The sequence below is a fragment of the Gemmatimonadota bacterium genome (genome assembly GCA_016712265.1).
Classification (GTDB): Bacteria; Gemmatimonadota; Gemmatimonadetes; order Gemmatimonadales; family Gemmatimonadaceae; genus RBC101.
This window is the reverse complement of record JADJRJ010000029.1, coordinates 56263-113933: the sequence shown is the minus strand read 5'-3', so window position 1 is coordinate 113933 and position 57671 is coordinate 56263. Positions and strand designations below refer to the sequence as shown.

The following is a 57671-nucleotide window of genomic DNA, read 5'->3' as shown; positions in this document are numbered from 1 at the left end:
ACGCGGACGATTCGAGGGTGGCGGGATCGATGGCTCCGCTCGAGAGGGAGTCCAGGAATGCATCAACAACCTCCGGGTCGAACTGCGTGCCGGCGCAGCGTCGCAGTTCGGTGACGGTTGCCTGGAGCGGGACCCCCGGCCGGTACGGCCGCGCGCTGGTCATGGCGTCGAACGTGTCCGCCACGGCGGCGATGCGCGCTTCACGCGGGATGTCTACACCGGCCAGTTTGTCCGGGAGGCCGCGGCCGTCGAACCGCTCGTGGTGCGAGCGCACGATGTTCAGGGCCTTGGGCATGTCCGACAGCAGCGGCGACAGGATCCGCCACCCAACCATCGGATGCGTCATGATGTGTTGGTATTCCTCGTCCGTCAGGGGCCCGTTCTTGTTGAGCACACTCTCCCGCACGCCGATCTTGCCGATATCGTGCACGCGCCCGCCGATCTCCACCTGGCGCACATCCTCCGCCTCAAGTCCGAGGGCGCGCGCAATCACGCTCGAATATTGCGAGACCCGCACGGAGTGACCGTGCGTGTAGGTGTCCTTAACTTCGAGCGCGTCGGCGAGCGACTGGATGCTGGCGAGGAAGAGCTGTTCCAGTCGATGGGATTGCATCGCCACGCGTTCCTCGAGGCGCTCCTGATAGTCGCGATTCTCGAGCACCAGACGTCGTTTGTCGAGCGCCTGGCGGACGCGCGCGCGGACCTCCTCGATGTGGAACGGCTTCGTGAGGTAGTCCATCGCCCCTGCACCGAGGCAACTCACGGCGGTCGCGACGTCGGCCACCGCCGTGATCATGACCACCGCAACGTCGGGATAGCGCCCCCGCACCTCACGCAGGAGCCCGATCCCGTCCATTTCCGGCATGTGCAGGTCCGACAGCAGGAGGGTGACCGGACGGCGCGCCAGGCTGGCGAGCGCTTCTACCCCCGAGGAGGCCTCGTCGCAGGCGAACCCATCGGCCTGCATGACCCGCATGAGGACGCGGCGAAGGTTTGGCTCATCGTCCACCACGAGACAGCGCAAGGCCGGTGGCTGGTGGTCATGCTCAGGTCCGTGGATCATTCGTCTCGCTCGCCGGTGATGGCGACCGCCTCCCGCCGCTCGGGTTATCTTGCACTTACGCCCCTCCCTCCCCGGACCAGCCCCGCATGTCCCGGATCTTCGACGACGATCTCGCCTACGGCTTTGGCACCCGCGCCATCCACGCCGGCCAGCGCCCCGACCCGGTGTCGGGCGCGATCATGACGCCCATCTACCAGACGTCTACCTACGCACAAGAAGCGCTCAACCAGCATAAAGGCTACGAATACGCACGGGGGAAGAACCCCACGCGTGAGGCGCTCGAGCGAAACCTCGCCTCGCTGGAGAACGGCGTCCATGGCTTCGCCTTCGGCAGTGGGATGGGGTGCATGGACTCGATCATGAAGCTGTTCAAATCAGGGGATCGGATCGTCTGTGCCGACAACCTGTATGGAGGCACACCGCGCCTCTTTGATCGAATTCTCGTCAACTACGGCCTGCGGTTTAGCTATGTCGACACCCGAGACCCCGGGCAGGTCGCGGACGCGATGGGGCCGGACGTGAAGGCGATTGTCGTCGAAACGCCCACGAACCCGCTGATGCACCTCACGGACATCGCAGCCGTCGCGGCCATCGCACACAGCCACGGCGCCCTGCTGATCGTCGACAATACCTTCGCCACCCCGGTCTTCCAGCGCCCACTCGAGCAAGGGGCCGATATCGTCTTTCACTCCACGACGAAATACCTGAACGGGCACAGCGACATGATCGGAGGCGCCGCCATCGTCCGCGATGACGACCTCGGCGCTCGACTCCAGTTCATCCTGAACAGCGCCGGGGCCGTGCCCGGCCCGTTCGATGCGTGGCTCGTGCTGCGTGGCACGAAGACGCTGCACCTTCGCATGGCCGCCCATGATGCCAACGGACGGGCCATCGCTGCCTTCCTCGCGGACCGGCTCGGCGACTCCCGAGTGTTCTACCCGGGGTTGCCCTCACATCCCCAGCACGAACTCGCCAAGCGGCAGATGTCCGGCTTTGGCGCGATGATCTCGTTCGAAATGGGCTCGAAGGAGAGCGCCCGGACGGTGATGAACCGTCTCAAGGTCTTCACCATCGCGGAGTCGCTGGGTGGCGTGGAGAGTCTGGTCAACCACCCGGCCTCGATGACGCACGCCTCTGTCCCGGTCGAACGGCGTGCAATGATCGGGATCACCGACGGCCTGATCCGGCTCTCTGTCGGAGTGGAGGACCAGGCCGACCTCCTGAAAGACCTGGACCAGGCACTCGCATGACACTGCGGCCAGCCTCCCCTCGTACGTCGGGAGGCTGGCCCGCCCTTCTGCCCACAGGTCGGGGGCACCGCTTGCCGCCAGGCACACGGAAACCCTACCCACCCTATCCCATCCATGCCTGCTCGCCTGATCCTCACCGACATCAGTTCGACGGCCTGGGAGCACCCGGCCGATCGGGCTGCCCTCAACACCCTGCGGTCGATTCCGGGCTTTGACCAGGTAGTCCGCAAGGTCGCGGCCTTCTTTGGCGAGCGTGGCGTCCGACAGATGTTCCTGGCCAATGCGGTGCGCGTCGGACCGAACCAGCGGCCCCGGCTCTGGGCCCAGTACCAGGAGGTCCTCGAGACGCTGGACTGGAAGACCGTTCCCGAACTGTATGTCACGCAGACCCCCCTCGTGAACGCAGCGGCGGTCGGGTTCGACAAGCCGTTCATCGTGATGAACTCGGGCCTGATGGAACTCCTGGACGAGGAGGAACAGCGCGACATCCTCGGTCACGAACTCGGCCACATCATGAGTGGCCACACCACCTACACGACGATCGCGATCATCATCCTGACGGTCGGGATCCAGAACCTCCCCTTCCTCGCCGGGATGGCCCTGCTGCCCTTCCAGCTGGCCCTGATGGAGTGGTATCGCAAGGCCGAGCTCTCCGCCGACCGTGCCGGGCTGCTCGTCACGCAGAACGTCCGGACCAACATGGGGACCTTCCTCAAGATGGCCGGGGGCGCCGAGTGGGGGGACAAGATCTCGATCGACGCTTTCATCGAGCAGGCGGAGCAGTACGAGGGCTCCTCCGACTTCGCGGACAAGGTCTGGCAGATCATCAACACGGCGTTCCGCACCCACCCGTTCGGGACGGTCCGGGCTGCCGAGATCCAGCGATGGGTGAAGAGCGGCGAGTACGACCGGATCCTCGGGGGCGACTATCGGCGCCGGTCCGACGCATCGACACCGCCACTCTCCGACGATTACGTTGACGCCGCCGGCTACTACAGCCAGCAGGCGCGCGGAGCGGTCGACTCGTTCAACGAGGTGGTCAACCGGGCTCGCGACGCCTTCAACAGCGCTTTCAAGGGACCATCAGGCACGTGAGAATCCTGCTCCTCGGTGGGGGTGGCCGTGAGCATGCCATCGGTTGGAAGCTGGCCCAGGACAACCCGTCCGTTGACCTGATCGCCGCTCCCGGCAACCCCGGCCTCGAGGAGCTGGGACGCTGCGTCCGGATCAATCCCTCCGATCCGGACGCGGTTTGCGAGGTCGCTGAACGGGAGCGGCCGGACTTGGTGGTCGTCGGTCCGGAAGCTCCCCTCGCAGCCGGGGTGTCGGATGCGCTTCGGGCGCGCGGATTCGCCGTGTTTGGACCATCCCTGGCTGCCGCTCAACTCGAGTCGTCCAAGCGGTTCGCCAAGGAAGTCATGCTGGAGCACGGCGTCCCAACCGCCGGAGCATCGTGGCACGCGTCGAGCTCAGAAGCGATTGCCGCCATTAGACTTACCGGTGCTCCTGTCGTCGTGAAGGCCTCGGGGCTGGCGGCAGGGAAAGGGGTTGTCGTTGCCGCGTCTGTGAGCGAAGCCGAATCCGCTGTGCATGCCATGATGGATCACGGCGTTCATGGAGCAGCCGGGGCTGAGGTTCTCATTGAGGAGTGCCTCTCGGGGGAGGAGCTCTCGGTCTTCGCGCTGACGGACGGGGTGAATTTCGTGCTCCTGCCGGTCGCCCAGGATCACAAGCGCCTTTTGGATGGTGATAGCGGCCCGAACACTGGCGGGATGGGAGCATACGCGCCGGTCTCCCTGGCCACGCCGGAGCTCTTGGGAACCGTCTCCGAGACGATCATTGCTCCCACGTTGTCCGCGATGCGAAAACGAGGAACACCGTTCCAGGGGCTCCTCTACTGCGGCCTGATGTTGACACCCTCGGGTCCGAAGGTCATTGAGTTCAACTGCAGGTTTGGCGATCCGGAAACTCAGGCCGTGCTCCCATTGCTCGATGGCTCGCTCATCGACCTGATGGCGCTCTCGGCAGCCGGGCGGCTACATGCTTCGGCTGACATTTCCGCTACCCAAGGTGCTGCCGTTACGACCGTCGTAGCAGCGCCGGGCTACCCCGAAGCACCCACGCTAGGCTCTGTCATCACCCTGCCTGAAGCACCACGTGGAACGATGGTGTTCCATGCCGGCACCCGTCGCCGCGAGGATGGTGCATTGGTGACGGCCGGAGGACGGGTCGTCGGAGTGACGGCGGTATCTGGCAGCTTCGAAACCGCCTGCCGAGCGAGCCGGGAGCATGCGGGGAGCATCCGCTTCGAGGGATTGCAGTTCCGGCACGACATCGGCTGGCGCGAGCTGGCGCGCCGTGCCAGAACTACCTGAGACAGAGACGATCTCCAGGGACCTGTCCGGTCTCATCACCGGGCTGAGGATCCTCGGAGCACGGGTTACCCGACCCGACGTGCTCCGTCGGGTGGACCCGTTGAATTTCGCCGGTCGCCTAGCGGAGCGAACCGTTTCCGGCGTCCATCGTCGCGCCAAGACGATCTGCGTGCGGCTCGACGACCACCAGGTGATGCTCACGACACCGCGCTTTACCGGTGCACTCCTGTTCGATATCCCGGCAGATCCCTATGCCTGTCTCGCGCTGGTCCTCTCGGATGAGCACGAGCTGGTCTACCGCGATGTCCGCAGGCTTGGCACCGTCACACTGCTGGACGCTGAGGGATATCGGCAGTTCGACGAGGGTCTCGGGGTCGAGCCGCTCGAGGAGAGCTTTACAGGAGAGGCATTGTCGGGAATTGTTCGGGGAGTCTCAACACCGATAAAGAAGGTCCTGATGGAGCAGCGCCGGATTGCCGGGATCGGCAACATCTACGCAAACGAGGCGCTGTGGCTCGCCGGGATCGATCCGTCGAGGCCATCACAATCTCTGGTGCCCACGGAGTCCGCGGCGCTCGTCGACGAGCTCCGTGGCGTGCTTTCCGCCTCAATCGCGGCGCGGGGGACCACGTTTCGCGACTACCGCGATGCCTCGGGTGGGCAGGGCGGGTTCGCCGCCAGATTGCAGTGTTACGGCAGGGGTGGGCTCCCGTGCCCTCGGTGTCGGACGCGCCTGACCGAGACGCACGCGATCGACGGGCGCTCCACGGTTTTTTGCCACCGATGCCAGCGGTAGCGCTGCCCGCTTCCGAAGCGGAGCGACTCGCGCAGCTCCGCTCCCACGTCCGCGGCACGGCCGAGGATCGTCCCGGGGTCTACCGGATGATCACGGAGACGGGTGAGGTCGCCTACGTCGGCAAGAGCAAGCGCGTGCGGACGCGGCTGATGTCCTATTTTCGCGCCGCGTATCCCAAGGAGAAGGCGGCGCGCATCGTCCGCGAGGCGGAGGCGATCGAGTGGGAGTACCAACCCAGCGAGTTCGCGGCGTTGCGCGAGGAGCTGCGACTCATCAAGGCGTTTCGCCCGCGACTGAATGTGGCGCAAAAGCGCGACGCCCGGCATCTGGCGTTTGTCCGCATCACCCCAGGCCGCGCCCCGCGACTTGCCGTCGTCCGTGGTCCCGGGGCCGGAGAGCGAGGTGGTACCTACTACGGCCCGTTCAACGGTGCGGGCCACCTGCGCGAGGCGCTCCGCGAACTGTCGACGGCGTTAGGCCTGCGCGACTGCACGCTGGACGGGAAGATGCGCTTCGCCGACCAAGTCGAGCTGCTGGACGTGCCACTGCGAACACCAGGGTGCCTGCGCTTCGAGATTGGCACGTGCCTCGGCCCCTGTGTGGGCGCCCCGACGGCGCGCGCGTACAACCAGCAGCTCCGGGAAGCGCGGGCGTTCCTCGAGGGGGCGACCGAAGGTCCGATCGTCCGGTTGGATGTGGCGATGCAGGCCGCAAGCGCCGAGTGGCAGTTTGAGCGGGCGGCCATCCTGCGCGACAAGAAGGCCCGGCTGGAGTCCCTGCAGGAGCGTTTCTCCCGGCTGCGCTTCGCCGTGGAGTCGCTGTCCTTCGTGTATCTGGTGCCGGGGCATGCGGGTGAGGACCGGGTCTACCTGGTGCGACGCGGCGTGGTCCGCGCGGAACATGCCGCCCCCGACACGCCCGAGGCGTGGGCTGCCCTCGCGCGGTCGATCCACACGGTCTTTCGTGGAGGGGCGCTCCCCGGGGCAATCCCATCACATGAGGTGGACGAGCTGCTGTTGTTAACCTCGTGGTTCACGACGCGCCCGGAGGAGCTCGACGCCACCGTGCCCCCGGCCAGCTTTCTCGCGGGACACGAGCGTTAGGCGGCGCGGCGGCGCGCCGCGGTCAGGACAGCGCGACGATCTCCACCGTCGGTTCGCCCGCCGCGATCGTGAGGCGCGCGACGCTGGGGGCGATGTCGAACCGCCGCGGCCCCGCGGCTCCGGGGTTCACGACCAGTCGGTCGTCTGCCTGATGAATGAGCGGTCGATGGGTATGTCCGTACACCAACACCCGTGCGTCATACGCGGCGAGCAGGCGTTGCGCCGTGGGCGCACCGAGTTCATGCCCGTGGCTCACGTGGATGGTGACGCCCCCGATGGTCCGCTCGAGCCGCTGCAGCAGACGTGGATCGCCAGGGGGATCGCAGTTTCCGGCGACGGCGACGACGGGCGCGATCAGCGACAGCTCATCGAGTACCTCGTCTCCGCACACATCACCGGCGTGCAGGATGAGAGAGACACCGGCGAGGGCGTCATGTACACTGGCGCGCACCTGCCCGTGGGTGTCGGCAATGAGTCCGATGACGATGGGTGCCGTCATCCCTCGTTCAGTGCGTCGGGCTCCCCACCCCAACGCCGGACCAGTGTGTGCTCGACGTCGAACAGGTCCAGGATCCGGGCGGCGACAAAATCGACGAGGTGGGCGATTTCCGTGGGACGGTGGTAATAACCTGGAGATGCCGGCAAGACGATCCCCCCTGCCCTGGTGAGCCGCAGCATGTTCTCCAGGTGGATCTCCGAGTACGGCGTCTCGCGCGGGACCACGACCAGCCGGCGACGTTCCTTGAGGGTGACATCGGCCGTGCGCTCGATGAGTGACCGGGAGGTTCCGTGGGCGATGGCCGCGACCGTTCCCATCGAACAGGGGCAGATGATCATGCCGGCGGTACGTGTCGAGCCGGACGCGGGGGCGGCACCGCGATCACCATCGGTATAGGTGGTCACGCATTCATCCCAGCCCTCGGCGCCGATGCTGGCGCGCAGGGCGTCCACGGAGTCGATCCCCATCTCGGTCGCCAACAGGCGAAGGCCATGGCTGCTGACCACGAGCCAGGTGCGGCGACGCGCCTCGACCAGGCTGCGCAACACGCGCACAGCATAGGGGGCCCCCGAAGCACCGGTGATCGCGAGGACGATGGGACTCGAGGTCACGCGCGGCCCCCTTCGACGGCAGACGACAGACGGCAGACAGTAGTGACCATGCGCACCCTGCACGGCGAGCCAAGCGGGGGCCCAAACGCCACGCAGCAGATGATCGACCGACCGTGCTGTGTCATCGCAGTCGCTCGATCAGGACGCAGGCGAAGAACGCGATCGAGATTACACCGTTCATCGTGAAGAAGGCGGCGTCGAGCCTGGACAGGTCTCCCGGCTTGACCAGGTGGTGTTCCCACGCCAAGAGGGTCGCGGTGATCGCCACACCGGCGGCGTACCAGGCACCAGCTCCCGTCGCAACCCCAACGATCGTCAGCGCGGCCACCGTAATGGCGTGGAGCGCGCGCGCCACGAGGATGGCCCGGCGCTCCCCAAGCATGGCCGGGATGGAATGCAGCCCATTGGCACGATCGAACTCGGTGTCCTGGAGGGCGTAAAACACGTCGAATCCCCCAACCCAGGTCGCAACCGCCGTCGCGAGGACCACCGGCAGCCACCAGGGGTCGGGCCATGCGCCAGTGATGGCGAGGTACCCGCCCACGGGCGCGATCGACAGCCCGATGCCGAGCACCAGGTGGGACCATCGTGTGAAGCGCTTGGTGTAGCTATAGAAGCAGACCCAGCCGAGCGCCAGCGGCGACAGCAGGCCGCACAGGCGATTGAGCTGCCAGGAGCTCCAGATGAACACGGCGCCGGCGACCGCCACCGCCACCATCGCCTCCCGCAGGCCGAGCGCGCCGCTGGGCAGTTCACGCATGCGGGTTCTTGGGTTCCGCGCATCCACGTCGCGGTCCACGATCCGGTTGAATCCCATCGCGGCAAACCGCGCGCAGGTGAAGGCGAGGGCGATCCAGCCGACCATCGCCGCGGTGACCGGCGCGTGATAACTGGCCAGGGTCGCGCCGACAAAGGCGAACGGCAGGGCAAACACGGTGTGCGGCAGCTTGACAAAGTTCGCGTACCGGACAAACCGCGAGACGCCCACGAAGGTCTGCCCTTCCATGGGTGTCGTGCGGCGGGGTGCCGGCGCGGTCACCGCGAAATCCCCAGCCGTGCCCAGATCGCGTCCACCCGCTCCCGGGTGCCCGCGTCCATCTCAATCACCTTGGGCCAGTTGCGGGTGAACCCTTCCTCGGGCCACTTGCGCGTGGCGTCGATGCCCATCTTGGATCCGTAGGTAAACGCTCGACTGCCGTGGTCGAGCACGTCGACCGGTCCCATGGTGAAACGGACGTCGCGCTCGGGGTCGATGTTGTTCAGCGCCACCCACCAGGCTTCCTGCGGGTTGCGCACGTTCACTTCCTTGTCGAGCACCACAATCACCTTCGCGAGCGACATGAGCCCCGCGCCCCACAGCGCGTTCATCGCCTTGTAGGCATGGCCGGGGTACTGCTTGTCGATCGAGACAAACACGAGGTTGTGAAAGATCCCCTCGGCCGGCATGTGGTAGTCGACGATCTCCGGCGTCGTCAGGCGCAGCAGGGGCAGGAAGATCCGCTCCGTCGCGCCGCCGAGGTAGAAATCCTCCATGGGCGGGCGCCCCACGATTGTCGTGGCGTAGACAGGATTGCTCTTCATCGTGACGGCCTTCACGTGCACGCGCGGGTACAGGTCCGCCTCGCTGTAGAAGCCGGTGTGGTCACCAAATGGGCCTTCCACAACAAGCGCCTCGGCGGGGTCGATTTCCCCCTCGATCACGATCTCCGCATCCCACGGGACCTCGAGATCGCAGGTGATCGCCTTGGTCAGCGCGACCGGCTCCTTGCGCAGGAAACCGGCGAAGATGAATTCGTCGACCATCGGCGGCAGCGGGGCCGACGCGGAGTAGACGGACGCGGGGTCTGCGCCGATGGCGATGCAGACCGGCATCTTCTCCCCACGCTCCGCCATCTCCCGCCAATGCGCTGCCCCAACCTTGTGGCGCTGCCAATGCATAGCGACGGAATCCTTCCCGAGCGCCTGCACACGATACATCCCCACGTTGCGAATCCCGCGCTTCGGGTCCTTGGAGATCACCATCGGCAGCGTGATGAACGGACCACCGTCCTCCGGCCAGCAGGTGAGGACCGGGATCTTGCGCAGGTCAATCTGGGAACCAGTCCAGACGACCTCCTGGCACGGGGGCGAACCGCCTTTCTTCCTCGGCGGGAACTTCGCCACCTCCAGCAACCGAGGCAGCATGCTCAGCTTGCCCATGAGCCCTTCGGGGACCTTGAGGTCCATCAACTGCGTGATGCGATGGCCAATGCTATCGAGGTCATCGACGCCTAACGCCATCGACATGCGACGGGTCGACCCGAACAGGTTGATCGCCACGGGATACGCGGAACGGGTGCCGTCGTCGAGGATCGGGTGTTCGAACAACAACGCCTTGCCGCCCCCGGGCATCTTGCTGACGCGATCGGTGATCTCGCAGATCTCGAGCCGGGCCCGCACCGGCTCGGTGATGCGCACGAGTTCGCCGGCGGCATCGAGGGCCGCAATAAAGGACGGAAGGTCAGGAAAGGCCACGAGGGCGACGGCTCAGGAGGTCAAAGGGCGGACGATTGCTCGCCCACATGAATGGCGGCAATCCCGAAGGTGAGGGGCTGCCAGGAGACCCGGGAAAACCCCGCCTCTCGCATGCGGCGGCCGAGGTCATCCCCAACGGGGAAATGCTTCACCGATTCCGGCAGGTAGGTGTACGCGGTCCGGTGACCGCTCACCAACCGACCGACCAGGGGCAGGACGTGGTGGAAATACAGGTGATAGAAGCCGCGGACCAGTCGTGATGAGGGCGTCGAGAATTCCAGGATGACGAACCGGGCCCCGGGGCGCAGCACGCGGGCGACCTCCTGCAGGCAGGCATCAAGGCTGGCGACATTGCGGATGCCGAATGCGACAATCGCACCATCCACCGAGCCGTCGTCCAGAGGGAGGGCGAGAGCATCGGCAACCACCGGGTTGATCGGCACCCCCGCCGCTTTGCGCCTCCCGGCCCTCAGCATGGGCTCCGCGAAGTCGGCCGCGACCACGCGGCCGCGAAATCCCGGAGTGGCGTGCAGCTGAGCCGACACATCCAGGGTGCCGGCGCAGACGTCGAGGTACGTCCCCGTCGGCTCCCGCGACCAGCCCAGCGCCTCCAGCGCTCGGGCGCGCCAGCGCCGATCGATGTTGAAGCTCAGCAGGTGATTCAGGAGATCGTAGGAGGGAGCGATCTCCGAAAAGATGCGGCGGACATAGTCGCGCTTGACCGCTCCACCAGCGGCGGCTGCACGCACCTCGACCGCATCGTGGTCGGTCAGTGTCATCGGTGGCGAAAACTGGATCGGTCGGCTTCCCGGAGCAAGCGTACGCTAGACCCTCGGGAACCGGTTCCTTACCTTCCCAACCTCGCAGGCATGGGAGACGGTTCCCAGCGCCGGCGCCACGCCTCGGCATGGCACCCTCCCCCGCCCTCGATCTCAGGAACCTCCCGGACGCTGACCTCGTCTCGCTCGCACAGGAGGGGAGAGAGGCGGCGTATCGCGAGTTGGTCCGCCGATACGAACGGCCGGTCTTCTCGCTGATCTACCGCATGGTCCGTGATCGCGAGACCGCGGAAGACCTGGCGCAGGACTCGTTCATCAAGGTCCTGAACCACATCGATCGATACCGGCCGGAGTTCAAGCTGTCCTCGTGGCTGTTCAAGATCGCGAACAATGTCGCCATCGACCACCTGCGCCGCCGCCAGATCGATACGGTGAGCATGGACGGGTCCCCCCATGCGTCGACCGCGGCCGAGATCGAGGCGACCCAGATCGAGATCGCGGCGCAACAGGAAACCGCACTGGAGGAGATGGAGGCCAAGGAGATCGGCGGGGCCATCGAACGGGCCATCGCCGCCCTCCGACCCGAATACCGGGCCTGCATCATGCTCCGACACGTGGAAGGGCGATCGTACGAGGAGATCGCGGCCACACTCGACCTCCCCCTGGGGACGGTCAAGACCTACATCCACAGGGCACGTCACCAGCTCCGCGAAGCACTGGAAGACACCCGTGCCTGAAACCTCTGCCAAACCCCGGTCGTAGACCCGCTTGGAGGCCATGTGAACCGACACCTTCTCCCCGAAGAAATCGACCTGCTCCTCGACAACGAGGAGGGGTTTGGCATGGCGCCCCTTCGGCTGCACCTCGAGGCCTGCGCCGAGTGCCGGGACGCCCTGGACGGGTTGTCCCGGGTCGTCGCCAAGCTGGAGGCATTGCCGCACTTCCGGCCGGCCCCGCTCTTCGCGGATCGCCTGATGGCGCGGGTCGAGGTCTACCAGCCATGGCATGTGGCCGCCCGGGACTTCCTGGGTCGCTTGATCCCTGAGAGTTCGGCTGGCCGCGTGGTCATGGGCGGGCTGGGTGCGACGGCCGCGGCAGGAGTGACGGCCGGGCTGGTGTGGGTTGGCCAGCGCGCCGACGCGGTCCTTTTCGTTGGGAGCTACAGCCTGCAGCGCGCGCGGACGGGCCTCGCGGCGTCGGTCATCGAGGCCACAACCTCCCTGCTGGGCGCAGGGGTGGGCGACAGCCTGCAACGTGGGGGGCCCGTCGTCCTGGCGGCTGCCGCCGGGGCCGCAGTCCTGGGCGTCTTCGGGGTGGCTGCCGCAGTCAAGGGAATCGCGACGGCGAATCGGCGGAGGGACTGACCGTGCGTCGCTCCCTCTGGATGACGGCCACCCTCGTGGCCGCACTCTGCCCGTTTGCCATCAGCGCCGCGCAGGGCAGCGCCACGCAGCGCGACTCGATCGTGATCGGTGGCCGCACGGTGCCCGCTGGCACAACCGAGCGTGGTCCGATCGTGGTGGCCGGCGGTGACCTCACCGTCGCCGGTCAGGTCGATGGATCCGCGATCGCGATCGCTGGCGACGTGATCGTACTCCCGGGAGGGGAGGTCACGGGGGACGCGATCGCCGCTTTTGGAGAGGTCCGGAATGAGGGCGCCGTCGGTGGGCAGTCCCGGGCGCTCACCGGGACTTTCGGCGCCTCCCTCAGGGCACTGTTCTCCACCCCGGACTCGCCCCCCGCGGCCAAGCGTACGCCCCTCGAGCTCGCGCTCGGGTGGTTCACGGTGATGATGCTCATCGGGCTTGGCGTGCTCGTGTTCGCCAGTCCCTACCTCGATGGCGTCGCGGACGTGCTCGCGCAGTCGTTCTGGCGTTCCTTCCTGACCGGGCTGATCGGGCACCTCGGGGTCTTGCCGGCGATCCTGCTCGTGGTGGTTGGGCTCGCGGTGACAGTCATCGGGATCCTGTTGATCCCCTTTGCTGTCGTCGCCCTGGTACTCGTCGTGGCGGGGCTGCTGGCCCTCGGGTTTGTTGCCGCGGCTCGCGTGACGGGCGAGGGGATCGGGCACCGTGGGGGACGCCGGCTCAGCGACAAGGGTGGCGCGCTGCGCGGGGTGATCATCGGAACGGCGCTCTACATGGGCCTCTGGGTCCTCGCCGCCGCCACGGGATCGGTGGCCGTGGTCGGTGTGGTGCTCAGGGTCCTCGCGCTGCTGGCCACCTTTGTGGCGGCGACGGCGGGCTTTGGCGCCGCGATCCTTTCGCGCGGGGGCACGCGGAGGGACGCCGCAGTGGCGACCCAGCTCCCGGCCGCCGAAGAAGTCGGCTGGCAAACCCCGACTCCCGTGTCCGGCGTGGCCGCGGCGCGGCGACGCCCGGCCGCCAGCTCAACAGCCGCGCACTAGCCGCGATACCAGACGACGACAGCGCCGCGTTGCAGCCCCAGCGCTCCCGCGGCACTGCCGTCGCGCACCGCCACCTCCAGCAGCCCGCTGGACCCGACGAGGGCGACCGGACTGCCGGACGCCACGTCCGCATAAGTCGCCCGCACCGGCACCGGGCGGCCCGCCGCGGCCACCACGCCACTCCGCACCCCGATCAGGTTAGTGATGGCGTTGCCGAAGCGGTCGATGGCGATGACTTCCCCGAGGATGGCGCCGTCGTCCCGCTTGATCGCCTCGCGGGTCCGGCGGACGACGGGCGCATCGTGCGGCTCGCCTAACGACGCCAGGGTCGCCCCGTTCGCGAGGGCCGCCGCCGCCGGGGCGAACACATCGCGCCCCTGGAAGGTCCGCGACGCCGAGGGACTGATCGGCAGGGTCACCACCGCCGCGTCCCCGAGGAGCAAGGCCGGGGATAACACGCCGTTGTCCGGCCCGACGAGGAAGCGCCCGTCGCTCTGCACCGCGAGCGCCGCCCGGCTCGTGCCCACCCCGGGGTCCACGATGATCAGGTGGACCGTGCGTGCAGGAAAACGGCGCCAGTACCGCGCGACCGTGAGCCGCGCGAGCTCCGTGTCATGCGCCGGGATTTCATGCGACAAGTCCACGATGGTCGCCCCGGGCGCCAGCGAGTACAACACCCCCTTGATCTCCGCCACATAGCCATCGGCGGTGCCGAAGTCGGTGAGGAGGGTGATCAGGGGGGCCATGCGTCAGCGGGATCGGGCGGGACCGAGGAGATCCTGCACGCGCGCAGCGATGTCGGCAATGGCCCGCGCGGCCGGCGACTCGGGATCCGCCACCACGATGGGTCGACCCGTGTCGCCGCCCTCGACGATCCGCGGGTACAGCGGCACCTGGCCCAGCAGGTCGAGCTGCAACTCCTCGGCGAGGGCCTTCCCGCCCCCGCTCCCGAAGAGGGCCGTGGGCTTTCCGCAGTGCGGGCACTCGAACCAGCTCATGTTCTCGATGATGCCAAGCACGGGGACGTTCACGCGATTGAACATCATCGCGCCGCGCAACGCATCACCGGTCGCCACCTGCTGCGGGGTGGTGACAATCAGGGCGCCGCGGACGTTGGTGGCCTGGACGAGCGAGAGCTGCGCGTCCCCGGTCCCGGGGGGCATGTCGACCAGAAAGGCATCGAGTTCGCCCCAATTGACGTCGCGCAGGAACTGCGTGACGATCTTCATCACGATGGGCCCGCGCCAGATCGCCGGTTGCTCCCGCTCGATGAGGAACCCCAGGGACATGACCTTCACCCCATGGGCCTCAAGGGGCTGGATCTTCTCGTTGACCACCGGGGGCGCGGCGTTGACGCCGAGCATCAGGGGGAGGTTGGGGCCGTAGACGTCGGCGTCCATGATCCCCACGCGCCACCCCCGCTGGGCGAGCGCGACGGCGAGGTTGACCGAGAGGGTCGACTTGCCTACACCGCCCTTGCCGGATGACACGGCAATCACGTGGCCCAGGTGGGGGTAGGCCACCGGCGGCGGGACACTCCCGCGCGGCGTGGCGGCCGGGCGGTCATCCATGACGGGGAGGGCCCTCGCGGCCGGCCGCGCAGCGGGCGCCGGCGGCGGCGCTGCTCGCTGGAACTCGGCCGGATCCCGCACGTCGATGCGCACGTCCGTCACCCCCTCCACGGCCTCGACGGCGCGGCGCACGTCCCGCACCAGGGTGGGATCGTCGCTGGCGCCAATCACGACGGTGAGCCGCACCTTGCCATCGAGGGTCACGCCCACGTCGCGCACGACCTGGTCCTCGAGCAGGGAGGTCGGGGCCCGCGGGTGGGAGACCGACGCGAGGGCAGTTGCAATGCGTTGTTGGAGTGTGGACACGGAACAGCCGTTGGAGGAAGCAGGGGTGCCGGTCGGCCGGCAAGCAGGGTCAGGACGACGCGACAGCGCCGATGTACTCGCGGGCCGCGCCGACGACGCGGTCGCGCACCTGGTCCAACGATCCCGGGATGAGGGCACCCGACGCCTTGGCGTGCCCGCCACCACCGAAGTCGCGGGCGAAGCGGTTCACATCCACGTCACCCGTACTGCGAAAGGACACCTTGACCTTGCCGTAACCGAGGTCGCGGAAAAACAGCGCGAGCCTGGTGCCGACGATGGACCGGGGGTGCTCCACGATCCCATCGAGGTCCTCCGGGCTGACGTCGTAGCGCTCGAGCGCGTCCGCGGTCACGGAGATCCACGAAATGCCGTGCTCCGCGTCATGTCCAATGGAATGCAGGGCATCACGCAGGAGGAAGATGCGCCCCGGCGACACCGACCCGTAGATGCGCCGGTACATCGTCTCCGGATCCACACCATTGCTCAGCAGCGCAGCAGCGATGGCATGACAGCGCGGCGACGTGTTGGCGTACCGGAAGCCCCCAGTATCGGTGAGAATGGCCGTGTAGAGCGCCTCGGCGATCTGCGGCGTGACCTCGAGGCCGTGCGTGGTGGCGTAATCGTAGATGAGCTCTCCCGTCGCGCAGGCCTTCGGGTCGTCCATGAGCAGCTCCCCGGCCGGCTCGTCCGTCGGCACGTGATGATCAATGACGATCCGAGGGATGGTCATCTTGCGCGCCGTGTCGGCAAGCTGCCCGAGGCGCGACATGTCGGAGACATCGAGGACGACGAGGGCATCGAGGTCGCGCAATCCGCGGGGGCCCAGGCGGGATGCATCGTCGATCTCGGCGTCGAGGAGGTACTCGAAGATGCCTGGCCACGGCGTGGGGTTGATCACCCTCGGGAGGAAGCCCTGCTGCCGGAGCAGGCGACAGAGGGCCGCGACCGAGCCGCAGGCATCGCCATCGGCGTTGATGTGCGTGGTGACCCCGACACGGCGTGCACCGGCAAGCGCGCCCAGGACGCGTGTGGCGGCGGTGGCGCGGTCCGTGGGTACGCTAAGGAGGTTCTGGACGGGCACGGGGGATGGAAAAGCGAAGCGGCGCCCCGGACAGGACGCCGCTCGGAAGATAACCGCTACGGGAGGGCTATCGGGCCTCTCGCTCCTCGCGGGCCACCTTGGAGTGATGGCGACCATAGAAGAAGTAGATTCCCAGGCCGAGGATCAGCCAGATGAGCAACCGGAGCCAGGTGTCGCCCGGAAGCCCTGACATCATGTACCCGCAGATGAGGATGGCCAGGACCGGGACCACCGGGACAAAGGGGGTGCGGAACGGCCGGTGCAGGTTGGGTGAGCGATATCGAAGGACGAGGACCCCGGCGCTCACGATGACGAACGCGAGCAGGGTGCCGATGGAGACCAATTCGCCAAGGATGTCGATGGGGAAGGCCCCGGCAATAAGCCCGGCGATCACCCCCGTGATGATGGTGGCGAGATACGGGGTCTGGAATTTCGGGTGGACGCGCCCGAAGATGGGGGGCAAGAGCCCGTCCCTGGACATCGCGAGGAAGATCCGCGGCTGCCCGAGCAACATGACCAGGACCACCGACGCAAGTCCGGCGATGGTTCCGATGCCCACCAGCGCCTTGAGCCAGGCGAGTGCCGGTCCAGCCTTCGCGATGGCGACGTAGACCGGATTGGCCACGTTGAGTTCGGAGTAATGCGCCACACCCGTCATCACGAGCGCCATCAAGATGTAGAGCACCGTGCAGACCGCGAGCGAAGCCAGGATGCCGATGGGCAGGTCGCGCTGGGGGTTCTTGGCCTCCTGCGCCGCGGTTGAGACGGCGTCAAAGCCGATGTAGGCAAAGAAGATCACCCCGGAGGCCCGGACGATCCCCGACCACCCGTACTCGCCGAACGTCCCGGTGTTTTCCGGGATGAAGGGGACCCAGTTCGAGGGGGTCACGTACATGAAGCCGAACCCGATCACCAGAAAGACGATGGCGACCTTGATGAAGACGATCAGGTTGTTGAGACGGGCGGACTCCTGAATCCCGATGACCAACATCGTCGTCAACACCCCGATCAGCAGGACAGCCGGCAGGTTGATGATGGCACCCGTGGCGGTGATGGCCCCGGTGGCCTTGTCCGCCACGAGGGGTGCGGAGGTAAGCGCGGCCGGCAGCTCGATCCCCGCGAAGTCCTTGAGGAACGCCACCACGTTCGCCGACCAGCCGACCGCCACCGTGGACGCGGCGAACAGGTACTCGAGGATCAGGTCCCACCCGATGATCCAGGCGACGAGTTCCCCGAGCGTGGCGTAGCCATACGTATACGCGCTCCCGGCGATCGGGATCATCGAGGCAAACTCGGCGTAGCAGAGCCCGGCGAAGAGACACCCGAACCCGGCGAGCACGAAGGACAACACGATCGCGGGTCCGGCATATTGCGCGGCCGCCGTCCCCGTGAGCACGAAGATGCCGGCGCCGATGATCGCCCCGATCCCAAGCAGGGTGAGGTTCATCGCGCCGAGCGTGCGCTTGAGGTTCACGGTGTCGCCCGTGCCCTCCGACTCACGCATCAGGTGTTCAAGATTCTTCTTGGACCACAGTCCCATGGGGCACTCCGACGCAGACGAGGACGATGGGCCGACGGGGGCCCGGCAGGCGTAGAACGGGGCGGGCAAGGTCACCCGCTCCCCGCTGACATGTCAAGACGGAAGGGGCGAGTGCGACGCCTCGTGTGCGACCCGCGAACGTGGAACGCCCCTACACGCTGTAGTTCGGGGCCTCGCGTGTAATCGTCACGTCATGCGGATGCGACTCGCGTAGCCCCGCACTGGTGATACGGACGAATTCTGCCTCGGTCCGGAGTGACGTGATGGAGCCGCAACCGACGTACCCCATCCCACTGCGCAGCCCGCCAACCATCTGGAAGAGCACGTCGCCCACCGGACCCTTGTACGGCACGCGCCCCTCGATGCCCTCGGGGACCAGCTTGCGCGGAGACAACTCGCCGTCCTGAAAGTAGCGGTCGGCGGACCCGTCCTGCATCGCGGAGATCGAGCCCATGCCGCGGATCATCTTGAACCGGCGTCCTTCGAGGAGGAACGACTCGCCCGGCGACTCCTCAGTCCCGGCGAGCATCGATCCCATCATGACGCACGACGCGCCGGCGGCAAGCGCCTTCACGATGTCTCCCGAGTACTTGATCCCGCCGTCGGCAATGATGGGAACACCATCCGCCCCTTCCACCGCGTCCATGATCGCGGTGAGTTGCGGGACACCGACACCGGTGACCACTCGCGTGGTACAAATCGAGCCGGGACCGACCCCGACCTTCACGGCATCCACCCCCCGGCTCACCAGGGCCGCGGCCCCGGCGCGTGTGGCCACATTCCCGACGACCAGCTGAATGTCCGGCAGGGCCTCGCGCACCCGCGACGTCGCCTGTAACACGCCCTCGGAGTGTCCGTGCGCCGTGTCGATCACCAACACATCGACCCCGGCATCCACGAGGGCCCGCGCACGATCGAGCACGTCCCCGCCGGCGCCTAACGCGGCCGCGCAGCGCAGCCGCCCATGTTCGTCCTTGTTTGCACCGGGATACTGCTTGCGCTTGTGGATGTCCTTCACCGTAATCAGGCCGCGCAGGCGATATTCCCCATCCACCACCGGTAGCTTCTCGATGCGATGATCCGCCAGGATCCGCTCGGCGTCATCGAGGGTGGTGCCCTCGGGTGCCGTGACCAGGTCCTTCGACGTCATGACCTCGCGAATCGGCTGCTGCAGGTTGCGCTCGAACTGCAGGTCGCGATTGGTGATGATCCCGACGAGCCGCCCGGACGCGTCAACGATCGGGACCCCCGAAATGCGGAACCGCTGCATGAGCGCGACGGCCTCACGCAAGAGGGCGTCCGGCGACAGCGTAATGGGATTGAGGATCATCCCACTCTCCGAGCGTTTCACCCGGTCGACCTCCGCAGCCTGTCGATCGATCGACATGTTCCGGTGAATCACCCCGATCCCACCGGCGCGCGCCATCGCAATGGCCATCTCCGACTCGGTGACGGTATCCATGGCCGCGGAGACGAGTGGCACATTCAGGGGGATCCCGCGCGTGAACCACGAGGAGGTCTCCACCTCCTTCGGATGCGTCAGCGAGTGGCGCGGCGTGAGCAGCACATCATCGAAGGTGAGCGCTGCGTCCACACGAATGCGGGTCGACGGCGCGGGAGGCGCGCCATTGGTCCCGCCATGCAAAAGCCCGCGGTCCACCTGGGGTGGGCTCGCGGGCCGGTCGGAAGAACGAGATGAGGTTGCCATAGCGAAAGCTAGGCTGGCCACGACCTCACCTCAAGCGGGCGCCCCTCCGCTGGGCGGTGTCTCTGGCGAGGCCGGAGGATCGGCACTGTCCGCGTTGGCCGGCTTGGTCGCGCTGGTAGCAACGGACACAATGTCGCTCGCAACGGACTTTCCGGCGGCGGCCACCCCGTTGAGCACCCCCACGGCCTTGTTGAGCAGCCCCATGGTCTCCGAGATCGCCGTGGCGGAGACCTTTCCGGCGCGAAGGGTGTCCTCCACTCCTTCCGTGAACCTGGAGAACAACGATCCGACCGAGGAAGACTCCTTGGTCCCGTGGCGCGACGCGACAAACTCCACGTAGTCGAGCAACTGATACGCCTTTTCATCGGTGAGCGTATCGAGCTGCCGCAGGAGGCGATCGCGGAGGTGCGGAGAGAGTGCCATGAGTTGCCCGAGGCCGGGAGGGGAGAGTGGTGCGTCGTGACCCCTACGGATCGACGGCACCGGGGGTTACGGCCGTGACGATCAGCCGCGCCAGCGCACGCGCGTCCCGCGCACGTCGATGTGCGCATACGGCGACCCCTGCGAATACTGCCCGAGCCCGCCGGCCAGCTCCGGGTGGGCCCGCTCGACGGCATCGACCGCGCGGGCGATGAGGGTCACATCGAGCCAGGTCACGCGGCCGTCCCCGTTGGCATCCACGGCGATATCCGCCGCATCGCCGTACTGGTGGCGACTGTCGCTCGCCGCACGCGGCACGCGCTGGTTGTGCAACGGTGTACGAAACCCGGAATGGAGGTCGACGGCGACTCGCGAGGCGTCGGAGCTGCCGCGAAGACGCGCGATCTCCTCGAACACCAACTCCAACTTGTCCAACAGTCGCGGGTCGATCGCGACATACCGAGGCCAAGTGGTCTGTTGGTCATGGGTGAGAAAATCGCCCAGCGCGAAGTGCTCGGAAACCGGGAGGTCGACCTCGTGTTCGCGGACTTCGAGCAATCCGTCGGGCACTCCCTGCCCCCCCCGACGTTCCCCGCGAAAGAAGCCGATTCGATATCCATTAATCGACGCCCCACGCTTCTCGGCGAGGGGCTTCATGACGCCAAGGGTCACACTATCGATGACCTGACGCTGGCCATCGCGCTCGATCGCGAGACGGTAGAATCCCGGCCGTGACGGAGCGATGAGCGTGCCAGACAGTGGTCGCGGTACCTCAACCCCCGCCATCGAGCCGACCGGCACCCATTCGTATCGCAGCCCGACGGGTGCGTGGATGAACTCGAGGGGCACCTCGACCGGAAGGGCGGGCAACGAAGTGAGCATGCGGACGGCCCGACTTCGGCCGGTCGCACTCCATGCCGCGCGCGCGGCCGGAAAGGGACGGGCCAGCGTGCGGCGCGACGGGCCGAGTGCCGCATCAGCCTGCGAGAGGATCGTGACGGAGGCAACGGCCAGTGCGCCGAAGAACAGCGCAGGTGCCAGGCGCGAGCGCTCGCGCGCCATCAGCTGAATCCCCAGCGCACCGCGGCCCCACGCGCGTCCACATGAACGAAACCGCCGTGGTTTGACGTGCTGCGATAGAGGCCGAGTCCACCAGAAAGCTCCGGGTGCGCCCGCTCCACCCGATTCACGCTCTCGATGAGAATGCGAATGTCCCGGCTGTCGCTCCGACCGTCGCCGTTGAGGTCGTCCTGGCGTCCATCACCGTTGTCATCCACAAAAACATCCGCGGCATCACCGTACTGGTGTCGGCTGTCCTTCGCCCGCCCACCTCTCCCCACCCCGCGCGCGTTGTACTGCGGTGTGCGAAACCCCGACAGCACCTTGAGGCCACCCACGCGAATCCCTTGCGCGTTCAAGTCCGCGATCACAAGCTCGAGCTTGTCCAGCAGCGGCTCGCGCACAACGACGTACTTGGGCCAGACATTGGCTTGATCGTGTGTCAGGAAGTCTCGCAGGCGGAAATGCTCGGACAGCTGCGTGTCCTGATTGTCCGGGGTGACTTCGATGAACCCATCCGGGAGGTCCGGATTCCCACGGCCCTCCCGCGGCCACGTGCCCACCAGGTACCGACCGACCCGGCCGCGATTCTTGGCACCGAAAGGGAGGAGGTTGATGAAGCTCAGCGGTCCGCCGGACAGCTCCGCCCGATAGATCCCGTGGCGGCTCGCGGCGCTGTCACCGAAGAGCTCCTGCAGGATACGGATGGGCCCTCCCCGCGTGCCACCGACCTGACGCGCGAGGAGTTTGCCGGACCGCCCCCGCAAGGAATCTGTGGCCGCGTCGGGACGATCACCCACCTGCGCGCCGAGTCCCGCTCCAAACAGGAGCGAGGCAGCCGCGAGGAGCGTGAGGTGAGAGCGGTTCATCCCGGGAGTCTGGGGACAGGAGGGGCGGCGTGCGGTGACACGGGACACTGGCCCAAGTCGCCGGGGTGACATGGGACGACGCGTCGGGTATGAACGCGTCACGATGGAAGGAGGGAATCACTCCTGCGTCATCCCCCCGGGGACGGAAAGGTACCCGATTGGCCCCCCTCCGCCACCCCGCCGGCACTGCGACCCCCCGAGGGGGAGCGATGTTCCCCGACCACCCTCCGGTGGGCCGGTTACATTCCCGTCCCTCCCTTCCCTCCGTCCCGACATGGCGAGTTCGCAGCGACCGGTCGTTCTTGTGGTTGTTGATGGCTTTGGCCACCGCACGGCTGATGAGGCCAATGCGGTCGCCCTCGCCCGGATGCCCGTGTGGAAGCAGCTCTGGGCCAGGGCCCCGCGAACCCTGTTGGAGGCGTCGGGAAAGGCCGTCGGCCTGCCGGCCGGCCAGATGGGAAACAGTGAAGTCGGTCACTTGAACCTTGGCGCCGGTCGCGTGGTGAAACAGGACCTCGTGCGCATCGACGAGGCCATTGAGGACGGGTCGTTCTTCACGCGACCCGCGTTCACCGACGCGTGTGCCCGGGTAAAGTCGACCGGCGGGACGTTGCACCTGATGGGGCTGCTTGGGGACGGCGGCGTCCATGCGCTGGACCGTCACCTGTTTGCGCTCATGGACCTCGCACACCGCGCCGGGGTGCCGCGCATCGCCCTGCACTGCCTGATGGACGGACGCGACACGCTGCCGACGTCGGGGCTTGGCTACCTGGAAGAAACCTTGCGCCGGGCGGGCGGGCGCGTGGTCATCGCATCGTTAGGCGGCCGGTACTTCGGCATGGACCGCGACAACCGGTGGGAACGCGTGATCCGCTGGTACGATGCGGCGGTCCGCGGCCGCGGCCCGTCGGTGACCGATCCGATCGCAGCCGTACGTGCATCGTACGACGCCGGCGTGACGGACGAGTTCATCTCGCCCGTGGTCGTGACGCAGGACGGCCAGCCGGTGGCTCCCATGCGCGAGGGTGACGCGGTCATCACGTTCAACTATCGATCGGACCGGATGCGGCAGATCGTGCGCGCCCTGACCGATCCGGCCTTCGATGGGTTCGACGTCAGTGACCGGCCCCACGTGTCCCTCGCCACGATGACGTCGTACGACGAGCGGTTTTCGTTCCCGGTCGCGTTCGCACCGTTCAGCATGGCGCGCATCGTGGCCGAGGTCGTCGCCGAGCACGGTCTCGCGATGTTCCGTACGGCGGAAACCGAGAAGTACCCGCATGTGACCTACTTCTTCAACGGCGGGATCGAGACGCCGTTTGCGGGCGAGGAACGGAACCTGGTCCCGAGCCCGAAGGTACCGACCTATGACCTGCAGCCGGAGATGTCGGCCGCGGGCGTGACGGACGTCCTGTGCGAGGCGATCGCCCGCGGCGATCACCACTTCACCTTATGCAACTATGCCAACGCCGACATGGTGGGCCACACGGGATCGCTCCCGGCCGTCATCCGGGCGTTGGAGTGCGTGGACGCGTGCCTGGGTCGGGTTGTGCGTGCCGCCGAGGCCGCAGGTGCGCGCCTGATGATCACGGCAGACCACGGCAATTGCGAGTTGATGATCGATCCGGCGACGGGGGGCCCGCACACCGCCCACACGACGAATCCGGTACCGTTTGTGGTGCTCGACCCGGCGGGCGACCGCCCCCTGCGTTCTGGCGGTGCCCTGTGTGATGTGGGCCCGACCGTCCTTTCGATGCTGGGCATCGACCAACCCGTAGAGATGACCGGTCGCGACCTGCGACTGATCTCGTGAGTGTTCCCATGATCGTTGTGCGTCGTCCCGCGTTGCTTGCTATCGGTAGTCTCCTCGCGGCGTCCTCGGTTGCCGCCCAGGTGGGGCATGAGCCGCGACGCTCGCCCTACCGGGACCTGGAATGGCGGCAGGAAATCACTGTCTTCGGGGGCCAGTTCCGCGCGGCCGTCGACCCGGCCCGCGTGGCCCCACGCAACGGCCCGATGATCGGCGCCCACTACGAACTCCGCCTGGGGGGACCGGCCTACTTCACGGCGCGGATGGCCGGCGTCCTGTCCGACCGCACGGTGATCGACCCCAAGCTCGAGAAGGTGAACCGCGTCCAGGACGCGGATCACGCGGTTCCGCTCCTCCTGGCCGACGTCGGCTTCTCGCTGAACCTCACCGGCTTCAAGAGTTATCGGGGCATCGTCCCCTTTTTCGGCGCGGGCGCCGGACTTGGGGCGGGATTCGAGAAGCAGGACGTGGGTGGGTACCAGTTCGGGTACCCCTTCCTGTTCACGGTGCGCCCGGGGGTGAAGATCGCCACGGCAGGCCAGTGGCACATGCGACTGGAAGCGACGAACTACTTCTACCGCATCCGCTATCCCGAGACCTACTTCATCAAGACGGGCGCCGACGACCCTGTCCTGGAGCCGGGCACGTCGCGGAATTACTGGAAGCGCAACCTCGGCCTGAACCTCGGCATGACGTACAGCTACGGGCGTTAGGCATGCCGCACGCCTCGCTCACGCGCCGCGTGCGGTTTGCCGCGGCACATCGCTACCGACGCCCTGACTGGGATGAGGCGCGCAACGTCGCCGTGTTCGGGGCCTGCGCGCACCCACATTACCACGGTCACTCCTACACGTGCGATGTCACGGTCACGGGCGAGATCGACGCGGTGACGGGGATGGTGGTTGACCTGGGGCAGCTGGACGCCGTCCTTGCGGCCGAGGTCAGGGGGCGATTCGATCACCGCAACATCAACGTCGACGTCCCGGAGTTCGCCGACGGCCAGCTGGTCCCCACGGGAGAAAACCTCGCGCGATTCATCTTCGAGCGTGTGCAGGTGGCACTCGGCGGAGCCGTCCGGGTCACCAGGGTGCACCTGGCGGAGGATGAGTCGCTCAGCGCCACCTACGACGGATGAGTGCAGCCAACAGCCACGAGGCCGTAGAGGAGACGCCCGTCTGGCTCGAGGTCAACGGGACGCCGCTGGTCACGTGGATGTGCACGCCCGACCAACTCGACGACCTGGTGGTGGGGTGGCTGTACAGTGAGGGCTATATCGACAGCCCGCGCGACATTGTCGCCATGCGGCCCTGCACGAAGGAGTTGGGATTCTGGGTTGACCTGTCGCCGGAACGTGTGGAGGCCGTCAACGCGCAACCGCGGCGCCGCGTGCTGGCGAGTGGGTGCGGCTCCGTCACGGCCTTCCTGGGATCGCTCGCGGAGGTACGGCGGCAGTCGACAGGCCCGCGACCGGCGATCGACCTCCCGACGATGCGCGCCCTGTTCAAGGAGTTGTTCGCCCGCGGCGAACGCTACAAGGACACGGGTGGGATCCACGCCGCCGCGCTGTCCGACGGGGCGCAGCTGTTCCACCACGCCGAGGACATTGGGCGCCACAACGCCGTCGACAAGGTGCTTGGCGCCGCGGTACAGGATGGACGTGATCCGGCGGGGCTGGTACTCCTGGTGACCGGACGCATTTCCGGCGAACTCGCGTACAAAGCCGCCCGCGCGTCGATTGCCTGCGTGGCGACGCCGTCGGTGCCATCCACCATCGCCGTCCAGGTGGCTGAGGCAGCCGGCATGATGCTCGTGGGGCGCGCCGTGAGTGGTGCCCCGCAGCACTGGTTCGCCCGTTAGGCAATGTCCGCGTGCACGGGAGTCATCCTGGCCGGCGGACACGCCACGCGGTACGCGGGCCAGCCCAAGGGACTCGAGCATGTGGGGGCACGGCGCATCATCGATCGGGTCGCGGAGGTGCTCCGAACGACCTGTGATGACCTGCTACTGGTGGCCAATACCCCCGACGCAGCGGCGTGGCTTCCCGATGTGCGCGTCGCTGGAGACCTGCTCATCGACCAGGGGAGCCTCGGCGGCATCCACGCCGGACTCGTCCACGCCAGGCAACCGGTGATTGTCATCGCGTGGGACATGCCGTTTGTGCCAGCGTCACTGGTGAAGCAACTGCGCGCGGCAAGTGCTGGCCACGACGCGGTCCTGCCCGAGAGCGGCTCACGGCGAGGTGTGGAGCCGCTGTGTGCCTGGTATGGACCCGCCTGCATCCCGGCGATCGAGCAGCGGCTTGCGGAGGGTGACCGACGCGTGATCGGGTTCCTCGACCTGGTCCGCGTTGCGCGCCTGGCACCGGATGAGGTGGCGCGGCATGGGGACCCCGAGCGCATCTTCTCGAACGTGAACACCCCCGAGGAACTTCGACTGGCGGAGCACCATGCCACCACTGCTGACCATCGTCGGACGCAAGCATAGCGGCAAGACCACGACGGTGGTGCGCCTCGCGGCCGAGCTGCACCGGCGCGGACACCGCGTGATGACGATCAAGCACGGGTCGCACACCTTCAACATCGATCCGTCCACCACGGACACCTATCGGCATTACCACGAGGGCCACGCCGAGCGGGTCGCCATGGTGTCACCGGACAAGTTCGCGCTGGTGACGCGCTGGAGCGAAGAAGTCGGTCCACGCGAGATCGCGGCCCGCTACATGGCGGACGCCGATCTTGTGCTGTGCGAGGGATTCAAGGGGTCGGACCTCCCGCGCATCGAAGTCTTTCGTGTCGCGGCGCACCCAACTCCACTCTTTGACGTGACGCATCCCTCCGCTCCGCTGTTTCGGGCCATCGTGACCGATGACGCCACGTACGACGCACCCTGCCGGGTGATTCGCTTCGCCGACGCGGCGTGGTTGCACCAACTCGGCGATGTCGCCGAGGCGTTGATGGGTGGTGGATGAGGCAACGGTGGCGCGGCCTTGTCTCGCGCGGTCGCCGCACGGAACTTTGGGAATGCGACTTGAACTGAACTGGCACCGGGTGGCGCGATGCGCTCCTGCTGCCGCCATACTCCTGCTGGGCGGGTGCCGCGCGCCGGCGGGTGGTGCCCCAGCCCCCGCCGGCGACGTGCGGGTGCTCCGCGCTTCGCTCGACTCGATGTTGCGCGAGCCGAAATACGCCAATGCGTCGCTCGGCGTCCTCGTCGTCGACCCGACCCAGGGCGATACCCTCCTGTCGCACAACGCCGGGAAGTTGTTCATGCCGGCCTCCAACCAGAAACTGCTGACGGGAGCCGTCGCACTCACACAACTCGGGCCCGACTTTCGGTTCTCCACCACGGTGTACGCCGACGGACCGATCGTTGACGGCGAGCTTCGTGGCCAACTGCGGGTGGTTGGCACGGGGGATCCCAGCATCAGCGACGCGATGGCACGGGATGCGATGGCCCCACTCCGCGCGATGGCGGACTCGCTGGCCGCGCGTGGCATCCGGCGGATCACCCAGGGCCTTCGGCCAGGCGGCGACGCCTTCCCCGATGCCGCGTGGGGATTTGGCTGGTCGTGGGACGACACCGATTTTCCCTACTCGGCCGGGGTGGACGAGCTGTACCTAAACGAGGGGTACCTCGCGGTGCGCGTCTGGGGCAGTGCGCCGGGGACGGCCCCTCGCGTGCGCGTGGCCCCCAACGCCACCTTCCCACGGGTGCGACTCGATGCCCGTTCGGTCGCGCGCGGGGATTCGATTCCGCGCGCGCGCCGGCTTCGCGTGGAGCACGATTCCGCAGACGCGACGCTGATCGTCGTCAGTGGGGAGATCGCCGCAGGCGACTCGAGCACGCTCGAGCTGAGCCACCGCGATAACCCGCGCACCTTCCTGGAAGCCTTCGCGACCGCGCTTCGTGAACGTGGGATTGCGGTCGAGGGACCGATCACCACACAACGCCCCACACCGCAGGTTGGCCGGGAACCGATGGGCACGGCGCTCTTCTCCTGGGTGTCACCACAACTGGCTGAGGTCCTGCCGGCGTTCGAGAAGCCGTCGCAGAACCAGATCGGAGAGATCCTCCTCAAGACGTTAGGCAGGTCGAAGGCCGGCGTGGGATCGGCGGACAGCGGGGCCCGGGTGGTGCGCGACCAACTGCTGGCGTGGGGGGCACGCGCGGACGGGTTTGTGGTCCGTGACGGAAGTGGCCTGTCGCGCTACAACGTGGTGAGCCCGGAGACGATCATCCGCGTGCTCGACGCGATGCGCACCGGCCCGCACTCTGCCCTGTTCCATCGTTCGCTGCCGATCGCGGGCGTGGACGGCACGGTGCGGAATCGCATGCGTGGGACGGCGGCGGCGAACAACGTGCATGCCAAGACCGGCACGTTGAACATGGTGCGGTCCCTCTCGGGCTACGTGACCACGGCGGGAGGGCGGCCCCTGCTCTTCTCCCTCCTCGCCAATCACTTCACCGTGCCAACCCGCGACATCGACGCCCTCCATGAGGCGATCGTTGTCCGCCTCACGGCGTTGCGCTGATGTTGACTGTTGCCGAAGCAGTGGCGCGGGTTACGGCGGGCGTCACCCCGATGCCCGTCGAGCGGGTTCCGCTATTGGACAGCTGCGGACGGGTGCTCGCGGTACCCGTCGCGGCTGGGTATACCCTCCCCCACTGGGACAACTCGGCGATGGACGGGTACGCCGTGCGCGCCGCGGACATTCTCGGTGCGAGTGCGGCGTCGCCCGTTCGCCTCAAGGTGCTGGAGAGCGTGGCGGCCGGGGGGTTCCCCACCGTGAAGGTTCAGGCCGGGCAAGCCACGCGCATCATGACGGGCGCCCCGCTCCCCGACGGTGCGGACACCGTGGTCCGCGTGGAAGACACCGACGCTGGGACGGTGGAGGTCACCATTCGTGACGCGCGCGACTCGAGAAAGAACATCCGGCCGCGCGGCGAGGACTTTGTTGGCGGCAGCGAGGTACTCGCCACCGGGACGGCGATCCACCCGGCACAGGTTGGCGTCCTGGCATCGTTAGGCATGTCGGCCGTGGAGGTCCATCGCCGCCCGGTGGTGGCGATCCTCGGCTCCGGGGATGAACTCGTCGATCTCGACCGGTTCCACGAGGTACTGGCCGGGCGGCGCATCGTGTCGTCGAATTCCTACACACTGTCCGCGCTCGTCGCCGCCAACGGTGGCGTGCCCCGCGTTCTCGGCAACGCGGCCGACACCCCGGACGACCTGCGCGCGCTATTGCTCCGGACCACGGGCGCCGACCTCATCGTCACTTCCGCTGGGGCGTCGGTCGGCGAGTTCGACTACACGAAGGCCGTGCTCGCCTCGCTCGGAGCGACCCTGGACTTCTGGAAGGTGCGCATGCGCCCCGGGGCACCGATCGGATTTGGCACGCTGCACGGCACGCCATGGATCGCCCTCCCGGGGAACCCGGTCTCGGCGATGGTCACCTTCGAACTGTTTGTCCGCCCCGTGATCCGGCGGATGCTCGGTCACACCCGCCTCTTCCGCCGCCCGACCCCGGTGATCCTCGAGGAGCCGGTGCAGATCGGGGCTCGACTGACCCACTTTCTCCGCGCCGTCGTGCACGTCCGCGATGACGGCGCCCTCGGCGCGCGACTCACCGGTCCGCAGGGATCTGGGATCCTCACCTCCATGTCACGCGCCAACGCCCTGTTGGTGGTACCGGAAGATCGACCCTCATCGTCGCCTGGTGAACGCCTGACGGCCCTCCTCCTCGGGGAAGAGGCGCAGCTGGCGTCACACTTTGCCCTCTAGTCCGAAGCGCGTGTTCGACCTGACGGAGAGCGTGATTGCGGCCGGCGACCATTCGTTTCGCCTGGTGCATCCGCGGAGTGCGGAGTCACTCATCGACGAGGCGGCGTTTGCCGAGGATGAGCGCCTTCCGTATTGGGCAGACATCTGGCCGTCGTCGCGCGTACTCGCGGACGTGTTGGTGCGCCATCACGGCGACGGGCGCACGGCGCTCGAGCTGGGGTGTGGCTCCGGGCTGGTGGCGTGCGCCCTCGCGGTCGCCGGGTATCGGGTGACTGCCACGGATTACTACGACGCCGCGCTCGCGACCACCGCGAACAATGTGCAGGTCAACACGGGCGTCACCATCACGACGCGACTGGTGGACTGGCGCGCGCTCCCGAGCGACCTGGGCCGCTTCGACCTGGTCGTCGCCGCTGATGTGCTGTACGAACGCCCGTACGCGCCGCTCGTGGCCCACGCCCTCTCCGCGACCATCGCGCCCCCGGGGACGGCGATCATCGCCGATCCCGGTCGTGTCGCCTTCGAATCGTTTGTCGATGACCTGGCCCCACGAGGGATCATCGTGGACGAGGGGTGGGACGTTCCGCATGTCCTGGACCAGCAGCGACACACCATTCGTGTGCGCGTCCTGCGTTGGGCGCCCGCATATCGCCCCAACAGCGGCGGGTGGTCAGCGCCTCACTGACGGCGCGGCGCTCGACGCTCGGCGCACCCCTCGTACAGGTCGCCGCCGATGGTGAGGCGCGCTCGATGCGACCAGCGCTTGTCGGACATCCCGTCGGAGCAGGGCGCGGTGATCACGATCGCCTCCACCATGTGCCCGGCGCTGTCGAGGGAGTTCCACCGCAGGGTGTCGCCGACGAGGACCGGTGTCGACGGGGGAAATTGCTCGCCGGCCGTGTCCACTGGCGTGGTGAAGATCATCCCGTTGCTGTCAATGCGTAGTCCCCAGAACGGCTCCGTTCCGATGAGCTGGAAGACGGGCGGCTCCGGTTGTCGGCCGAGCGTGTCCGCGTCCGTGAGGATCTCCGGCTCGGTCGCGGCAACGGTGGCCGTATCGTTCGCCGGTTGCTCCGCGCGCGCACACCCGACGAGGAGCAACAGCAGGCCAACGCCGTGCCGCGCGGTCATGCCAGCCGGTCGGCGACGACCTCGGCGATGTCGTACACCGGCACCGTGGACTCGAGCTTCTTTCCCGCATCGCCAAGCATCGTCATGCAGAAGGGACAGGCGACGGCGATCGCGTCAGCCCCAGTGGCCAGCAGCTCCTTCTTGCGCTCCACGTTGATGCGTTCTCCGACGCGTTCCTCCATCCACATGCGGCCGCCGCCGGCGCCGCAGCAGAGTCCCCGGTCGCGGGAGCGCGGGGCCTCGACCAGCTGAACGACCGGAAGGGCGCGCCGCAGCGTCTCACGCGGGGCCTCGTAGACCTCGTTGTACCGTCCGAGGTAGCAGGAGTCGTGGTATGCCACCACCAGCCGTTCTCCGTCGTCTGTCTTGAGTGGGACGCGGCCATCGGCGAGCAGTCGCTCGATGTAGGTGGAGTGGTGGATCACCTCGTAGTTGCCGCCGAGCTGCGGAAACTCATTGCCTACCTGGTGAAAGCAGTGCGGGCACGACGTCACGACGGTGGTCGTCTCGTACTTGTCCAGGGTCTCGATGGCCTGCTTGGCCAGCATTTGATACAGATATTCATTCCCCATGCGTCGGGCAGGATCGCCGTTGCACGTCTCTTCCTGCCCGAGGATGCCGAACCGGATGCCGGCGGCCTGGAGGATGCGGGCGAAGGCGACGGTGGTCTTCTTGGCCCGGTCGTCAAACGACCCCATGCAGCCCACCCAGAAGAGGATGTCGGGGCGCTCCCCCCGCTCGAAGAGCTCGGCCATCGTCGGGATGTCCATCCCCTCCGCCCACTTGACGCGCTCCGCAGGCTGGAAGGCCCACGGCGAACCGTTCCGTTCCATCCCCTCGAAGGCGGGCAATACTTCCTCGGGAAAGCGGGACTCGGTCAGCACGAGGTTGCGGCGCAGCTCGTTGATGATCGAAAGCTGGTCAATGGACACGGGGCACTCATGCACGCAGGCGCGACACGACGTACACGCCCACAGTTCTTCCTCGGTGATGTAGTTGTCCAGGAGCTTGCGATCCAGCACGGCGGTGTCGCCGGACGCGGTCCCGATCATGGGCTGGCCAAAGACATCGGCACCTCCCACGATGGCGGGTGCAACTTCCCACAGGCGCTGGCGCGTGTCGATGACGATCTTCCGCGGCGAGAGCGCCTTGCCGGTGAGGTTCGCCGGACAGACCGACGTGCAGCGTCCACACTCGGTGCAGGCGTAGCCATCGAGCAAACTCTTCCAGGACAGGTGTGTCACGTCGGACGCGCCGAAGACCTCGGTCTCCTGCTCGAGGTCCATCGCCTTCATGACGCCTACGGTGCCGGGCCCGCTCGTGTTGGACAGGAAGGTGTTCGGCAACGAGACGATGACGTGGAGATGCTTCGAGTACGGCAGGTAATTGAGGAACGCGAAGATGAGCAGTGCGTGCGCCCACCACGACACGTCACGCATGACCTGGGCCGCCCCGGGGCCCATCCAGCCGAGGGCCAGCGCGACCGGGGTGGACACGGGCTGGAGCGCCATGGGGTGGTGCGGGGCGAGGATCCGGTCGCCGGCGGCGACCAGGATCAGGGTAACCATCAACCCGGCGATGAGGCTCAAGATGAAGATGGCATCACCGCTGTGCACGTTGTCCCCTTGTAGTCTCCGCGGCTTGATCACGATGCGGCGGTACAGCAGGAATCCGACGGCGAGGAGCACGGCGCCGGCGGTCCCTTCCTGCGACAGGACGAACAGGCCATAGAGGGGGGCCGGCAACACGTCCCCAAAGGTGAAACCGGGGGTGAGTCCCTGGAGGATGATCTCCAGCGCGCCGAGCTGCAGGACGAGAAAGCCCCAGAACACAAAGGCGTGGACCGGTCCGGCCACCGGGTCCCGCAGGATCTTGGTCTGGGCGATCCCGATCGTGAGGAAGTTCTTGAGCCGCGTCGGAATGTCGTTCAGTCGCCAGTCGCCCCCGGTGCCGACGCGCAGGTAGCGCACCAGCCGTTGCGCGCTGTACGCGAACATGCTGATGGCGAACAGCAGGACGAGGAGGAAGATCAGGGACGACGTCGGCATGTTGGGTGGGTCAGGGCACAGACGGCAGACGGCAGACGGCAGCGCGAAGCGCGAAGCTACCAAACACCACAACTGAGGACCAGACACCGCTCAGCCAATGGTCCGGCGCGGGCGCCGCCGTTGCCCGGGACTACAGGCGCGCGGCGACCTCCACGATCACGTCCATCGCTTTCATCACGTCGGCCTCGGTTGTATCGAACGGACCCACCTGAAATCGGATGACGAGATGACCATCGACCCGAGTCTGGGTAAGATAGGTGCGGCCATCGTCATTGATGGCGGTCACGAGTGCAAGGTTGTGCGCATCGAGGTCCGCGACGCCGGCCGGTACATGTCGGAAGGTCCACAGGGACAGCACCGGCTCCGACGTGATCTCGAACCCCGGAGCCGTTCGCAGGCGCTCGCAGGCCGTCGTGGACCAGGCGACGTGCTGGCGGATCATCGACCGGAGGCCCGCGAGCCCGTGGGCACGCAGGAGGAACCAGAGCTTGAGCGCGCGAAATCGACGACCCAGCGGCACGTGCCACTCGGAGTAGTTGATGAGGTCGCCCTTGCCGTGCGTCTTCAGATACTCCGGGTGAATCGCCAGGGTGCGGACCAGACTCGCCGGGTCCTTGACATAGTGCGTGCTGCAGTCGAACTGGGCGCCGAGCCACTTGTGGGGATTCAAGACAACGGAGTCGACGAAGTCGATGCCGTCCCACAGGGAGCGAAACTCGGGGCAGATCATGGCCGATCCGGCCCATGCGGCATCCACATGGGTGTAGAGTCCGTGTCGGTGCGCGACCTCGGCGACGCCGGCGACGTCATCCGTCGCGCCGGCGCTCGTTCCCCCTACTGAGGCGATCACCCCGGCTGGGCGCAGCCCGGCCGCCAGGTCGTGGCGGATCGCGGCGTCGAGCGCGGCAACGTCCACTCCACGGCGCGGGCCGTGGGTCGGGATCCGCACGAGGTTTCGCTCGCCGATCCCCGAAACCCAGATGGCCCGGTCGATCGAGGAGTGCACCTCGTCCGAAGCGTAGATCCGGACGCTCGTCCCACCGGCCAGTCCGTCGCGATTTCCTGTCCACTGCAACGCCCGCTCTCGCATGACCAGGACGGCCGCAAGCGTGGCCGACGACGCCGTGTCCTGGATCACCCCGGTAAAGGTCCCCGGGAGCCCGAGGGCCTGACGGAACCAGTCCAATACCACGGTCTCTACTTCGGTGGCTGCGGGGGAGGTCTGCCAGAGCATCCCCTGGGCCGCCATTGCCGACACCAGGTATTCGGCGACCACCGAGACAGGGGCCGCGTTGGCTGGGAAATACGCAAAGAACCGCGGGTGCTGCCAATGCGTCATCCCCGGCACCACGATTCGCTCGAAGTCGGCGAACAGCTCGGCCATGGGTTCCGGGGATTCCGGCGGTGACGCGGGGAGTTGGCGACGAATGTCCCCAGGCTCCACCGCCGGTCGCACCCGCCGCTCGCGCAGCCCCTCGCGGTACGTGGCGCCCCAGTCAGCGGCGCGGGCGAGCCACTCGCGGTACTCGGCTGGTGTCATGGCCTAACGATAGCCCGATGCCTGCAGGTCGAACAACTCCCGGTACAGACCATCGCCCGCCAGGAGGGCGTCGTGCGTCCCTTCCTCCAACAGCTGGCCGTCCCGGAGTACGAGGATGCGGTCCGCCATGCGCACCGTGGAGAACCGATGCGAGATGATCACGGCCCCGCGGCCGGCCATGAGGCCGGCAAAACGCTGGAAGACCTCGGCTTCCGCGCGCGCATCGAGCGCGGCCGTCGGTTCATCCAGGATCATGACTTGAGCGTCGCGCATGTACGCCCTCGCCAGGGCGATGCGCTGCCACTCGCCGCCCGACAGGTCGAGCCCCTCCTGAAAGCGACGCCCGAGCATCTGGCGCCACCGATGGGGGAACTTCTCCAGCAGGCCCGTCGCCTGGGCCTTCTCGGCAGACGCCACCATCTCAGCTGGTGGCGGCTCGTTCCCGGGATCGACGGAGCGTCCATCGTCCTGGTCCAACCAGTCGCGCGCCACGTCGATCTCCCCCACACCCACGTTTTCTGCCACCCGCATGTCGTACCGAACGAAGTCCTGGAAGATCACGCCAATGGCGCGCCGTACGCTCGCCAGGTCGTAGTCGCGCAGGTCACGCCCGTCGAGCAGGATGCGCCCCTCGGTCGGATCATAGAGGCGCGCCAGCAGCTTGGTGAGCGTCGTCTTGCCTGCGCCGTTCTCCCCGACCAGCGCGACGCGCTCCCCCGGCGCCATGGTGAATGAGAGGTTCCGCACAGCCCAGCGATCGCTCCCGGGATAGCGAAAGCCGACCCCCTCAAAGCGGAACCCTTCCCGCCATGCCGCAGGCAGCGGCGGCCCATCGGGCGGGCTGCTGATCGCTGGCTGCATCTCGAAGAACAGGAAGAGGTCCCGGAGGTACAGCGCTTCCTCGTGCACGCCGGTGACCAGGCCGAGGAGCCCCTGGAGCAGGTCGCGGCCACGCCGGAACGAGGCGGCCAGGAAGGTGAGTGAGCCGATGGTGATGGTGCCCTGCACCGCCTGCACGACGATCAGGAGGTACGCCGTGTAGTACCCGATCGTCGAGAGAACGCTCAGTCCTGCTCCTACGAGGGACCTCCGCACTGCAAGCGCGCGATTTTCGCGGTAGTACCACTCGGACAGTCGACGGAAGCGCGCGATGAGCCACGGCGCGAGTCCGAACAGCTGGACCTCCTTCGCCGTCTCCTTGCTCGCGCCCGCATACCGCAGGTAGTCGAGCTGCCGCCGGCGCGGTGTCCAGGCATGCATGAGGGCGTACTGCCGCCCGGCGAAATGCGACTCGCTGGCGAGCCGCGGGAGGATCGTGATCGCGAGCAGTAGCACCAGCCACGGGTTGAACGTGAGCAGCACGGCCGCCATCGTCGCCATCGTCACGACGGATTCCCCGAAGCGCAGTACCGAACCCAGGAGCCCCAGCCGCCCAGCCGTCTGGCGACGCGCGCGCTCCAACTGGTCGTAGAAGGCGGGATCCTCGAACTTCGCCAGGTCGAGGGTGGCGGCGTGCTCCATAAGTCGCACCGTGGACCGGATCGCGAACAGGTCGGACAACTGTCCTTCCACGAGCGACGCCCCGCGATGCATCAGCTCGGCGAGGATAACGAGACCGACCTCCAGCAACACCAGCGGGAGCACCGCCCGCCACCCCGCGCCGGCCTGTTGGGCCTCGAGCACGCCGTCGATGATCAGTTTCGCCACCCAGAGCTGCGCGACGGGAAGCAACCCACTGGTCACCTGCACCACCGCGAGGGTGGCGGTGTACCCTCTGTGCGTCTCCCAGATGAGCCGGAGGAGCCGCGGCACGTACTGCAATGCCTGCCACCGCTCCCTCAGCGAAGGCGCGGGGGCATTCGGGTCCTTTGACGCACGACGTGGGCCGGGCGGACGCATCATCTGTCAGGTTTTCGCTGATCCGGTTCGCAGCGCTCCCGCACCGGGAGCGCTCGAGGGTTCCGGCGTCGCGCGCATCGTGCCGAGGACACGGTGAAGCTGCTGGTCATGAAGGCCGAAAGAGTCGTTGTGAGTGCCCGGAGGTATACTACGGGAATCACGTCCCATCCCGCGAACACCGGCTCTGAAGCCTATGCTGCGTCACGTCCTGCCCCTCCTGCTGCTTCCGCTCGCCACTCCCCTGCCGGCCCAGGTGGCGGCTCCACGCCCCGAGCGTGCGATCCGCCGCGACGTGCCGATGACCAACGCGATCCGCCGCGCCTTCGCCGCCGGCACACGCGATTCGACGGGGCGCCCGGGGCGCAACTACTGGCAGCTCAAGACCGACTACGCCATCCGGGTCCGGCTCGACGTCGCGACGTCACGCCTGACGGGCTCCGAGACGATCACCGTGCATAACGACAGCCCGGACACGTTGCGCACCATTGGCCTGCGCCTCCCGGGCAACCACTTTCGCGGGGAGAATCCCCGCGCGGCGACCTGGGTACCCGCCGAGAACCATGAGGGGATGGTGGTCACGCGATTGGCGGTGAACGGAACCGCGGGTCGTCTGGCGCCAACGGGAGGACCTAACGCCGCGGCGGCCGAACCGACGCTGATTGGCGCGACGGTCACCAACGCCCGCATCGCGCTGTCGTCGCCGATCGCCCCCCGGGGGAAAGCAACCATCGACCTGGACTGGACGTTCAAGCTTCCGGGCGGGCCGGGCCTCGGCCATCGGATGACCATGCGCTGGGCGGACTCGCTCTACCAACCGACCCAATGGTTCCCGCGCGTGGCCGTCTACGACGACTTGCGTGGATGGGACAACGAGCTGTACCTCGGCCCCAGCGAGTTTTACAACGACTTTGGCCGCTACGACGTGCAGATCGACGTGCCAGCGGGCTGGATTGTGAGTGGCACCGGCACGTTGGCGAATCCCGAACAGGTCCTGACCGCTTCGATTCGCGAGCGTCTCGCCCGCGTGACATCGACGGACGCGATCACGACCATCGTCGGACCGGACGAGGTCGGTCCCGGAGTGGCCACCGCGCCAGGAGACCGCCTGACCTGGCATCTGGTCGCCGACAACGTCAACGACTTTGCGTGGGCCACGGCGCGCAAGTTTGTCTGGACCGCCACACGGGCGACGATCCCCGGCAAGGGGGCGGTGCCGATTCACATGGTCTACCTCCCGGGGCGCGCAAATCTCTATGCCAATGCCGGCCCGGTGAGCCGCCATGCCCTCGAGTTCTATTCGCGGCTCTGGTTCCCGTACCAGTTCCCGCAACTCACCCTGCAGGACGGACCGAGTGCCGGGATGGAGTACCCGATGGTGATCAACTCCAACATCGGGGCGGCGGATCACGAGACGGCGCACCAATGGTGGCCGATGGTGGTCTCCAACAACGAGACCTGGTACGGGTGGATGGACGAGGGGTTCAACCAGTACATGAACGTCCTGTCGGCGGCGGACAACCAGAAGGTTGCGCCGAACCTGAACGGCCTGGGCCAATCCTACGGACGCACTTCGGGGAACGAGGCCGAACCCCCGATGATGTGGAATGCCAACTATGCCGGCCCGGGCTTCTACGGCTTTACCACCTACACGAAGACCCCACTGATGCTCTCGATGCTTGGTGGGATCGTCGGGGACAGCGCCGTCATCCGCGCGCAGAAGGCCTGGGGCGAGGCGTGGATGTGGAAGCATCCCTCGCCGTGGGACTGGATGTTCTTCATGCAGGACGCACTCAAGCAGGACCTGGGATGGTTCTGGTACTATTGGCTCTTCACCACTGAGAGCGTGGACGGCTCGATCGCGGACGTGCGGCAGGCCGGGATTCGCACGGGCGTGACCGTGCGGCAGGATGGGCAAATGCCATCGCCCGTGGTGTTGAAGGTGGAGTTTGCGTCCAGCGGGCCCCCGATCCGCCCGATGAAGAACGCGGTAATGCTGGATGCGCGGACCGCCCGGGTCACGTACCCGGTGGATGTCTGGTTTGGCGGCAGCAAGACGTTTGTCGCGAACCTGATGTTCGGGGGGCGCAAAGTGGAACGCGTGACGCTCGACCCCGACTGTCGGTTCCCGGATCGCGACCCGTCGGACAACACCTGGCCGCGCTCGTCAGGCGCTACCGCGCCGGCCGCCACGGTCCCGAATCGTCCGTCAGCCGTCAGTTGCGGGCGGTAGTTCCCCCTCGAGCTCCACGCCGAGTCCATCGGCAATCCGGTTGACGAAGGCGAAGTACCCGACGATCGCGCAGAGGTCATGGATCGCGCGATCGTCGAACCCCGCCGCACGCAGCTCCGCGACATGCGCGGCGGCAACGAGCCACGGCGCGCGGGTGAGAAGGTCGGCGTATCGCAACGCCACTTCTTCGGCGCGTTGGACCGGCCACACCGGCGTGTTGGTATCCCCGAGGGCCGCCAGCATCGCGTCCTGGCTCGTGCCCTCCATGCCCTCCTGCCCCAGGATCTGACGGAGACCCGCTCCGTGATGATGCAGTCAATACCGGCAGTGATTCAGCGCGGAAATACGCACCGCGACCATTTCCCGCAGCCGTCGCGGGAGCGGCCCGGGATCATGCATCAGGGCACGGTAGAGGCCATGGTGGTGCCGCATGACCGACGGGTGCCCCGCATGGATCTGGATGATGTTGTCGGGGTCCGCCACCCGCTCCTCCGGACGGAGCCCATGCTCTGGGGTATATCGAATGAAGGCCATCGTGCCAACCTGAAGAGGTGAGGAAGCCTAACGCGGGTTCTCGTTCCTGACGATAACGCCGCCCTTCATGACAAACCGCACGCGCTCCAACTCGCCGATCTCGCGCAGCGGATCGCCCGACACGGCGATGAGGTCGGCGAACTTCCCGACCTCCACGCTCCCCACCCGATCCGACCATCCCATAATCTCGGCGTTGAGCGACGTCGCCGAGACGATCGCGGCCATGGGCGACTCGCCAAAGCCCACGCGGATCGCAAACTCACGCGCGTTGCGCCCGTGCGGGATCACCGCGGCGTCCGTCGCAAACCCAATCGGGATGCCGGCCGCGAGGGCGCGGCGGAAGCCGGCCTCCTTCACCGACGCGATCTGGCGCGAGCGTTCGCGTTCCGGGGCCGGGATGTTGTTCTGCACCCCCTCCTCGGCGATTGCAAAGCTCGTGTAGAGCGTTGGCACGTAGAAGGTGCGACGGTTCGAGGCCTTGAGCAGCGTGATGGCTTCCTCGTCGAGGTCCGAGCCATGGTCGACCGTGCGGACGCCGGCGCGGATGGACGCCTTGATCCCCGAGGCCCCGTGGGCGTGCGACGCGACCATGCGGCCCCATCGCGTCGCCTCGGTCACCGCGGCGGCGATCTCCGCGTCCGAGTATTGCTGCGCCCCGGGTGAGATCCCCTTCGATAGTACGGCCCCCGTGGCGAGGATCTTGATGTGGTCCGCGCCATTCTTGAGGTTGGTGCGCACCGCCTTGGTGACCTCCTCCGGACCGTCCGCGAGGTTGCGCACCACCGGCACGTCCACGTACACCGAGAACTGGCGGGCATCACCCGCGCCGCCCGTGGAGGAGACGTAGTTCCCCGCGACCAGCATTCGCGGCCCGGGGACGGCGCCCTCGTTGATGGCGTTGCGCAGGTCAACGTCGACAAAAGGCCAGGTGGGACCGAGATCGCGCACCGTGGTGAAGCCTGCCTCGAGGGTCACCCGCGCGTTGCGCGCCCCCCACAAGGCGTCGTGACCCGGGGTCGTCTTGACCAGCCCGTCCTCCCAGTGCACACCCATCCGACTCGTCAGGTGCGTGTGCAGGTCGATCAACCCCGGCAGGAGGGTCGCCCCCCCAAGGTCGATCACGCGAGCCCCGGCGGGGACCGGGAGGTCGCGCCCCACGGCCGTGATGCGTTCCCCTTCCACGCGGACCGCGGCCGGGGAGACGACAACACCGCCACGTCCATCAATGAGGTGGGCCGCTCGCACGATCGTAACGGAGGGTTGGGCGAGGGCCCGTCCACCGCTCAGCGCCATCGCACCCGCAAGAAGAAACGCTCGTCGCATACGACTGGAAAGAGGAGAAGCCCGCACCGCGCGAGGCACGCCATCACTCGGTGCAGGAAGTATGCGGACACTCGTGATGCAGCGCGAGGATGCGAATCAGGTGCCGCCGTCGTCGGCCCAGCCGGGTCAACGAAGCGACGAGGTGCAACGCGGCCGCCCGGGTGTCCGGCGCAGACTACTCGCGCCGGAACGACGCGTCGGCGCGCGCGCGGGCGCGGGGTGTCCAATCCAGCGAGTAGTATGCCCCGCGATCGCGCGCCCACGGATCAAACACGTTGCGCACGTCGGCCAGCTCTCCGGCCAGCTCCGGAACCGTGCGGAGCAACACCCGCTTGAACGTGGACACTGGTTGCTTCGCATGCCCGTTGTCCTCCCCCGGTTCCTGCATCGGCGCGGGCCCGCCCTGGTCCACCCACGACATCCCGAGCGTCGAGTAGATCTCCGGCCGGTAGCTGGAGGTGAAGAAGCGGTCGCTGAACAATCGACGCGACGCATTCAGCACGAAGACGAGGAACTGCGTCTCCGATATGGCGAACCCGTGCGGCCGTGTGAACTCGGCGAGGTACCCGACGACGACGTCGAGATCCTCGACATTGTCCACGATGGTGCCATCCGGGAATCCCAGGCAATCGGTGATCGGCGAACCGTCCGGATTGCGCAACGCGAGGCTGATCACCTTGCGCTGGTCACAGCGATGCTGCCCGTACACCTCGCGCATCGCCTGCACGATGGACTCCTGCCGCAGACGCTCCGGGGCGGTGGCCGCGAGCCGCACATCAACGAAGTCATCGAACGATCGCACGTGACGGAGGCCGTACTGACGGCGGAACTCGTTGTATCGCGGCACACCGCGCTCGCGGTCGCGCAACAGGTCCAGCGCCATCACATCCAGGGTGCCGGCACCGGGGGCACGGCTGACCTGTAGGTGCTGCAGGAATCGGGGACTGTTCTGGAGGGTGAGCAGCCCCAGTCGCTGGCGTCCCAGGCTCAGCGCCCAGTCGGCGGCGCCGTGGGCACGCATCAATGGCGTCGCCTTGCCGCGAAAGGTCGCGACGGTGGGCACATGCGTGGTCACCGCGTTCGGTGCCGCAAGCTGTCGCACCTCCAGCACGTCGGGGATCAGCGGGTGCAGGCGATATACCGTGACGAACTCCTCCGGGAAGTTGAAGGGAGACCCGAAGTGATTGACGCCACCATTGAGGTGCTGCGTGCTATCGATGCTCCAATCCGGCCGTTGGCTCCCCGTACCGACGATCCCGGCTCCCGCCGCCAACACGGAGAACCAGGATGCCGCGCGTGAGCCCTTCGACGAGGCGCCGAGCGAGGCCACCACGCGGGCCAGCGCCGACCCGACCATGTTGTCGTCGTCCACCAGGCCGTTCCAGTTCGCGTTCATCGCCTTGTACAACGGCTCGTTGTACAGCAGCTGCGTGGTCCATTCGATGGTGTGGATCTTGGCGATTTCAGCGGCGACAACGAGCCGCGCCGCCTCAAACAGCTCGTCGGCGGTTACGTCGCGGTAGGAGACCGGCGCGTCGGCTCGTCCCGGACGCCGGAGTCCACAGTCTGCGGCCGGCGTGGCCGCGGCCTGTCGGCGAAAGGCGGCCACGAACTGGTTATGCTCGCGAGCAAAGACCGTGTGCAGGAGGCTGAGGCCAATGCTCCAGTTGTCAGGAAACCCGGTCGCCTCCTGCCCCACCCACTCCGGGTGCATCGGATCCCCGTCACCAAGCGCAGGGAGGTAACCCTGATCCTCGGTTCCTTGCCGTACCATCAGGAGGCGGGCTGGGTCGGACGGGTCACGCTTGACGCGCACGCGGGAGCGCTCGTCGTACCCATACAGTTGGGACGCGTCCCACCAGGCCGTGTTGGTGTTGCGGAAGGTCCGCGGTGCACGCACCAGCCGCTCACCGGCAGGTGTGCCGAACCGCACGGGCGGCGACGAGTCGGCCACGAGGGCGCGGCCGACCGAATCCGTCACCCGGCATCTACCAGTCGCCGCAAACGCGTCCCGACACCCGAGTGTCATCTGTGGTGCGGCGTTGCGCCCCTCATCCAGGTGCGAGAACCAGTCATGGGTCATGAACTGGATCCAGTAGGCCGCCAGCACGTTGAAGAACGGTGCCTTCAGGTAGTCGCACCGAACGGCCGCCGGACTGCCAGCCGGCCCGGCCCCGTCGTTGCACGCCTGTGGATCGTCCTGGAGCCTCGTGAACAAGCGCCGGCTCACCAAACGCGGATCCGGGGAGGTGAGCGAGATGCGGCTCCCATGCCGGTTGCGTGCCAGGGAGTCCCCGCCGTCATGCGGGAAGGTGCTCTCGAACTCCACATTGCGGGCGAACAACGTCCCCGTGGAACCCATCAGCGGATTGCGGAGGTCATTGCAGATCCCGGTGAGCGTCCGGAACCTGACCAACTCTCCCGTGCATGCCTGGTCCCCAGGTCCACCGACCTCCCCATAGGCGACGTGCCCTGGTGGAAGGCGCATCTCGGGCCACTGCCGGATGGCCGGCCCCTCCACCGCCGAATCACCGGATACATACCTCGGCCAGGTCCCCGAGTTATCGAACAGGTTGAACCGGATCAACTCGACGCGGGCGTACTCCAGGTCGATCAATGCGCCGTTGATGCCCCGGAGGTTCTTGGTCCCGAGCCAATGTCGTGAGCTGGCGTCGCCCGCTCCCCAGTAATGCGTGAAGTCCACCCACGGTGCGCCCCGCTGCTCCGTCGCCCGCGTGCCGCCCCGACAGCGCGCCGTCGTCTCTTCCACGTTGCCGGTGAAACGCTCGCCGCGCGTTGCCGCGAAGGGCCGCGCGTCGAGGGAGGAGGCACAGCTGGCCACGTCTGGCAGCGCATCCAACAGCTTGTTGCATCCTGCCAGGGTGATCGCGAGGAATAGCGAGAGCCCGGGCGAACGGACCAGGTGCATCGGCCGCGGGACGGAGGGGGAATGAGTCATGGGGCCGTGGCCTCGAGTCGGGGGGGAACGCCGAGCGGAGGCGATGCGCGACGAGCGAGCTGGCTGGCGGCGTAAACGCGGGTGCGCGAACGCCCCGCGGCCCCAAGCGGCGAAAACCAACCGCCGGCCGCGCGCAGGTCTACGGGGTTGTCGGCAAACCAGCGGACCATCCGGTCGCGCTCGGCACTCGGTGTCACGCGCTGGCGCGGGATTCGCACCACGGCAAACGGCTCAACCGGGACGGCAGTCCAGTCTGCGGACATGTCCTCTATCATCCGCTGGCTCCACGCGTCGTGATCCGCGGCCGGCAGGTCCGGGAGGACCTGGATCCCGATGGTGGCGCGCAGCTCCTGCGAAGCCACGACCTCCAGCAGCACGCGGTGTCGATAGTCGGGGTCGTCACCCCACCCGTCGGGCGCGTTGGGAAACGCCGGCTCGACCACCCGGACCACGTAGCGCACCGCCTGGGCACCAAGCCGGTACGCGTGCCGACTGTGGAAGTCGAGCTCGTCGAGGCGTGGGGCCGCCGAAACCTGCCGTCCCTGTGGGATCGCGGTCACCACCTCGCGGACCAATCGCGCCGCATCCCGGGCCATGTGGGGACCGCGCAGTGCACTGCGCACCATCGCGACCGGGGATGGATGCGGGGAGCCAATGGAGGAAGTGAAGCGCACATGGCGCTCCGGCGTTGCGACGTGCGCGCGGGCGGCACTGTTCGCGGTGAGGGTCATCCATCCCCCTTCACCGTTAGGCGTCGTGAAGGGCTCGCGAGACCGGTCGAGCATGAAGCTGAACCGGAACCCGATCAGGTTGCCCTTGTGGTCGGGGGTACGCAGGTCGGGTGAGCTGTTCGACAGGCGAAGCCCTCCGGCGCTGGGCGAATCGCCGAGGAGCGATCGCCAAGCGGGTCGTGCGGACGGGTCCGCCTCGAGGACGGCCGAGAGAACCGTGGCCTTGGCGTGATTCCCATGCGCCCGCGGACATCCAGACACCGCAGCCACGCGCACGACAGTCTCCTGGATCTCGGACGCCAGCCGACCCACCAGGGCGAACTCATCGGCGAACGTCTCGACACCGTCAGCCCGCATCGGCACCTCCATGTACCTGGAGCCCGGATACCAGCCATCGGCAACATCTGGCGTGGCGCCGAGCTGCGCCCCCGGCTCCGCGTGGTCCCACCCGAGGTCCCGGGCCGCAACGTCGAACATTCGAAGCGCCCGGCGGGCCCGGTCTCGAAACGGCGGTTCCGCGCGCAGCGCCGGAGTCAACACCGCCATCAGTCGCCGCAACTCGTCCCCCGTCCATGACATGGGGAGCGCGAAGTGCGGCACGACCTGGTAATCGGGAACCGCCGCAAACTGCTCGCGCTCAAATGCCGCCCGGCGGTGGTAGGCGGCGGCCATCGAGAGAGCCTCGCAGGCGTCAACCACGGTCGACACCTCGTCCGCCAGCAACGACGACTTCAATCGGTCCACCAGGGATCGGGGGTTTGCGACCCCGCGCGCGACATCCTCAAACGAGGTGATTCCCGGAATGGGTGACGGCAAGGGAGGCTCTCGACAGGGGACTGGGCTCGCGTCAGTGGATGGGCCGGCGCTCGAAGGACAGGCGCAAGATCTGGAGGCGGCGTCTCATCGGACCGACTTCCCCCCAAGGGCGCGGGTCCTCGATAGGTCGCTGAGCCCTTTGCCCCGCGCGTCGCGCCTGTGGTACGAGCGGCACCGCTCCGGTACCACGACACCGCCCATTCCTCATGCCTCGCGCGATACTTCCTTCCCTGCTCCTTGCCGCCCTGGGCTCGACCGTCCAGGCACAGGTACCGGCCACGCACGGCGAGGCACGGGTCGTCCTCGCCACGAGCGGAGGCATATCCCTGGGCTCGTACCAGGCCGGCGTGAACTGGGGGCTGGTCGAGCTCATTCGCCGCGTGCAGCTCGATGACTCGCTGCGAGTCCTGATGAATGCCTCCCAAAAGGCGATTCCGCGGATCGTGGGGTTCAGCGGCGCCTCTGCCGGGACGATCAACTCCCTCATGTCCTCCCTGCACTACTGTGCGGCGGCGCCGTCGATCCGACCGGAGGAGTCGCTCTACTGGCGCACGTGGGTGGATGTGGGGTGGCGGCAACTCATGCCTAACGGGGCGCGGGTGCGCGCCCCGGAGTACGGACTCATCGACCGGCAGTATTTCGAGTCGGCCCTCCTCGACCGCGTCAAGCAGGCGGCGGCGCAGCCGGGTCGACCGGGATGTGCGGTCCAGGTGGCGGGATCGGTCACGCGCCAGCGCGCGATAACGGAGGAGGTCTTTGACCACGTCTCCATCGCCGTCCAGCGCCATGTCACGAGTTATCGCCTGGAGGTCGGCGCCGACGCTCGAATGGCCCTGCGCCAGGCCTCCCCGGACCTGCGCTACGACGAGGGAGTCGGGGTCCAGATCGCCGCGGCCCCCGCCGGAGCAACCGACCGCCTGACGGTCGACGACGCCTACCGAATGGCCCTGGCGTCCAGCTCCATCCCGTTTGTCTTCGCGCCGGTGTCGCTGCGCTACTATCGCGCGAATGCGCTGGACAGTGCCGGCGTCTGCCCGGCAGCAGAAGACCGACGGATCGGCTGCGCCACTCCCACCGAAGCCCGGTTCATGGATGGGGCTGCCTTCGACAACCGCCCCATCTCTATCGCCGACCGCGTGCTCCTGGCCTCGCGCAAGGCCGAGCCGCCGAACGGGCGCACCCTGTTCCATACCGTGTTTATCGTCCCCACAGCGCTCCGCCGGGGCGATGCGCATCGGGCGGATACCACGGTCGAGAGCGCGGGTGGGACGCTGGCCGCCACCCAGTTCCTCGGCAGCATGTGGAAGTCCGCCGCCGAGTATGAGCTGCACGCCTACGCCCGCAGCCGCGCGGGATCGCCGGAGCAACGCGGATCGGTGGCGGACACTGTTGAGGTGACGAGCCGCGCGTGGTCGATCTTCGGCCAGACCCTGGCGCACTTCGGCGCCTTCCTGGCGAGGCCGTTCCGCGAGCACGACTTCTACGTCGGCGTGTACGACGCCTTGAGCTTCAGCTCGGACCGGCTGTGTGCTGCGGCGACGTCACCGGATGCGACGTCCGTCACCGCGCTCCGCGCCCGTTGTCACGCCGCCGTCTTCCGAACGTTGATGCAGCGTGTCGACGTCGGCTGCGTGGGTCATGCCCTGGTGACCCGGTTCTATGAGCGCGAACATCACCTGGCCGTGGACCAGGACGCGCCGCGGGATCCCACGTGCGCCAACGATGCCGAGGTGCGTCGGCGACTGGGCATCCTGCGCCAGGTGACGGACGCCTTCCAGGAGGCCATGGTCGCCCCCCGGCGTTGTACGCCCGGCAACGGCCCGTTTGAAGCGCTGATGTGCAGCAACGGCCTCAGCGCGTTTACGACCCTCGCGACCCAACGGGGGGTGGTGGACTCCCTGCGCGCGTATGCTGCCAACCACGGCGAATGCCAGGCCTCGTACACGGCGGTCGACTCGGCCTCCTCCGCGTGTTTCGCCAATGACGACGTGCTCCGGTTCCTCTCCAACCCCCATGACTTCATCAAGCGTTTGGCTTTCCTGGGGATGGAGCGGGCGGCGGCGGTGGAACGCGTAGCCCAACAGGTGGAACAGGCGAACTATGCGGATGCTCGCCTGCGGCTGGCGAACCCGGTGCTGCGCAGCCTGCTTGGCACCCCCACGCGCGCGGCCTTCGCATGGGACCAGTCGAGCACGCCGCGGGAGTGTGGCGATGGCACCCTCTACCCGCGGTTTGGCGCGTGCGGCCTGGTGCAGACGTTGTTCCGGCTTGGTGTGCCGTACACCGTGGCTGGCGGCTTTGGGGCGACCACGCTCGAAGCCGGGGTGCGACCCGCCTTTCACCAGAACGCCCGGACGAGCATCGTCTTTCCCCTGACGGTGCACTACGGGCGCACGCAATCCCGCGCGGCGGGTGAGAGCACCGAGACCACGCGCCGCTCGTGGCTCTCGGCGGGAGCCGGCGTGATGTGGCGTAACCCGGGCATCATGGTCAACGAATGCCTGCTCGCCTCGGGCTGGCGCGTCCGGGCGCCGTGGGCGCGTGACGTGACCTTTGCTCCGCGGGAGCGCATGGTGCACCGACTGCAGTGCGACCTCTTTGCCTCCCGCTTTACGATGGGCGTCACTACGACACGTGTTGACACCCGTGAGCGCGGGCACTGGTCGTTGCTGGTCGGCATGGCCGACGTCAACGGCCTGCTCTACTGGCTCCTTCCGCGCGAGATGCGCTCGCGCTGACCCTCCTTCCCTCGATATCGACATGCGGCTTTCCTCGCCTTGCCTTGCCCTGCTATTCGCCGTCAGCTCACCCGCCATCGTCCACGCACAGGATCTCGGCTTCCTCTCGACGGTCTTCGCCCGGGTGCATCGCCTGACGTTGTCGCTGCAGTCCATCTCGCCGAAAGACAACGGCGTGCTCGACCTCTCGGGGCGTGGGTGCGGCACGTTGCCGGTGTGTGGCGCCGGTACCGAGGTGCTCATCGACCTCGACACGCGCTCGCGCGCCATCGACCTCGAATTGGGGTTCGGCGCCGGATACCTCCGGCCCGTGCAGAGCAAGGACCCGGCCACCATTGATCTGCGTGCGTCGTTGCGCTCCCTGCCGGTCATCTCGATCCACTCGACCTACAAGACCGGCACGTGGATCAACCCCTACTTCACCGGCTCGTTTGGCCTGGTCGACCTGTGGAATGGTCGCGTGCACACCCCGGCCGGCAAGCAGGCCGAAGTCCGCGCCTCCACGTTCGAGTATGGCGTCTCCGCCGGGGTCGGCATCGCGCCCCCGTTCACCAATGCGCGGCTCCTGCTCGCCGCCGGCTACCGGGCGCGCAATTTCGCCAGCGTAGGGTACTCCCTCACCGATCCCCTTCCGTCCGCGTTCCCGCGGTCCCTGGACTTGAGCGCGTGGCAGTTCAGCGCGGGCTGGCAGTTCGACCTCCGGCCGCTCTCCAAGTCGGTTGATATCGCGGGCAGCTGGGTCCTCGCGCGCGTGGACGGCCTCCCGCTGCCGTTCGTCGCCCAGCAGCGCCGCACCGGCAGCGAAAGCACGCGCGACGAGCTGCTCGCCGCGTACCTGGAACTCTCGCCAGCGGACAGCGCCTACAGCATCGACGTGGTCACACGACGGGTGGTCTCCACGGCCACTGGAGCGCCGGTGGAACAACAGGTCACCGACTCGCGCCGCGAGACAGGACGCTGGTCGGCGACTCGCCAGGGGGTGGTCACCCTTGCCACCGGTGAGGTCCGGCAGCGAGCCAGCCGTTCCGATGACGAACTGATGGTGGAACACGCCAGCACCGGGCGGCGCCTCTTCTTCCGCCGCGTCCGTCGCTCCTGAGGAGAAACGTCCCGCCATGACGCCGATTACTCCCGATGACGCCGGTGCCTTGTTGGCCGTGCAGTCCACGCGACTGCTCCGCGACCTTGAGCCCAGCATTACGTCCGCGCTGGCTGCCGAGGTGGAGTTCATGCGCCTTGAGGTTGGTGACCGCTTGTTCAAGGAGGGGAGCGGCGCCGGTGCCCTCTACCTGCTCGCGGAAGGCTTGCTGCACGCGTCCGAACCGGACCTGAGCGACGGTCCGAAGCGCATGCGGATCATCGCACCGGGTGAAGCGGTGGACGGCCTGCAAGAGCTCGGTGGAGCGAACACCTGGGTCGTCGCGGCGCAGGAGCCGTCCCTCGTCGCCGTGGTCCCGGACGAGGCGGTGGACCGGCTCGGTGTCGCGCACCCCGCCTTCGTGCAGGTCCTGGACCGCTTGCACCGGCGTCAGTCGCTGACGAGCCTGCGACGGATTTTTGGCCCGGTCGACGAAGCCCTGCTCGACGACCTGGAGCGGCTGGGCGATTGGCTGCACGTCAAGCGTGGCGAGGTTGTGTTTGAGCCGGCCGCGCGGGCCGACAGTGTGCTGTTCATCATCCGCGGACGCGTGGCCGCGCTGCACGTGGCGGAGAACGGGGAAGAACGCCTGGAGTCATATCGCAACCGCGGGGAAACGGTGGGCGAGTCGGGGTTTCTCACGGGACGTCCCCGGGCCTACCGCGCGCGCGCCACCCGCGACAGCACCATTGTGCGGTACTCGTCCACGGCGTTCGAGGAACTCATCGCGAGCCATCCGCGTGTCATGCGGTACCTCGCACGCGCCGTCTCGCTGCGCGCCACGGCGCCATTGCGTACCGCGCGCAACAGCACGATCAGCTCGGTCGCGGTCGTCCCGGCGAGCCTCAGGGCTCCGGTGCAGGCGGTCGCGGAACGGGTGGCGGCTGCCCTGGACGTCAACGCGTCTGTCTTGCGCCTGGACTCGGCGCGCGTGGATGCGCTGTCCGGGGTCTCCGGTCTGGCGCAAGCGGCCGTTGGCAGTTCGCTCGAGTCGCGTCTCATGGAGTTGCTGGAGCGGTGGGAAGACGAACATCGTTTCGTCGTGTATGTCGCGGACGACGCGCCCAGTGAATGGTCGCGGCGGTGCGTCCGCCACGCCGATCGGCTGGTCCTGGTGGCCGACCCTCGGGAACTGCACACGCCGGCCCGCGTGGAGCACGATGTCGTCGCCAGCTCGGTGCGGCAGGGCGAATCCCGCGCGGTCCTGGTGTTGGCGCATGCCGACGGCACGAAGTCGCCGGCCAACACGCGCTACTGGTTGGACGCGCGGCCCTACGTCTCCGAACACCACCACGTGCGCATGTCCGAGCCGCGCGATTTCGAGCGACTCGCGCGCATCCTCTCAGGGCGTGCCATCGGACTCGTCCTGGGCGGCGGCGGTGCCCGTGGGTTCGCCCATATCGGACTCCTCCGGGCGCTCGACGAAGCCGGGATACCCGTCGACCTGGTCGGGGGGACGAGCATGGGAGCGTTCATCGGCGGACAGTACGCCATGGGGCGCACCCTCGCGGAGATCACCCGAGCCAGTCGCCGGGTCTTTCTCGAGATTCGCCCCCACCGCGGATTCACCGTGCCGCTGCTGGCCCTGGTTGGCCAGGATCGCGTGGACGAGGCGGGGCGGGCAGCATACGGCGACGTGCACATCGAGGACCTGTGGCGCAGCTACTTCTGCGTCTCGGCCAACCTCACCACAGCAGACGTCGTGGTGCATCGTCGCGGCTCGCTCCGTCACGGCGCCACCGCCAGCGCCAACTTGCCGGGAGTGAGCGTCCCGGTGCTGCATGACAAGCAGCTCCTGGTGGATGGTGGGGTCCTCAACAACCTGCCCACGGACGTCATGCGAAAGGCCGGCGCCGGCGTCGTGATCGCCTCCATCGTGTCGGCGCAGGTGGGGAGCCTGTTTACCTGCGATCGGGTTCCCGGCACCTGGGAATTGCTGCGTGGCCACCTCACCGGACGTCGCACCGCGGCCTTCCCGACGCTGATCGAGGTCATGATGCGCTCGACGGTGCTCTACAGTGCCAGCCGCGAGCGCGCCAGCGCGGCGGACGCGGACCTCGCGATCCGGCCGTCGGTGGCGGGGTTCGGCCTCCTGGCCTTTGAGCGCATCGACGAGATCGTCGCGGCCGGGTACCAGGCCGGGATGGACGTGCTCCCCGGGTGGAAAGCCCAGGCGGGGACGGCCCTCGCCTAACGACCCGCGGGACGCAACGACGCGAGCATGCGAGCGACGTCCCAGCGGCGATCGACCAGCGCGGGGCCGTAGGTCAAGGTGCCCACGCCCAGGTGGTCCCCGCCGACGGGGGTCAGCACCACCGTCCCGAGCCGATAGGTGCTCGAGTCCGCCGGTTGCTGGTACCAGGTAAAGTCGAGCGCCACCATCCCGGTCGCGACGTGGTCCCAACGGTGGAGCCCCGTCGGCGTGAACGCCGGATACTGCTCGCCCAGCGTTGGCGCCAGCTCTTGCAGTGCCGCCATGGCGTCCAATGTGTCGGGTCGGAGCTCGACCACCAGGCGCGAGGTGTCGCCGCTGATGTCCGGGCGGATCCATGCGGCGCTGTCGGAGCGCCACGTCGCGGGGAGTTGGGCGGATCCACTGCCGGCCGCAAGGCGCCGCGTCTCGGGACGCGCGCTCCAGACTCGACCGGCGGCCACCGCGGCGGCCACGAGACAGACGGCCAACGCGACACGGCGGACTTCCGCGCGCGTCAACAGGTGGTCGCTCAGTCCCTCGTCCGAGGTCTCGGCGTCCGGCTTGCGCGTGAGCAGGTCGTCGAGTCGATCCCGGATCGCGCTGGCCAACAACAGGAATGCACCGACGCCCCCCGCGGCCACCATCGCCACGACACCGGTGGAGCGGAGCCAGGCTTCTGCCCCGGGCCAGCCGGCCTGGATGACGACATGCAGCGCCGCGGCGGTGGCCATGGCTCCCAACGAACGCCGGAGCGAACGCTCGAAGCTCGCGGCCCAGGCGAGGACCAGCGACGGCAGGAGGTACGAGAGCTGAACAGCGAGGTACGCCTCATCCACCCAAAGGGAAAAGCGCAGCGGGGTCACCATCATCCCCACGCGCGCCGGGAGCAGGGGCAGCTCAAGTGGCCGGTTGGCGAAGCAGGCCAGCCCTGCCGCAAACGCCATGACCGCAAAAACGGTCGCCGCGGGACGCATCATCAGGATGCGCGTTCGCCGACGTACGACGCGCATCGTGAGCATCATGACCGCTACCACCAGGGTGCTGCGCAGCACGATCCACCAGGGCGGCAGCACGACAGGGCGTGGTACGTCTCGCCGACCGGCGATCCCGTCCGCTACCTGCTGCGTGGCGTAGGCCCAGGCCTCGCCCAGCGAGCCGGCGACGACCACGCGATCCAGGGCCACGAGAAGCGCCGCGCCCACCCCTCCACACAGGAAAACCGCGAGTGCCGCCACGGGCGTCAGCGGCAGCAGGGCAAACCGACGCGTCGCGTAGATGAACATGTAGTACGGCACGCCGAAGACCAGAACCCCCTGGAACAGGTAGTACACGATCTCACTGCTGAGCCGCGGATCGTGCATGGCGCCCCGCGCGTGCGTGGGGAGCAGCACGAACATCAGGGCGGCCACGTACAGGGGCGCGCGTGACGTCCCCGGCCACGCGGCGCTGTCGCCGGTGACAAAGCGCAGCATCGTCCGGTGCATGATCCAGAGCACAAACACGCTGAACAGGAGCAAGGCCACCGCCGACACCCGCGGGGCGCGCGCAATCCCCTGCATTTCCACGTGGTATTCGGTGATGGCAAACCAGGTCACCAGGACCAGCACCTGCGTCCGTGCGACCGCCCGCGCGTTGAGTCGTCCCTGATGCGACGCCCACACCGAGGCGAGTCCGAGGGCCAGCACGACCCATCGCATGGTCTCGGTCGTGCGTTGCCCCACCGACGTGGACCAGGTGAAGGGAAAAGCGCTCGCCAGCAGGTCGGCCGCCGATACCAACCAGCGCGGCCAGGGCAGTCCCGGGGTGAGCCCCACCGATGGCGCCCACAACACAGCCGATGCCACGACGAGGGCCGCGATCGTCAGGGGCACGGCGAGCGCGTGCGGTACCAGCTCGCGCGCTGCGCGTTGCAGGGTGCGCGCCTGGCGCAACACCTTGAAGACGACGCCAACCCCAATAAAGTAGTACAGCGGCCACAGGTAACTGGTCATCATCGTCCCCACCTGCGCCACGCCGGCAGCGGGCAGGTGCCAGCCCCCCCGAGCGGCAAGTGACGTGTAGGAGGCAATCCCCAGGGCCGCGAGCCCGGCCACCGACCAGGCCAGGTGCCAGACGACACCACGCCGCACCAGGAGGCGCCCCAGTCCCCATACCATCCCCCCAAGCGGGATCCCCACCACCGCAATGGCGAGCGGGATCCGGCCCCGGAACCACGGCGCGGTGGGAATGGAGATGCTCGCGACGAAACCGCAGGCGGAGGCCGCGAGCAGGGCGGTCACGAGCCCGACGACGGTGTCATTCCTGGTTCCGGCGCGATGCCGCGTCAGGGTGAACACCGTCGCGACCACACCCTGCAACGGGAGTAACAAGGTCCAGTACGACTTGGGCAGCGCCGACAGGTTGGCCAGGTTCAGGTAGAGGAACGAGGCAAGCGCGAGGAGGAACACCGCGCGGTTTGCGATACCTGCCCCCGTAAGCAGTGCCGCCCAGCCCAGTGACATCGCCACCACCCAGAGCCCGATGTCCCACGCACCGACCGTTCCGCGGTCTGGAATCTCCAGGATCTGCTCGATGGCAATGGGCGGCCAATCCAGCGAGATGGCCAGGGGCAGCAGGAGGCAAAGGAGTCCCGCGACGACGACCCCACCGCGCAAGAGCGGCACCGCCTCCCGCGGGAGCTTCGCCCAGTCCAGGACGTCCGCGTGATACTCCCCGACGGCAAAGACTCCGGCCGCCTTCTCGACATGGCCGCCCAGCAACGACTGACGCGTGCGAACCACCCACGCCGCCGCAGTCGGGTACCGCGCTGCCAGCCGCTCAATGGTGCGTTGCGGCCACAACGACCGCGCCAGCGCCGGAAAGGTCGTCGCGAGGAAGTAGCGGAGCTTCTGGAGCGCGGTAAAGAACGAGAGGTTCACGGCACACGGCCCGGGTCTGCCCGGACAGGCGCAGGAACCTCCCCGGGCGGATCAGCCGTCCCGCGCGCTGCTACATCGCCGCCTTCCGCTGGTGCTGCTGGTACCAGCTCATCATGTACAGCTGGGTACGCATGAAGTTGCTCGGCTTCGACCCGGTCCCATGAAACTCCCCCTGGAACCGAAGCAGGGCGCTCGGCACACCGCGCATCTGCAGCGCCTGGAAGTATTCCTCGGACTGCGCCATCGGAGTGCGGAGGTCCAATTCACCGGTCATGATGACGGTCGGCGTGGTCACCTTCCCCACGTACATCAAGGGCGACTGGTCGAGCCACGGCTTGGGATCCTCCCAGTACGGCTTCTCGAACCACGCATGCCCGAAATACGGGACGTCAGCGTTTCCGGCGAAGGAGATCCAGTTCATCACCGGGCAACGCACCGCGGCGCCGGCAAAGCGATTGGTGTGACCAATCACCCAACTGCTCAACACGCCCCCGCCGGAGCATCCGCCGACGTACATCCGCGTCTGATCGATGTACCCCCGCCCGACGACGGTGTCGACCGACGCCATCAGGTCCTCGTAGTCCACGCCGGGATAGCGCTTGTTGATGGCGTTCCCGAAGTCGGTGCCGTACCCCGTCGACCCGCGGGGATTCGTGTAGAGCACCACATACCCGTTGGAAGCAAAGTTCTGGTACATGTAGGAGAACGCGCCATTGTACATCCCATGGGGACCGCCGTGGATCTCCATGATCATGGGCCACTTCTTCGCCGGGTCGAAGTTGGGGGGCTTCACCAGCCAGCCCTGCACCCGCGTGTTGTTGGTGGAGGTCACCCAGACCTCCTCGACCGCGCCAAGCTTCTTGTTCGCCAGGACGTCGGCGTTCACGCTCGTCAGTCGCTTCACCTGGCCCGGTGCCGACAGCGAGAAGGCGACGATGTCGGTGGGCTCGAGCGCGGTCGTCCGCGCCCCCACCACGAGGCCGTTCGCGGCGATCGAGCCAAGGCTGAACATTTGCGCCCCGGTGGTGATGGCTCGCACCGCGCCAGCCACCGACGCGAAGTGCATGTTGTTCGCCCCGCGGTCGTTCGCCGTGAAATAGACGCCGCTGTTGTCGCGCGCCCAGGTGAGCTGCGCCACGTCGCGATCGAGGGTCGCCGAGATCTTCTTCAGGCCGGAGCCGTCCAGTCGCATCAGGTACAGCTCAGACGTTTTGTACGTTTGGGGAGTGGCGGCGTACCCCGCGAATGCCACCCACTGGCCGTCCGGAGACACCACCGGAGAGGACCACGACCCTCGCTGGGCCGTGAGCTTCCGCAGGGCCCCCGTCCCCACGTTCACGAGATTGATGTCGGAGTCGCGGTAATTCTTGTCGCTGTTCGCGTCCATCAGGCCGTCGAACACGATCGACTTTCCGTCCGGCGTCCACGCCCATCCCACCGCACCGGGCTGACCGTCGAACCGTGACCCGGCGTTCCAATTGCCACTGGTCAGCTGGCGCGGCGTCCCCCCATCGGCCGGGACGACGAAGAGGTGCACAAACCCGGGCTCAAGGAACCCGCGTCGGTCCGCCCGATAGTGGATGTCCTTCACGTACCGCGGCGCCGGCGTCCATTGCGCCCCGGGTGGCGGCGCCGGCATGTCGATCGACCACACGTTCGGCTTGGGCGTGTACATCGCAAACCCGATCATCGTGCCATCGGGCGACCAGGCGATGTCGGCGGGCCCGTATTCCGCGCGCGTGACCTGCGACGTCGCCCCCTCGGCATTCATCCATCGCACATGGACCTGCATGCCGCCCGGGGCCCCCTCGGCGAGATAGGCGATGCGGGTACCATCCGGCGACCAGACCGGGGAGGCCCCCCGCGCGAGGAACCGGTTCTCCGACCCATCGGCATTCATGATCCACATCGCCGATTCGAACGCGTCCTTCTGCTTGTCCACGAAGCGGCGTGTGTAAATGAGTCGCGACCCGTCGGGCGAGACCCTCGCGTCACTCACCGACTCGAAGTCGAGGTAGTGATTGACCGTGAGCAGCGTGTCGGACGCCTTTTCCTGGGCCGCGAGTGGTGCCGCGGCACCAAGTATCGCAGCGACGATGAGCCTGGGACGGAAACGCATGGCCGGAACTCGTTGGAGGGACGTCCGAGAAGGTAGGGGCCGGCCGTGGGATCGACAGGGGGCGCACGACGGCTGGCGGCGCCAGCGCGAGCTGTCCGTCCCCCGCGACCACCTGGGGTCCGCGGGCGTGGCCTTCGCGGACAGAATCCCGCAGCCCCTCAGCGCCCATTGGTCCGGCCCGCATGGGCGGGGCGCCCCGGTCAGTACCCGGTACGCAGGCGTATCACGAGCTCACGGAGCGACTCGATCCTCGTGACCGGCTCGCGTGGCGCGGCCAGGCCAATGCGGTTGTGCCACACCACGGGCATCCCCACCGCGGTCGCCCCGCCAATGTCAGCGGGTGAACCGGCCACGAAGAGCGTACGCTCCGGCGTGGTGTGCATCTCCTCCAGCGCCAGGAGGTAGGGAGCAGCATCCGGCTTGTAGGCCCCGGCACGTTCGGCCGTCACCAGGTGCACGGGAATCCCGAGCTGCGCAACCGCGCGATGACCTAGTAGCTCCGAACAGTTGGTCACGACGCCCAACCGGTAGCCATCCTGCCGAAGATCATGCAATGCCTCATGCACCTCAGGCCACGGCGTGAGCTCATCCCACCGCCGCACGAGGGTGTCGGCCACCGCGTCCTCCAGCCCGGCGTCCAGCGCCGAGCGACGCACCAGCGCCTCGTATGGCGCGTACCCGTGTGCCCCATACGTCAGCTCCAGGTATCGCATACGCCAGCGTCGGCCGTCCTCACGGCCTCCCGCCGCGGCGTCCCAGAGGGTCCAGGAATCCAGCAGCGCGGTCAGCAAGTCAAAGAGGACAACATCGATTCGCAGCGGCATGCCACCAAACCTCGGCGTCGCTCCCGCGGCGCGCCAGTCGGGTGCCACGAGCACCCGAAATCACCCGCCCGCTCACGGGTCCCCGGCCCCGCCTGTAAGATTCCGCTGTCTCCTCCCCCTGACCGATGCGTCACGCCTTCCTCGCCTCTCTCGTCCTCGTCGGCACGTCCGCCGCGCAAACCCCGCCCCAACGGCCGGCGACCCCGCCGCAGGGCCAGCAGCGGCAAGGCGCCCAGGCTGGCCAGCCGGGCCGCGGCGTGCTCGGCGGCGTGGCGATGACCACGTCCGACAGCATGGTCCAGCGGATCGTCGCCAGGCTCGACTTCAACAGCTACAAGTCGCTGATCAAGGGCCTGACGATGTTCGGCGACCGCGAACAGGGTACGCCGCGCAACGCCGCGGCGAACGACTGGATCGAACAACAGCTCCGCAGCTGGGGATACACGACCGAACGCGTGAAGTACCAGCATGAGGGATCCCCGCGCGAGGAGGTGTTCGCCACCAAGGTCGGCACCACCACGCCAGCCGAGATGTACATCATCGGCGGCCACATGGACGGGCGCGGCGGGGGCGAGGCGGCGAACGACGACGCCTCGGGCACCGCGCTGGTGATGGAGATCGCCCGGGTCCTCGCCGATCCGGCCGTGACCACGAACCGATCGATCCGGTTCGCCCTCTGGAACAACGAGGAGACCGGCCTGCAGGGCGCGCGCGCCTACGTTGAGCAGCGAGCCAGGCTGCAGGGGATCGAGGACCCACGCGGCTCGGGCCGGTACCCGGAGCCAAAGTGGCTGGGCATGATCCAGCACGACATGATGCTGTGGGATCACGGCGTCCCGGTCCAGTACACCCAGGCCCTCGACGCGGACGTGGACATCGAGTTCCAACTGAACTCGGCGAAAGCCGAAGAGTCCGCCCAGCTCGCCCTCAAGCTGCTCAACGCCAACCGGATGTTCGCGACCGACTATCCCGCCGTGATGAGCAAC

At 67.6% G+C, this 57671-nt stretch carries 48 protein-coding genes (2 of these 48 only partly in view); 22 read left to right on the top strand and 26 right to left on the bottom strand.

Annotated elements, in window-relative coordinates; genetic code table 11:
* On the bottom strand, positions 1–1063 hold the 5' portion of the coding sequence (locus IPK85_14335) for a response regulator (GenBank protein ID MBK8248568.1). It extends 14 nt beyond the left edge of the window; the window shows 1063 of its 1077 coding nt (coding positions 1–1063); its start codon is at positions 1061–1063; its stop codon lies off the left edge, out of view.
* Between the two features lie 86 nt (positions 1064–1149).
* Here IPK85_14335 and IPK85_14330 point away from each other — a divergent pair, with 86 nt between their 5' ends.
* From IPK85_14330 to IPK85_14310, 5 genes are all read left to right on the top strand, one after another.
* Entirely contained in the window at positions 1150–2313 is a 1164-nt protein-coding gene (locus tag IPK85_14330) for a PLP-dependent transferase (GenBank protein MBK8248567.1), read from the top strand.
* 114 nt (positions 2314–2427) lie between these two features.
* Positions 2428–3408: a M48 family metallopeptidase gene (locus IPK85_14325; GenBank protein ID MBK8248566.1), complete on the top strand. Its 981-nt coding sequence runs from the start codon at positions 2428–2430 to the stop codon at positions 3406–3408.
* Entirely contained in the window at positions 3405–4688 is a 1284-nt protein-coding gene (purD, locus tag IPK85_14320) for a phosphoribosylamine--glycine ligase (protein ID MBK8248565.1), read from the top strand. Before IPK85_14325 ends, purD begins: the two co-directional genes overlap by 4 nt.
* Positions 4672–5484: a bifunctional DNA-formamidopyrimidine glycosylase/DNA-(apurinic or apyrimidinic site) lyase gene (mutM, locus tag IPK85_14315; protein MBK8248564.1), complete on the top strand. Its 813-nt coding sequence runs from the start codon at positions 4672–4674 to the stop codon at positions 5482–5484. Before purD ends, mutM begins: the two co-directional genes overlap by 17 nt.
* Complete coding sequence (locus IPK85_14310; protein MBK8248563.1) at positions 5472–6587, top strand: GIY-YIG nuclease family protein; 1116 nt, start codon at positions 5472–5474, stop codon at positions 6585–6587. Before mutM ends, IPK85_14310 begins: the two co-directional genes overlap by 13 nt.
* 22 nt (positions 6588–6609) lie before the next feature.
* On the opposite strand, the gene IPK85_14305 is transcribed toward IPK85_14310, so the two are convergent.
* From IPK85_14305 to IPK85_14285, 5 genes are all read right to left on the bottom strand, one after another.
* Entirely contained in the window at positions 6610–7086 is a 477-nt protein-coding gene (locus IPK85_14305) for a metallophosphoesterase family protein (GenBank protein MBK8248562.1), read from the bottom strand.
* The gene (locus tag IPK85_14300) at positions 7083–7697 is read right to left on the bottom strand and encodes a UbiX family flavin prenyltransferase (protein MBK8248561.1); all 615 of its coding nucleotides are present in this window, start codon (positions 7695–7697) and stop codon (positions 7083–7085) included. Before IPK85_14300 ends, IPK85_14305 begins: the two co-directional genes overlap by 4 nt.
* A gap of 121 nt (positions 7698–7818) precedes the next feature.
* Positions 7819–8703, bottom strand: coding sequence for a UbiA family prenyltransferase (locus IPK85_14295; GenBank protein MBK8248560.1), 885 nt, complete (start codon positions 8701–8703; stop codon positions 7819–7821).
* A gap of 29 nt (positions 8704–8732) precedes the next feature.
* Positions 8733–10211 (bottom strand): menaquinone biosynthesis decarboxylase, encoded by a 1479-nt coding sequence (locus tag IPK85_14290; protein MBK8248559.1) that lies wholly within the window; start codon positions 10209–10211, stop codon positions 8733–8735.
* Between the two features lie 20 nt (positions 10212–10231).
* Positions 10232–10990, bottom strand: coding sequence for a class I SAM-dependent methyltransferase (locus tag IPK85_14285; GenBank protein ID MBK8248558.1), 759 nt, complete (start codon positions 10988–10990; stop codon positions 10232–10234).
* Between the two features lie 128 nt (positions 10991–11118).
* Here IPK85_14285 and IPK85_14280 point away from each other — a divergent pair, with 128 nt between their 5' ends.
* From IPK85_14280 to IPK85_14270, 3 genes are read left to right on the top strand one after another with little or no spacing between them, the layout of a single operon-like run.
* Positions 11119–11727, top strand: a complete 609-nt coding sequence (locus IPK85_14280) for a sigma-70 family RNA polymerase sigma factor (GenBank protein ID MBK8248557.1) — start codon at positions 11119–11121, stop codon at positions 11725–11727.
* Positions 11728–11769: 42 nt separating this feature from the next.
* On the top strand, positions 11770–12354 hold the full coding sequence (locus IPK85_14275) for a hypothetical protein (GenBank protein MBK8248556.1): 585 nt from the start codon (positions 11770–11772) through the stop codon (positions 12352–12354).
* A 2-nt stretch (positions 12355–12356) separates the two neighbouring features.
* Positions 12357–13397, top strand: coding sequence for a hypothetical protein (locus tag IPK85_14270; protein MBK8248555.1), 1041 nt, complete (start codon positions 12357–12359; stop codon positions 13395–13397).
* Here IPK85_14270 and IPK85_14265 read toward each other — a convergent pair.
* The 8 genes from IPK85_14265 to IPK85_14230 form a co-directional block, all read right to left on the bottom strand.
* Positions 13394–14143, bottom strand: coding sequence for an SAM-dependent chlorinase/fluorinase (locus IPK85_14265; protein MBK8248554.1), 750 nt, complete (start codon positions 14141–14143; stop codon positions 13394–13396). The two genes, IPK85_14270 and IPK85_14265, sit on opposite strands and share 4 nt — an antisense overlap.
* A 3-nt stretch (positions 14144–14146) precedes the next feature.
* Positions 14147–15274 (bottom strand): Mrp/NBP35 family ATP-binding protein, encoded by a 1128-nt coding sequence (locus IPK85_14260; protein MBK8248553.1) that lies wholly within the window; start codon positions 15272–15274, stop codon positions 14147–14149.
* A gap of 49 nt (positions 15275–15323) precedes the next feature.
* On the bottom strand, positions 15324–16355 hold the full coding sequence (locus IPK85_14255; protein MBK8248552.1) for a bifunctional oligoribonuclease/PAP phosphatase NrnA: 1032 nt from the start codon (positions 16353–16355) through the stop codon (positions 15324–15326).
* 67 nt (positions 16356–16422) lie between these two features.
* Complete coding sequence (locus IPK85_14250) at positions 16423–17895, bottom strand: amino acid permease (protein ID MBK8248551.1); 1473 nt, start codon at positions 17893–17895, stop codon at positions 16423–16425.
* Positions 17896–18046: 151 nt separating this feature from the next.
* The gene (gene guaB / locus IPK85_14245) at positions 18047–19603 is read right to left on the bottom strand and encodes an IMP dehydrogenase (GenBank protein ID MBK8248550.1); all 1557 of its coding nucleotides are present in this window, start codon (positions 19601–19603) and stop codon (positions 18047–18049) included.
* Positions 19604–19633: 30 nt separating this feature from the next.
* Entirely contained in the window at positions 19634–20026 is a 393-nt protein-coding gene (locus tag IPK85_14240; protein ID MBK8248549.1) for a hypothetical protein, read from the bottom strand.
* Between the two features lie 81 nt (positions 20027–20107).
* Positions 20108–21085, bottom strand: coding sequence for a hypothetical protein (locus IPK85_14235; GenBank protein MBK8248548.1), 978 nt, complete (start codon positions 21083–21085; stop codon positions 20108–20110).
* Positions 21085–21951, bottom strand: coding sequence for a hypothetical protein (locus tag IPK85_14230; GenBank protein MBK8248547.1), 867 nt, complete (start codon positions 21949–21951; stop codon positions 21085–21087). Before IPK85_14230 ends, IPK85_14235 begins: the two co-directional genes overlap by 1 nt.
* Positions 21952–22225: 274 nt before the next feature.
* Here IPK85_14230 and IPK85_14225 point away from each other — a divergent pair, with 274 nt between their 5' ends.
* Genes IPK85_14225 through IPK85_14185 form a run of 9 tightly spaced genes read left to right on the top strand, consistent with a single transcriptional unit; the run spans position 22226 to position 30228 of the window.
* Positions 22226–23764 (top strand): 2,3-bisphosphoglycerate-independent phosphoglycerate mutase, encoded by a 1539-nt coding sequence (locus IPK85_14225; protein ID MBK8248546.1) that lies wholly within the window; start codon positions 22226–22228, stop codon positions 23762–23764.
* A gap of 8 nt (positions 23765–23772) precedes the next feature.
* The gene (locus IPK85_14220) at positions 23773–24474 is read left to right on the top strand and encodes a hypothetical protein (protein MBK8248545.1); all 702 of its coding nucleotides are present in this window, start codon (positions 23773–23775) and stop codon (positions 24472–24474) included.
* A 2-nt stretch (positions 24475–24476) separates the two neighbouring features.
* Complete coding sequence (locus IPK85_14215) at positions 24477–24896, top strand: 6-carboxytetrahydropterin synthase (protein MBK8248544.1); 420 nt, start codon at positions 24477–24479, stop codon at positions 24894–24896.
* A complete protein-coding gene (gene fdhD, locus IPK85_14210) occupies positions 24893–25618 on the top strand; it encodes a formate dehydrogenase accessory sulfurtransferase FdhD (protein MBK8248543.1) in 726 nt (241 codons plus the stop codon). Before IPK85_14215 ends, fdhD begins: the two co-directional genes overlap by 4 nt.
* 3 nt (positions 25619–25621) lie before the next feature.
* Positions 25622–26245 carry a molybdenum cofactor guanylyltransferase gene (locus IPK85_14205; GenBank protein MBK8248542.1) on the top strand — a complete coding sequence of 208 codons (624 nt, stop codon included), beginning with the start codon at positions 25622–25624 and terminating at the stop codon, positions 26243–26245.
* Positions 26208–26729 carry a molybdopterin-guanine dinucleotide biosynthesis protein B gene (gene mobB / locus IPK85_14200; protein MBK8248541.1) on the top strand — a complete coding sequence of 174 codons (522 nt, stop codon included), beginning with the start codon at positions 26208–26210 and terminating at the stop codon, positions 26727–26729. The genes IPK85_14205 and mobB overlap by 38 nt, the downstream gene beginning before the upstream one ends.
* 52 nt (positions 26730–26781) lie before the next feature.
* Positions 26782–28293 carry a D-alanyl-D-alanine carboxypeptidase/D-alanyl-D-alanine-endopeptidase gene (gene dacB, locus IPK85_14195; protein MBK8248540.1) on the top strand — a complete coding sequence of 504 codons (1512 nt, stop codon included), beginning with the start codon at positions 26782–26784 and terminating at the stop codon, positions 28291–28293.
* Positions 28293–29543 (top strand): molybdopterin molybdotransferase MoeA, encoded by a 1251-nt coding sequence (locus IPK85_14190; protein ID MBK8248539.1) that lies wholly within the window; start codon positions 28293–28295, stop codon positions 29541–29543. Before dacB ends, IPK85_14190 begins: the two co-directional genes overlap by 1 nt.
* Before the next feature lie 10 nt (positions 29544–29553).
* Positions 29554–30228, top strand: a complete 675-nt coding sequence (locus tag IPK85_14185; GenBank protein MBK8248538.1) for a methyltransferase domain-containing protein — start codon at positions 29554–29556, stop codon at positions 30226–30228.
* On the opposite strand, the gene IPK85_14180 is transcribed toward IPK85_14185, so the two are convergent.
* The 4 genes from IPK85_14180 to IPK85_14165 all read right to left on the bottom strand — a co-directional run bounded on the left by IPK85_14180 (position 30222) and on the right by IPK85_14165 (position 36161).
* Positions 30222–30674 carry a hypothetical protein gene (locus IPK85_14180; protein ID MBK8248537.1) on the bottom strand — a complete coding sequence of 151 codons (453 nt, stop codon included), beginning with the start codon at positions 30672–30674 and terminating at the stop codon, positions 30222–30224. The two genes, IPK85_14185 and IPK85_14180, sit on opposite strands and share 7 nt — an antisense overlap.
* A complete protein-coding gene (locus IPK85_14175) occupies positions 30671–32722 on the bottom strand; it encodes a 4Fe-4S dicluster domain-containing protein (protein ID MBK8248536.1) in 2052 nt (683 codons plus the stop codon). Before IPK85_14175 ends, IPK85_14180 begins: the two co-directional genes overlap by 4 nt.
* A 130-nt stretch (positions 32723–32852) precedes the next feature.
* Positions 32853–34262, bottom strand: a complete 1410-nt coding sequence (locus tag IPK85_14170) for an aspartate aminotransferase family protein (protein MBK8248535.1) — start codon at positions 34260–34262, stop codon at positions 32853–32855.
* Between the two features lie 3 nt (positions 34263–34265).
* Positions 34266–36161 (bottom strand): ABC transporter ATP-binding protein, encoded by a 1896-nt coding sequence (locus IPK85_14165; protein ID MBK8248534.1) that lies wholly within the window; start codon positions 36159–36161, stop codon positions 34266–34268.
* A gap of 193 nt (positions 36162–36354) precedes the next feature.
* Here IPK85_14165 and IPK85_14160 point away from each other — a divergent pair, with 193 nt between their 5' ends.
* Positions 36355–38391, top strand: coding sequence for a M1 family metallopeptidase (locus IPK85_14160; GenBank protein MBK8248533.1), 2037 nt, complete (start codon positions 36355–36357; stop codon positions 38389–38391).
* Here the strand turns inward: IPK85_14160 and IPK85_14155 are convergent.
* The 5 genes from IPK85_14155 to IPK85_14135 all read right to left on the bottom strand — a co-directional run bounded on the left by IPK85_14155 (position 38368) and on the right by IPK85_14135 (position 44754).
* Entirely contained in the window at positions 38368–38658 is a 291-nt protein-coding gene (locus tag IPK85_14155; protein MBK8248532.1) for a hypothetical protein, read from the bottom strand. The two genes, IPK85_14160 and IPK85_14155, sit on opposite strands and share 24 nt — an antisense overlap.
* Before the next feature lie 48 nt (positions 38659–38706).
* Positions 38707–38925 (bottom strand): carboxymuconolactone decarboxylase family protein, encoded by a 219-nt coding sequence (locus IPK85_14150; protein MBK8248531.1) that lies wholly within the window; start codon positions 38923–38925, stop codon positions 38707–38709.
* Positions 38926–38952: 27 nt separating this feature from the next.
* Entirely contained in the window at positions 38953–40248 is a 1296-nt protein-coding gene (locus IPK85_14145) for an amidohydrolase family protein (GenBank protein MBK8248530.1), read from the bottom strand.
* Positions 40249–40423: 175 nt separating this feature from the next.
* The gene (locus tag IPK85_14140; GenBank protein MBK8248529.1) at positions 40424–43177 is read right to left on the bottom strand and encodes an oxygenase; all 2754 of its coding nucleotides are present in this window, start codon (positions 43175–43177) and stop codon (positions 40424–40426) included.
* A 26-nt stretch (positions 43178–43203) separates the two neighbouring features.
* The gene (locus IPK85_14135) at positions 43204–44754 is read right to left on the bottom strand and encodes a hypothetical protein (GenBank protein MBK8248528.1); all 1551 of its coding nucleotides are present in this window, start codon (positions 44752–44754) and stop codon (positions 43204–43206) included.
* Between the two features lie 206 nt (positions 44755–44960).
* Here IPK85_14135 and IPK85_14130 point away from each other — a divergent pair, with 206 nt between their 5' ends.
* The 3 genes from IPK85_14130 to IPK85_14120 are packed head-to-tail and all read left to right on the top strand — an operon-like array spanning position 44961 to position 50824.
* Positions 44961–47492 carry a patatin-like phospholipase family protein gene (locus IPK85_14130; GenBank protein MBK8248527.1) on the top strand — a complete coding sequence of 844 codons (2532 nt, stop codon included), beginning with the start codon at positions 44961–44963 and terminating at the stop codon, positions 47490–47492.
* Positions 47493–47514: 22 nt separating this feature from the next.
* Positions 47515–48591, top strand: a complete 1077-nt coding sequence (locus IPK85_14125) for a hypothetical protein (protein ID MBK8248526.1) — start codon at positions 47515–47517, stop codon at positions 48589–48591.
* Positions 48592–48607: 16 nt separating this feature from the next.
* Complete coding sequence (locus IPK85_14120; GenBank protein ID MBK8248525.1) at positions 48608–50824, top strand: cyclic nucleotide-binding domain-containing protein; 2217 nt, start codon at positions 48608–48610, stop codon at positions 50822–50824.
* Here the strand turns inward: IPK85_14120 and IPK85_14115 are convergent.
* The 3 genes from IPK85_14115 to IPK85_14105 form a co-directional block, all read right to left on the bottom strand.
* Positions 50821–53742 carry a hypothetical protein gene (locus tag IPK85_14115; protein ID MBK8248524.1) on the bottom strand — a complete coding sequence of 974 codons (2922 nt, stop codon included), beginning with the start codon at positions 53740–53742 and terminating at the stop codon, positions 50821–50823. The genes IPK85_14120 and IPK85_14115 overlap by 4 nt on opposite strands.
* A gap of 70 nt (positions 53743–53812) precedes the next feature.
* Complete coding sequence (locus tag IPK85_14110) at positions 53813–55861, bottom strand: S9 family peptidase (protein MBK8248523.1); 2049 nt, start codon at positions 55859–55861, stop codon at positions 53813–53815.
* 200 nt (positions 55862–56061) lie between these two features.
* Entirely contained in the window at positions 56062–56685 is a 624-nt protein-coding gene (locus IPK85_14105; GenBank protein ID MBK8248522.1) for an HAD-IA family hydrolase, read from the bottom strand.
* Positions 56686–56960: 275 nt separating this feature from the next.
* On the opposite strand from IPK85_14105, the gene IPK85_14100 reads away from it, so the two are divergent.
* Positions 56961–57671 carry the 5' portion of a M20/M25/M40 family metallo-hydrolase gene (locus IPK85_14100; protein ID MBK8248521.1) on the top strand. 225 nt of this gene lie beyond the right edge of the window, so 711 of the gene's 936 nt are visible here — the first part of the coding sequence; it begins with the start codon at positions 56961–56963; its stop codon lies beyond the right edge, outside the window.

Coding starts and splice junctions, on each gene's coding strand:
- dacB (MBK8248540.1), top strand. CDS start 26,782: ATGCGACTTGAACTGAACTGGCACCGGGTGGCGCGATGCGCTCCTGCT.
- IPK85_14175 (MBK8248536.1), bottom strand. CDS start 32,722: ATGCCGACGTCGTCCCTGATCTTCCTCCTCGTCCTGCTGTTCGCCATC.
- IPK85_14155 (MBK8248532.1), bottom strand. CDS start 38,658: ATGGAGGGCACGAGCCAGGACGCGATGCTGGCGGCCCTCGGGGATACC.
- IPK85_14190 (MBK8248539.1), top strand. CDS start 28,293: ATGTTGACTGTTGCCGAAGCAGTGGCGCGGGTTACGGCGGGCGTCACC.
- IPK85_14285 (MBK8248558.1), bottom strand. CDS start 10,990: ATGACACTGACCGACCACGATGCGGTCGAGGTGCGTGCAGCCGCCGCT.
- IPK85_14160 (MBK8248533.1), top strand. CDS start 36,355: ATGCTGCGTCACGTCCTGCCCCTCCTGCTGCTTCCGCTCGCCACTCCC.
- IPK85_14230 (MBK8248547.1), bottom strand. CDS start 21,951: ATGAACCGCTCTCACCTCACGCTCCTCGCGGCTGCCTCGCTCCTGTTT.
- IPK85_14235 (MBK8248548.1), bottom strand. CDS start 21,085: ATGGCGCGCGAGCGCTCGCGCCTGGCACCTGCGCTGTTCTTCGGCGCA.
- IPK85_14180 (MBK8248537.1), bottom strand. CDS start 30,674: ATGACCGCGCGGCACGGCGTTGGCCTGCTGTTGCTCCTCGTCGGGTGT.
- IPK85_14240 (MBK8248549.1), bottom strand. CDS start 20,026: ATGGCACTCTCTCCGCACCTCCGCGATCGCCTCCTGCGGCAGCTCGAT.
- IPK85_14225 (MBK8248546.1), top strand. CDS start 22,226: ATGGCGAGTTCGCAGCGACCGGTCGTTCTTGTGGTTGTTGATGGCTTT.
- guaB (MBK8248550.1), bottom strand. CDS start 19,603: ATGGCAACCTCATCTCGTTCTTCCGACCGGCCCGCGAGCCCACCCCAG.
- IPK85_14110 (MBK8248523.1), bottom strand. CDS start 55,861: ATGCGTTTCCGTCCCAGGCTCATCGTCGCTGCGATACTTGGTGCCGCG.
- IPK85_14325 (MBK8248566.1), top strand. CDS start 2,428: ATGCCTGCTCGCCTGATCCTCACCGACATCAGTTCGACGGCCTGGGAG.
- IPK85_14165 (MBK8248534.1), bottom strand. CDS start 36,161: ATGCGTCCGCCCGGCCCACGTCGTGCGTCAAAGGACCCGAATGCCCCC.
- IPK85_14220 (MBK8248545.1), top strand. CDS start 23,773: ATGATCGTTGTGCGTCGTCCCGCGTTGCTTGCTATCGGTAGTCTCCTC.
- IPK85_14215 (MBK8248544.1), top strand. CDS start 24,477: ATGCCGCACGCCTCGCTCACGCGCCGCGTGCGGTTTGCCGCGGCACAT.
- IPK85_14280 (MBK8248557.1), top strand. CDS start 11,119: ATGGCACCCTCCCCCGCCCTCGATCTCAGGAACCTCCCGGACGCTGAC.
- IPK85_14310 (MBK8248563.1), top strand. CDS start 5,472: ATGCCAGCGGTAGCGCTGCCCGCTTCCGAAGCGGAGCGACTCGCGCAG.
- IPK85_14170 (MBK8248535.1), bottom strand. CDS start 34,262: ATGACACCAGCCGAGTACCGCGAGTGGCTCGCCCGCGCCGCTGACTGG.
- IPK85_14265 (MBK8248554.1), bottom strand. CDS start 14,143: ATGGCCCCCCTGATCACCCTCCTCACCGACTTCGGCACCGCCGATGGC.
- IPK85_14150 (MBK8248531.1), bottom strand. CDS start 38,925: ATGGCCTTCATTCGATATACCCCAGAGCATGGGCTCCGTCCGGAGGAG.
- IPK85_14205 (MBK8248542.1), top strand. CDS start 25,622: ATGTCCGCGTGCACGGGAGTCATCCTGGCCGGCGGACACGCCACGCGG.
- IPK85_14140 (MBK8248529.1), bottom strand. CDS start 43,177: ATGCACCTGGTCCGTTCGCCCGGGCTCTCGCTATTCCTCGCGATCACC.
- fdhD (MBK8248543.1), top strand. CDS start 24,893: ATGAGTGCAGCCAACAGCCACGAGGCCGTAGAGGAGACGCCCGTCTGG.
- IPK85_14250 (MBK8248551.1), bottom strand. CDS start 17,895: ATGGGACTGTGGTCCAAGAAGAATCTTGAACACCTGATGCGTGAGTCG.
- IPK85_14130 (MBK8248527.1), top strand. CDS start 44,961: ATGCCTCGCGCGATACTTCCTTCCCTGCTCCTTGCCGCCCTGGGCTCG.
- IPK85_14145 (MBK8248530.1), bottom strand. CDS start 40,248: ATGCGACGAGCGTTTCTTCTTGCGGGTGCGATGGCGCTGAGCGGTGGA.
- IPK85_14105 (MBK8248522.1), bottom strand. CDS start 56,685: ATGCCGCTGCGAATCGATGTTGTCCTCTTTGACTTGCTGACCGCGCTG.
- IPK85_14330 (MBK8248567.1), top strand. CDS start 1,150: ATGTCCCGGATCTTCGACGACGATCTCGCCTACGGCTTTGGCACCCGC.
- mobB (MBK8248541.1), top strand. CDS start 26,208: ATGCCACCACTGCTGACCATCGTCGGACGCAAGCATAGCGGCAAGACC.
- IPK85_14120 (MBK8248525.1), top strand. CDS start 48,608: ATGACGCCGATTACTCCCGATGACGCCGGTGCCTTGTTGGCCGTGCAG.
- IPK85_14305 (MBK8248562.1), bottom strand. CDS start 7,086: ATGACGGCACCCATCGTCATCGGACTCATTGCCGACACCCACGGGCAG.
- IPK85_14295 (MBK8248560.1), bottom strand. CDS start 8,703: ATGGAAGGGCAGACCTTCGTGGGCGTCTCGCGGTTTGTCCGGTACGCG.
- IPK85_14125 (MBK8248526.1), top strand. CDS start 47,515: ATGCGGCTTTCCTCGCCTTGCCTTGCCCTGCTATTCGCCGTCAGCTCA.